46 protein-coding genes (1 of these 46 running past the window's edge) are annotated in these 57449 nt (G+C 76.2%); 20 read left to right on the top strand and 26 right to left on the bottom strand.

Annotation, left to right across the window (positions count from 1 at the left end; genetic code table 11):
- Positions 1-168: 168 nt before the first annotated feature.
- A complete protein-coding gene (locus QK440_RS11640; protein ID WP_282792972.1) occupies positions 169-825 on the bottom strand; it encodes a DUF3000 domain-containing protein in 657 nt (218 codons plus the stop codon).
- A 155-nt stretch (positions 826-980) separates the two neighbouring features.
- On the opposite strand from QK440_RS11640, the gene hemE reads away from it, so the two are divergent.
- Complete coding sequence (gene hemE, locus QK440_RS11645; RefSeq protein WP_282792973.1) at positions 981-2048, top strand: uroporphyrinogen decarboxylase; 1068 nt, start codon at positions 981-983, stop codon at positions 2046-2048.
- Positions 2049-2109: 61 nt separating this feature from the next.
- On the opposite strand, the gene QK440_RS11650 is transcribed toward hemE, so the two are convergent.
- Complete coding sequence (locus tag QK440_RS11650; RefSeq protein ID WP_282792974.1) at positions 2110-3489, bottom strand: FAD-dependent oxidoreductase; 1380 nt, start codon at positions 3487-3489, stop codon at positions 2110-2112.
- Between the two features lie 94 nt (positions 3490-3583).
- Positions 3584-4621 (bottom strand): DUF4349 domain-containing protein, encoded by a 1038-nt coding sequence (locus QK440_RS11655; RefSeq protein ID WP_282792975.1) that lies wholly within the window; start codon positions 4619-4621, stop codon positions 3584-3586.
- Positions 4622-4778: 157 nt separating this feature from the next.
- Here QK440_RS11655 and hemG point away from each other — a divergent pair, with 157 nt between their 5' ends.
- Together hemG and hemQ are read left to right on the top strand one after the other, a co-directional pair.
- Entirely contained in the window at positions 4779-6254 is a 1476-nt protein-coding gene (gene hemG / locus QK440_RS11660; protein WP_282792976.1) for a protoporphyrinogen oxidase, read from the top strand.
- A 4-nt stretch (positions 6255-6258) separates the two neighbouring features.
- Positions 6259-6978 (top strand): hydrogen peroxide-dependent heme synthase, encoded by a 720-nt coding sequence (hemQ, locus tag QK440_RS11665; RefSeq protein WP_282792977.1) that lies wholly within the window; start codon positions 6259-6261, stop codon positions 6976-6978.
- A gap of 99 nt (positions 6979-7077) precedes the next feature.
- On the opposite strand, the gene QK440_RS11670 is transcribed toward hemQ, so the two are convergent.
- From QK440_RS11670 to QK440_RS11700, 7 genes are all read right to left on the bottom strand, one after another.
- Positions 7078-8700: an alpha/beta hydrolase gene (locus tag QK440_RS11670; protein ID WP_282792978.1), complete on the bottom strand. Its 1623-nt coding sequence runs from the start codon at positions 8698-8700 to the stop codon at positions 7078-7080.
- Between the two features lie 301 nt (positions 8701-9001).
- On the bottom strand, positions 9002-9787 hold the full coding sequence (locus QK440_RS11675) for a TIGR04222 domain-containing membrane protein (protein WP_282792979.1): 786 nt from the start codon (positions 9785-9787) through the stop codon (positions 9002-9004).
- A gap of 74 nt (positions 9788-9861) precedes the next feature.
- Positions 9862-10776, bottom strand: coding sequence for a DUF4142 domain-containing protein (locus QK440_RS11680; protein ID WP_282792980.1), 915 nt, complete (start codon positions 10774-10776; stop codon positions 9862-9864).
- 329 nt (positions 10777-11105) lie between these two features.
- On the bottom strand, positions 11106-12200 hold the full coding sequence (locus QK440_RS11685; RefSeq protein WP_282792981.1) for a TIGR04222 domain-containing membrane protein: 1095 nt from the start codon (positions 12198-12200) through the stop codon (positions 11106-11108).
- 134 nt (positions 12201-12334) lie between these two features.
- Positions 12335-13918, bottom strand: a complete 1584-nt coding sequence (locus QK440_RS11690; protein WP_282792982.1) for a DUF692 domain-containing protein — start codon at positions 13916-13918, stop codon at positions 12335-12337.
- A 114-nt stretch (positions 13919-14032) separates the two neighbouring features.
- Positions 14033-14800, bottom strand: coding sequence for a DUF4142 domain-containing protein (locus QK440_RS11695; protein ID WP_282793048.1), 768 nt, complete (start codon positions 14798-14800; stop codon positions 14033-14035).
- 285 nt (positions 14801-15085) lie between these two features.
- The gene (locus tag QK440_RS11700) at positions 15086-15823 is read right to left on the bottom strand and encodes a peptidyl-tRNA hydrolase (protein WP_282792983.1); all 738 of its coding nucleotides are present in this window, start codon (positions 15821-15823) and stop codon (positions 15086-15088) included.
- Positions 15824-15881: 58 nt separating this feature from the next.
- Between QK440_RS11700 and QK440_RS11705 the strand changes: the two genes are divergently transcribed.
- A complete protein-coding gene (locus tag QK440_RS11705; protein ID WP_282792984.1) occupies positions 15882-16784 on the top strand; it encodes an ATP-binding cassette domain-containing protein in 903 nt (300 codons plus the stop codon).
- Positions 16784-17452: an ABC transporter gene (locus tag QK440_RS11710; protein WP_282792985.1), complete on the top strand. Its 669-nt coding sequence runs from the start codon at positions 16784-16786 to the stop codon at positions 17450-17452. The genes QK440_RS11705 and QK440_RS11710 overlap by 1 nt, the downstream gene beginning before the upstream one ends.
- A 116-nt stretch (positions 17453-17568) precedes the next feature.
- On the opposite strand, the gene QK440_RS11715 is transcribed toward QK440_RS11710, so the two are convergent.
- Together QK440_RS11715 and QK440_RS11720 are read right to left on the bottom strand one after the other, a co-directional pair.
- Positions 17569-17781 carry a hypothetical protein gene (locus QK440_RS11715; RefSeq protein WP_282792986.1) on the bottom strand — a complete coding sequence of 71 codons (213 nt, stop codon included), beginning with the start codon at positions 17779-17781 and terminating at the stop codon, positions 17569-17571.
- Between the two features lie 10 nt (positions 17782-17791).
- Entirely contained in the window at positions 17792-18631 is an 840-nt protein-coding gene (locus tag QK440_RS11720) for a polysaccharide deacetylase family protein (protein WP_282792987.1), read from the bottom strand.
- Positions 18632-18888: 257 nt separating this feature from the next.
- Here QK440_RS11720 and QK440_RS11725 point away from each other — a divergent pair, with 257 nt between their 5' ends.
- Complete coding sequence (locus QK440_RS11725) at positions 18889-20037, top strand: class I SAM-dependent methyltransferase (protein WP_282792988.1); 1149 nt, start codon at positions 18889-18891, stop codon at positions 20035-20037.
- 58 nt (positions 20038-20095) lie between these two features.
- Here the strand turns inward: QK440_RS11725 and QK440_RS11730 are convergent, their stop codons facing one another.
- Together QK440_RS11730 and zapE are read right to left on the bottom strand one after the other, a co-directional pair.
- Positions 20096-21535, bottom strand: a complete 1440-nt coding sequence (locus QK440_RS11730; protein WP_282792989.1) for an alkaline phosphatase PhoX — start codon at positions 21533-21535, stop codon at positions 20096-20098.
- Between the two features lie 58 nt (positions 21536-21593).
- Positions 21594-22688, bottom strand: coding sequence for a cell division protein ZapE (zapE, locus tag QK440_RS11735; RefSeq protein ID WP_282792990.1), 1095 nt, complete (start codon positions 22686-22688; stop codon positions 21594-21596).
- A 47-nt stretch (positions 22689-22735) separates the two neighbouring features.
- Between zapE and QK440_RS11740 the strand changes: the two genes are divergently transcribed.
- The 5 genes from QK440_RS11740 to QK440_RS11760 all read left to right on the top strand — a co-directional run bounded on the left by QK440_RS11740 (position 22736) and on the right by QK440_RS11760 (position 26795).
- Positions 22736-23593, top strand: coding sequence for a pyrimidine reductase family protein (locus QK440_RS11740; protein WP_282792991.1), 858 nt, complete (start codon positions 22736-22738; stop codon positions 23591-23593).
- Positions 23594-23726: 133 nt separating this feature from the next.
- Positions 23727-24197, top strand: a complete 471-nt coding sequence (locus QK440_RS11745) for an indole-3-glycerol phosphate synthase (RefSeq protein ID WP_282792992.1) — start codon at positions 23727-23729, stop codon at positions 24195-24197.
- A gap of 183 nt (positions 24198-24380) precedes the next feature.
- The gene (gene murC, locus QK440_RS11750) at positions 24381-25778 is read left to right on the top strand and encodes a UDP-N-acetylmuramate--L-alanine ligase (protein WP_282792993.1); all 1398 of its coding nucleotides are present in this window, start codon (positions 24381-24383) and stop codon (positions 25776-25778) included.
- A gap of 30 nt (positions 25779-25808) precedes the next feature.
- Positions 25809-26216 (top strand): peptide-methionine (R)-S-oxide reductase MsrB, encoded by a 408-nt coding sequence (gene msrB, locus QK440_RS11755; RefSeq protein WP_190138838.1) that lies wholly within the window; start codon positions 25809-25811, stop codon positions 26214-26216.
- A 24-nt stretch (positions 26217-26240) separates the two neighbouring features.
- Complete coding sequence (locus QK440_RS11760) at positions 26241-26795, top strand: hypothetical protein (RefSeq protein ID WP_282792994.1); 555 nt, start codon at positions 26241-26243, stop codon at positions 26793-26795.
- Positions 26796-27033: 238 nt separating this feature from the next.
- Here the strand turns inward: QK440_RS11760 and QK440_RS11765 are convergent, their stop codons facing one another.
- Positions 27034-30696: a tetratricopeptide repeat protein gene (locus QK440_RS11765; protein WP_282792995.1), complete on the bottom strand. Its 3663-nt coding sequence runs from the start codon at positions 30694-30696 to the stop codon at positions 27034-27036.
- A 289-nt stretch (positions 30697-30985) separates the two neighbouring features.
- Here QK440_RS11765 and QK440_RS11770 point away from each other — a divergent pair, with 289 nt between their 5' ends.
- Positions 30986-32239: a hypothetical protein gene (locus QK440_RS11770; RefSeq protein ID WP_282792996.1), complete on the top strand. Its 1254-nt coding sequence runs from the start codon at positions 30986-30988 to the stop codon at positions 32237-32239.
- A gap of 242 nt (positions 32240-32481) precedes the next feature.
- Positions 32482-32913: a hypothetical protein gene (locus QK440_RS11775; RefSeq protein ID WP_282792997.1), complete on the top strand. Its 432-nt coding sequence runs from the start codon at positions 32482-32484 to the stop codon at positions 32911-32913.
- Here QK440_RS11775 and QK440_RS11780 read toward each other — a convergent pair.
- The 4 genes from QK440_RS11780 to QK440_RS11795 form a co-directional block, all read right to left on the bottom strand.
- The gene (locus tag QK440_RS11780; protein WP_282792998.1) at positions 32851-35007 is read right to left on the bottom strand and encodes an NB-ARC domain-containing protein; all 2157 of its coding nucleotides are present in this window, start codon (positions 35005-35007) and stop codon (positions 32851-32853) included. The genes QK440_RS11775 and QK440_RS11780 overlap by 63 nt on opposite strands.
- A 236-nt stretch (positions 35008-35243) precedes the next feature.
- Entirely contained in the window at positions 35244-36503 is a 1260-nt protein-coding gene (locus QK440_RS11785) for a DUF1266 domain-containing protein (RefSeq protein ID WP_282792999.1), read from the bottom strand.
- A gap of 218 nt (positions 36504-36721) precedes the next feature.
- The gene (locus QK440_RS11790) at positions 36722-38020 is read right to left on the bottom strand and encodes a cytochrome P450 (RefSeq protein ID WP_282793000.1); all 1299 of its coding nucleotides are present in this window, start codon (positions 38018-38020) and stop codon (positions 36722-36724) included.
- Positions 38017-38871 (bottom strand): alpha/beta hydrolase, encoded by an 855-nt coding sequence (locus QK440_RS11795; RefSeq protein WP_282793001.1) that lies wholly within the window; start codon positions 38869-38871, stop codon positions 38017-38019. The genes QK440_RS11790 and QK440_RS11795 overlap by 4 nt, the downstream gene beginning before the upstream one ends.
- A gap of 594 nt (positions 38872-39465) precedes the next feature.
- On the opposite strand from QK440_RS11795, the gene phsA reads away from it, so the two are divergent.
- Positions 39466-41376 carry an O-aminophenol oxidase PhsA gene (phsA, locus tag QK440_RS11800; protein WP_282793049.1) on the top strand — a complete coding sequence of 637 codons (1911 nt, stop codon included), beginning with the start codon at positions 39466-39468 and terminating at the stop codon, positions 41374-41376.
- Between the two features lie 52 nt (positions 41377-41428).
- On the opposite strand, the gene QK440_RS11805 is transcribed toward phsA, so the two are convergent.
- Positions 41429-42205: a hypothetical protein gene (locus QK440_RS11805; protein ID WP_282793050.1), complete on the bottom strand. Its 777-nt coding sequence runs from the start codon at positions 42203-42205 to the stop codon at positions 41429-41431.
- A 104-nt stretch (positions 42206-42309) separates the two neighbouring features.
- Between QK440_RS11805 and QK440_RS11810 the strand changes: the two genes are divergently transcribed.
- Together QK440_RS11810 and QK440_RS11815 are read left to right on the top strand one after the other, a co-directional pair.
- Positions 42310-43179 (top strand): LysR family transcriptional regulator, encoded by an 870-nt coding sequence (locus tag QK440_RS11810; protein ID WP_282793002.1) that lies wholly within the window; start codon positions 42310-42312, stop codon positions 43177-43179.
- 48 nt (positions 43180-43227) lie between these two features.
- Positions 43228-44007 (top strand): PDZ domain-containing protein, encoded by a 780-nt coding sequence (locus tag QK440_RS11815; RefSeq protein WP_282793003.1) that lies wholly within the window; start codon positions 43228-43230, stop codon positions 44005-44007.
- 205 nt (positions 44008-44212) lie between these two features.
- Here QK440_RS11815 and QK440_RS11820 read toward each other — a convergent pair whose 3' ends face one another.
- Positions 44213-44758, bottom strand: a complete 546-nt coding sequence (locus QK440_RS11820) for a hypothetical protein (RefSeq protein ID WP_282793004.1) — start codon at positions 44756-44758, stop codon at positions 44213-44215.
- Positions 44759-45027: 269 nt separating this feature from the next.
- Between QK440_RS11820 and QK440_RS11825 the strand changes: the two genes are divergently transcribed.
- Positions 45028-46155, top strand: coding sequence for an aminopeptidase P family protein (locus QK440_RS11825; RefSeq protein WP_282793005.1), 1128 nt, complete (start codon positions 45028-45030; stop codon positions 46153-46155).
- A 96-nt stretch (positions 46156-46251) separates the two neighbouring features.
- Here QK440_RS11825 and QK440_RS11830 read toward each other — a convergent pair whose 3' ends face one another.
- Positions 46252-47229, bottom strand: a complete 978-nt coding sequence (locus QK440_RS11830) for an aldo/keto reductase (protein WP_282793006.1) — start codon at positions 47227-47229, stop codon at positions 46252-46254.
- A 79-nt stretch (positions 47230-47308) separates the two neighbouring features.
- The gene (gene treZ / locus QK440_RS11835; RefSeq protein WP_282793007.1) at positions 47309-49135 is read right to left on the bottom strand and encodes a malto-oligosyltrehalose trehalohydrolase; all 1827 of its coding nucleotides are present in this window, start codon (positions 49133-49135) and stop codon (positions 47309-47311) included.
- Positions 49136-49368: 233 nt separating this feature from the next.
- Between treZ and QK440_RS11840 the strand changes: the two genes are divergently transcribed.
- Entirely contained in the window at positions 49369-49938 is a 570-nt protein-coding gene (locus tag QK440_RS11840; protein WP_282793008.1) for a DUF1707 and FHA domain-containing protein, read from the top strand.
- Positions 49939-49987: 49 nt separating this feature from the next.
- Here QK440_RS11840 and QK440_RS11845 read toward each other — a convergent pair whose 3' ends face one another.
- From QK440_RS11845 to glgX, 3 genes are all read right to left on the bottom strand, one after another.
- Positions 49988-51229 (bottom strand): M14 family zinc carboxypeptidase, encoded by a 1242-nt coding sequence (locus QK440_RS11845; protein ID WP_282793051.1) that lies wholly within the window; start codon positions 51227-51229, stop codon positions 49988-49990.
- A 188-nt stretch (positions 51230-51417) separates the two neighbouring features.
- Positions 51418-53949: a malto-oligosyltrehalose synthase gene (gene treY, locus QK440_RS11850; protein ID WP_282793009.1), complete on the bottom strand. Its 2532-nt coding sequence runs from the start codon at positions 53947-53949 to the stop codon at positions 51418-51420.
- A 319-nt stretch (positions 53950-54268) separates the two neighbouring features.
- Complete coding sequence (gene glgX / locus QK440_RS11855) at positions 54269-56377, bottom strand: glycogen debranching protein GlgX (RefSeq protein WP_282793010.1); 2109 nt, start codon at positions 56375-56377, stop codon at positions 54269-54271.
- A 160-nt stretch (positions 56378-56537) separates the two neighbouring features.
- On the opposite strand from glgX, the gene QK440_RS11860 reads away from it, so the two are divergent.
- Positions 56538-57332 (top strand): Tat pathway signal sequence domain protein, encoded by a 795-nt coding sequence (locus tag QK440_RS11860; protein ID WP_282793011.1) that lies wholly within the window; start codon positions 56538-56540, stop codon positions 57330-57332.
- A gap of 49 nt (positions 57333-57381) precedes the next feature.
- On the top strand, positions 57382-57449 hold the 5' portion of the coding sequence (locus QK440_RS11865; protein ID WP_282793012.1) for a copper amine oxidase. The gene runs 1255 nt beyond the window's last position; the window shows 68 of its 1323 coding nt (coding positions 1-68); the start codon lies at positions 57382-57384; its stop codon lies beyond the right edge, outside the window.

Genomic DNA, 57449 nt, shown 5'->3' on the forward strand with positions numbered 1-57449 from the left:
CCGACTGGTCCCTGCAGATCCCACGTGCCCTCTCCCCTGCCGGGCCCCCCCCGCGGGGGCCGGGCTCCGCCGCGCGCCGGGTTACCCCGGCCCGCGCCGCCCCCCCAGCGCCCCGCGCCGGAGCGCGGCCGGGTCCCGCGCCGCGGCTCCGTCGGTCCGCGCCCGGGCTCAGTCCGCGCGCGGGCCCCGGCGCTGCGGCAGCGTCACCACCGAGCCGTCCGCGGGCCCGGCGGGCGGCAGCCCCGCGACCTGGCCCAGCAGGTCGCACCACGCCGCGAGGTGCGCCCCCGCGTCGGGCACGCCCCCCGCGCCCTCGCGCGGCGTCCACGAGGCGCGGATCTCGATCTGGGAGGCGGGCGGCCGCTCGGCGAGCCCGCCGAAGTAGTGCGACCCGGCCCGGGTGACCGTCCCGCTCGGCTCCCCGCACGCCAGGCCCCGCCCCTGGAGCGCCCCGGTCAGCCAGGACCAGCACACCTCGGGCAGCAGCGGATCGGCCGCCATCTCCGGCTCCAGCTCCGCCCGCACCAGCGTCACCAGCCGGAAGGTGCCCTTCCAGGCGTCGTGCCCGGCCGGGTCGTGCAGCAGGACGAGCCGCCCGTCGGCCAGGTCCTCGCCGTCGTCGACGCCGGCCGCCTCCAGGGCGTACGCGTACGGCGCGAGCCGCCGCGGCGGGCGCGTCGGGTCGACCTCGATCTGCGGCCGCAGCCGTGCCCCCCGCAGCGCCTCGACCGCGGCGCGAAAGGGCAGCGGTGCCGTGTCCGCCACCTCCTGCCCGTCGTCCATCTCGCCAGCGCCGTCCGACCGTTGTCCCTGAGCCGCAGCCATGCGGGGAAGATTAAGGGGAACAGCGGCTTCGCGCAGGCACCCGGCGGCTGCGCGGCGGGGTGTCCCGCGCCCGCACCGGCCGTCGCGGGCCGGTGCGCCCGCGCGAACGCGGGACGGCTGCCCGGTCACCGGACGCGCCATGCGAGACTTTCCGGGTGAGTGTCAATGACGAGGCCACCGGCCAGCAGCCCGCAGCTCCGTACGACTCCGCCTTCCTGAAGGCGTGCCGGCGTGAGCCGGTGCCGCACACGCCCGTGTGGTTCATGCGGCAGGCCGGGCGCTCGCTGCCGGAGTACCGCAAGGTCCGTGAGGGCACGGCCATGCTGGAGTCCTGCATGCGGCCGGACCTGGTCACGGAGATCACGCTCCAGCCGGTGCGCCGCCACGGCGTGGACGCCGCCATCTACTTCAGCGACATCGTCGTGCCACTGAAGGCCATCGGCGTCGACCTCGACATCAAGCCGGGCATCGGCCCCGTCGTCGAGCGGCCCATCCGCTCGCGCGCCGACCTGGCGCAGCTGCGCGACCTCACGCCGGACGACGTCGCGTACGTCACCGAGGCCATCGGCATGCTCACCGCCGAGCTGGGCGCGACGCCGCTCATCGGATTCGCCGGCGCCCCGTTCACCCTCGCGAGCTACCTCGTCGAGGGCGGACCGAGCCGCAACCACGAGCACACCAAGGCGCTCATGTACGGCGACCCGCAGCTCTGGGCCGACCTCCTCGACCGGCTCGCGGAGATCACCAGCGCCTTCCTGAAGGTGCAGATCGAGGCGGGCGCCTCGGCCGTCCAGCTCTTCGACTCCTGGGTGGGCGCCCTCGCGCCCGCCGACTACCGGCGCTCGGTGCTGCCCGCGTCGCGGAAGGTCTTCGACGCCGTGGCGCCGTACGGCGTGCCGCGCATCCACTTCGGCGTGGGCACCGGCGAACTGCTCGGCATCCTCGGCGAGGCCGGGGCCGACGTGGTCGGCGTCGACTGGCGGGTGCCGCTCGACGAGGCGGTCCACCGCGTCGGTCCGGGCAAGGCCCTCCAGGGCAACCTGGACCCGGCCGTGCTGTTCGCCCCGCGCGAGGCCGTCGAGGCGAAGACGGACGAGGTCCTGGCGGCGGCCGCCGGGCTGGAGGGCCACGTCTTCAACCTCGGCCACGGCGTGCTCCCGACCACGGACCCGGACGCGCTGACCCGGCTCGTGGAGTACGTGCACACGCGCACCGCCGTCTGACCCCCACCCGTCCCGGCCGCCGCGGCCGGGACGGGTACGGCGGCCGGGACGGGCCGTCCGCTCAGGACTCGCGCAGCGCGGCCGTCGCCTTGCGGGCCGCGACCAGGACCGGGTCCCACACCGGGGAGTACGGGGGCGCGTAGCCGAGGTCGAGCGCCGTCATCTGCTCGACCGTCATCCCGGCCGTCAGGGCCACCGCCGCCACGTCGACGCGCTTGCCGGCCCCCTCGCGCCCCACGATCTGCGTACCGAGCAGCCGCCCGGTACGCCGCTCCGCGAGCATCTTCACCGTCATCGGCGCCGCCCCGGGGTAGTACCCGGCGCGGCTCGTCGACTCGATCGTCACCGTCACGTACTGCAGGCCCGCCGCCCGCGCGTCCTTCTCCCGCAGCCCGGTGCGCGCGATCTCCAGGTCGCACACCTTGCTCACGGCCGTGCCGACGACGCCGGGGAACGTCGCATAGCCGCCGCCCACGTTGGCGCCGATGACCTGCCCGTGCTTGTTGGCGTGCGTGCCGAGGGCGATGTGCCGCTCCCGGCCCCAGACCAGGTCGAGCACCTCCACGCAGTCGCCGCCCGCCCAGATCGCGCCGTCCGCGACGGGACCCCGTACCCGCATCGACAGGTCCGTGAGCAGCCCTCCGTGCTCGCCGACGGGCAGGCCCGCGGCGCGGGCCAGCTCCGTCTCCGGCTCCACACCGATGCCCAGCACCACCACGTCCGCCGGGAACTCGGCGTCCTTTGTGGCCACCGCCCGGACCCTGCCGTCCGCGCCGGTGAGGACCGCGGTGACCTCGGTGTCGTTCACCATCGTGACGCCCATGCCGGACATCGCCTCGTCGACCAGGCGCCCCATGTCCGGGTCGAGGGTGGACATCGGCTGCTCGCCGCGGTTGACGACCGTGACCTCGTAGCCGCGGCGCAGCAGCGCCTCGGCCATCTCCAGGCCGATGTACCCGGCCCCGACCACCACCGCCCGGCGCCCCTCGGTGGCCTCCAGGGTGTCGAGCAGGGCCTGGCCGTCGCCGAGGTTCTGCACCCCGTGCACGCCCGGCGCGTCGATGCCGGGCAGCGGCGGCCGCAGCGGGCGCGCGCCGGTGGCGATGACGAGCTTGTCGTACGCCGTCCAGTCCTCGGCGCCCGAGTCGAGGTCGCGGGCGCGCACCCGCCGCCCGGCCGGGTCGATCTCCGTGACCTCCGTCCGCATCCGCAGGTCGATGTCCCGCGCCCGGTGCTCCTCGGGCGTCCGCGCGATCAGGTCGTCGCGTTCGGGGACCGCGCCGCTCACCCAGTACGGGATGCCGCAGGCCGAGTACGAGGAGAAGGAGCCGCGCTCGAACGCGACGATCTCCAGCTCCTCGGGCTTCCTGAGCCTGCGCGCCTGTGACGCCGCGGACATGCCCGCCGCGTCACCGCCGATGACCACCAGTCTCTCGCTCATGCGCCCACGCTACGTGGCCGGTCGCGGGGGGTGCCGTGGGGTCCCGCCGGGGCGCCCGCGGGAGCGCGTACCCCCGCTGCGACGATGCGTCGCGTCACCTGCCGTCCGGGGTCCCGGGTGCCCCGGACGCCGCGGGCTCCGCCGGCACGGGCCGCGGCGCCCGCCCCCGGCCCCACCGCAGCCACGCCGCCCCGAGCAGCGCCGCGCCGGCCAGGAAGGGCAGGGCCGCGCCCAGGGCCACCGCCACCCAGCGCAGCATCGTCACGAACGCGTCCCAGCCGCCCGCGAGGGCGGCGACGACCGTCGGGTCGTCGTCCCCGCCGCCGGCCCGCGCGGGCGGGGACTCGGTGAGCGTCAGCGTGATCGTGGCGAGCGCCGTGCGGTCCTTGAGCGAGGCCTGCCGGGCCAGCAGCGCCTCCAGGTCCGCCTGACGGGTGCTCAGCTCGCCCTCCAGGGACACGATGTCGCTGATCTTCGAGGCCCTGTCCATCAGCTCCCGCACCCGCGCCACGCTCGCCCGCTGCGTCCGGATCCGGCTCCCGACGTCCACGACCTCCGCCGTGACGTCCTCGGCCTTGGCGGTGCGCGACACGAGCCTGCCCGCGCCCTCCAGGTCGGACAGGACCTGCGCGTACCGCGCCTGGGGGACGCGCAGCACCAGGCGCGAGCGCTCCTTGCCGTGCCCGTCGCGGTCCGTGGTCTCGTCGCCGACCAGGCCGTCCGCCGCCTCGGCCGCCGCGCGGGCCCGCTCCAGCGCCCTGGGCACGTCCTTGACCCGCACGGTCAGCGACACGGTGCGGATGACGTGCGGGCCCGTCGGGCGGAACTCCCCGGGCCGCCGAGCGCCCCGCCCCTCCTGGCCCCTGCCGGGCGCCGCCTTCTTGCCGCCGGGCGCCGCCTCGTCGCCGCCGGCGTGCGCGGCGCCGTCCCCGCCGTCCCGCTCGGGCCGGGCCGCGGCGCCCGCCGCCTTCCCGTCGTCGCCGCCTCCCGAGCAGCCCGCGAGCGCGAGGGAGCCCGCGAGCAGCGCCACGGCCAGGGCGCGGACGCCCCGCGCCCGCCGCGCGCCGCCTGAACTGCCCGTGCTGCCCGTGCCGTCTGTGCCGCCTGCGCTGTCTGTGCTGTGCGCGTGCATGGTCCACCCCCGAGGTCGTCGTGCCCGTGCCCCTACGACGGCGGACGTGGCCAGGACGTTCGGTGCCGCGGGGCACCGGACGGTGTCGAAGCGGTCGCGGTCCGGTCACGGCCGGGGCCCCGCGGGGCGTACGAGGCCGTCTGAGACAGTGGGAGGCATGCGCGCAGCGGACACCGGCACGGGTCGGACACACACCGGACACAAGGCTCACGTCGTGGTCGTGGGCGGCGGCATCGCCGGCCTCGCCGCCGCGCACCGGGCCCTCGCCACCGGCGCCGAGGTGACCGTCCTGGAGGCCTCCGACCGCGTGGGCGGCAAGCTGCTCCCCGGCGAGATCGAGGGCGTCCGCGTCGACCTCGGCGCCGAGTCGATGCTGGCCCGCCGCCCCGAGGCGGTCGCGCTCGCCCGGGAGGCCGGACTCGCCGACGCGCTCCAGGCACCCGCCACCGCGAGCGCCTCCCTGTGGACCCGCGGCACGCTGCGGCCCATGCCGAAGGGCCACGTCATGGGCGTGCCCGGCGACCCCTCGGTGCTCGCCGGGGTGCTGTCCGACGACGGCCTGCGCCGCGTCGCCCAGGACGCGGAGCTGCCGCCCACGGAGGTCGGCGAGGACGTCGCCGTCGGCCGGTACGTGGCCGCGCGCGTCGGCCGCGAGGTCGTCGACCGCCTCGTCGAGCCGCTGCTCGGCGGGGTCTACGCCGGGGACGCGTACGAGCTCTCGCTGCGCATGGCCGTGCCGCAGCTCTACGAGGCCGCGCGCAGCCACGCCTCGCTGCTCGACGGCGTCCGCGACATCCAGCGCAAGGCGGCCGCGCGGCAGCAGACCGGGCCGGTCTTCATGGGCATCGAGGGCGGCGTGGGCCGGCTGCCGCTCGCCGTCGCCGACGCGGTCCGCGCGCGCGGCGGCCACATCCTCCTCGGCCACCCCGTGGACGAGGTGCGCCGGACCGCGGCCGGCTGGCAGGTCTACGCGAAGGACCGGACCCTGACGGCCGACGCGCTGGTCCTGGCCGTGCCCGCCCCGGACGCCGCCCGCCTGCTCGCCGAGGTGGCCCCGGGCGCCGCCGCCGAGCTGCGCTCCGTCGCGTACGCCTCCATGGCGCTGATGACGCTCGCCTACCGCCGCGCCGACGTGGAGCTGCCCGAGGGCAGCGGCTTCCTCGTGCCACCCGTCGACGGCCACACGATCAAGGCGTCCACGTTCGCCTCCCAGAAGTGGGGCTGGATCGCCGAGGAGAACCCCGATCTGCTGGTGCTGCGCACCTCGGTGGGGCGCCACGGCGAGGAGAAGGAGCTGGAGCGGGACGACAGCGAGCTGATCGACGTCTCCCGCGCCGACCTGCGTGCCGCGGTCGGCCTGACCGCGGAGCCCGTCGCCACCCGCGTCACCCGCTGGCACGACGGCCTGCCCCAGTACCCCGTAGGCCACCACGCGCGCGTGGCCCGGATCCGCGCCCACGTGGGCCGCCTGCCCGGCCTCGCCGTGTGCGGGGCGGCGTACGACGGCGTCGGCATCCCCGCCTGCGTCGCGAGCGCGTACGCGGCCGTCGACCGGCTCGGCGGGGACGGCGCCGGGGAGGAGGCGCTGACCGCCCACCCGGTGCAGAGCCTCCACGGGGGCGCGGGACAATAGCCGCATGAGTGACGACGCCCCCGCCAAGATCCCCCACGCCGGCAAGAAGGCCAAGGACCTCAACGAGGTCATCCGCTACACCCTGTGGTCCGTCTTCAAGCTGCGCGACGTCCTGCCCGAGGACCGCGCCGGGTACGCGGACGAGGTCCAGGAGCTGTTCGACAAGCTCGCCGCCCAGGACGTCACCGTCCGCGGCACCTACGACGTCTCCGGCCTGCGCGCCGACGCCGACGTGCTGATCTGGTGGCACGCCGAGACGAGCGACCAGCTCCAGACGGCGTACAACCTCTTCCGCCGCACCAGGCTCGGCCGCGCCCTCGAGCCGGTCTGGTCGAACATGGCCCTGCACCGGCCCGCCGAGTTCAACAAGTCGCACATCCCGGCGTTCCTCGCCGACGAGACGCCTCGCGACTACGTGAGCGTCTACCCCTTCGTGCGCTCCTACGAGTGGTACCTGCTGCCCGACGAGGACCGCCGCCGCATGCTCGCCGACCACGGCAAGATGGCCCGTGGCTACCCCGACGTGCGCGCCAACACGGTCGCCTCGTTCTCCCTCGGCGACTACGAGTGGCTGCTCGCCTTCGAGGCCGACGAGCTGTACCGCATCGTCGACCTCATGCGCCACCTGCGCGCCTCCGAGGCCCGGATGCACGTCCGCGAGGAGGTGCCGTTCTTCACCGGCCGCCGCAAGTCCGTGGCGGAGCTCGTGGAGGGCCTGGCGTAACGGCGCCCGGACACGTGCGCGGCGGGCGGGCGCGGCACCGGGGTCTCCGGTCGCCGCGCCCGCCCGCCGTGTCGCCGGGGCCCGGGGTCCGTCGGGGGGTCAGAGCACGCGGGGCTGCACCCCGGCCCGCTGCCGGGGCTCCTTCGCCCGCACCTCGCGCAGCGGCAGCGGCTCGCGGTGCGGCGCGCACTCCGCGTGCCGGTCGGGCAGGCGGCCCTCCAGGAGGTACGTGTCCACGTGCCGGTTGACGCAGGCGTTCGGGCCGCCCGCGATGCCGTGCGTGCCCGCGTCGCGCTCGGTCACCAGGACCGACCCGTGCAGCCGCCTGTGCAGCTCCCGCGCGCCCGCGTACGGCGTCGCGGCGTCCCGCTCGGCGGCCAGGATCAGCGTCGGCGGCAGCGCGGCCGGGGGCGCCCACACGTCCACCGCGCGCTGCCGCGGCGCGGGCCAGTAGGCGCACGGCAGGTTCATCCAGGCGTTGTCCCAGGTCTCGAACGGCGCCACGCGCGCGAGGTGGGTGTTGTCCCGGTCCCACACCCCGAAGTCGGTGGGCCAGGCCGCGTCGTTGCACTGCACGGCCGTGTACACGGCGTTGCCGTTCTCCTCCTCCCCGGCGGCGCTCGGCTTCGGCCCGGCCTGCTCGACCAGCGGCTTGGGGTCGCCCTTCAGGAACCGCGAGAGCGCCGTGGCCCGCATCGGCCAGTAGTCGTCGTAGTACCCGGCCTGGAGGAAGGCCCCGTGCAACTGCTGGGAGCCGACCGTGCCGCCCGCCGGCTCGCGGGTCACCGCCGCGCGCACCTTGTCGTACGACTGCTGCACGGCCTGCGGCGTCGTACCCAGGCCGTACGTCCCGTGGTGCTTGGCCACCCAGGTGCGGAAGTCCGCCCAGCGGCGCTCGAACGCGGCGGACTGGGCCAGGTTGTTGCGGTACCAGATCTTGTGCGGGTCCGGGTCGACCGCCGAGTCGAACACCATGCGGCGCACGTGCGAGGGGAACAGCGTCGCGTACACCGCGCCGAAGTACGTGCCGTACGAGGCGCCCAGGAACGTCAGCTTCTCCTCGCCGAGCGCGGCGCGCAGCACGTCCAGGTCGCGGGCGTTGTTGAGGCTCGTGTAGTGCCGCAGCGCGGGGCCGGTCCGCTCGGCGCAGCCGCGCGCGTAGGCCCGCGCCCGCTCGACGCGCTCGCGCTTCTCCGCCGCGTCGGGGTGCACCGACGTCTGCGAGGGCGCCTTGGCGAACTCCCGCGGGTCCTGGCAGGACAGCGGTGCCGAGCGGCCGACGCCGCGCGGGGCGTAGCCGATGAGGTCGTAGGCCGCCGCGACGCGCCGGAACTCCGGCATCGAGCGCACCAGCGGGAAGTACATGCCGGACGCGCCCGGGCCGCCCGGGTTGAACACGAGCGCCCCCTGCCGCGCCACCCGCTTCCCGCCCGCGCGGCCGCTCGCCTCGGCGCGGCTGACGGTCAGCTCGATCTGCTTGCCGTCGGGGCGGGTGTAGTCGAGCGGGACCGAGACCGTGCCGCAGCGCACGGACGGCGGCAGGCCCTCCGCGGCCGGGCAGGCGCCGAAGCGGATGCCGGCGGCCGCGGCGCGCTGGGCGGCGACGGCGGTGCCGCGCTCGTCGTGGCCGTAGCGCGGGGAGCTGTCGGCGGGCGCGGCGACGAGGGCGGTCAAGACCAGGGATCCTACGGTTCCGTACAGGGCGGCTGCGGCTGCTCTCATCGCTTCTGGGTGTCCCTTTCGTGCGGCAGGTCGTGCGGTTGCCATACGGCTGGTCGTGCGGCTCAGGCCAGGGCGACGCGCGACGTGCCTCAGCGAAAGCGGCTTATATGACGAAAGGGATATTCAGGGCAGGGGCTCGCGAAGTAAAGCACCGGTCGGCCGGTGTCGGCGCAATGACTCCGTTGGCCTGAGGCGGGGTCTCCGCCGGTCGGACGGCGCCTCTCCGGTGCGCGGCGGGATGGGACAGCCGCCGGTCGGACGGCGCCGTCCGGTGCGCGGCGCGCGACGGGACAGCCGCCCGTCAACGGTCCCGGTCGTGCGCGGTGCGGTAGCCGTCGAGGTTCGGGTCCCGGTGGGAGAGCGCGGCGCGCAGGGCCGGGTCGCTCAGGGCGCGGACGCCGCGCACGGCCACCGCCGTCAGGTCGTCGCGCGAGGGCAGGGCGCCGAGCAGCCGCTGGCCCGCGGGCGACGCCCAGCGCGAGACCGGCACCTCGAACCGGGCGATGGCCAGGCAGCTCAGCGTCAGGAACAGCGGCAGCGCGAACCACACCGCGACCGGCACGTCCCCGTCCTGCCCCTGCCCCTGGCCCGGGAGCAGCGTCGCGACCACCCCGAGCGCGGCCACCGCCACTGCGGCGGCCCGCACCTGCCGGGCCGCGCCCGCGATGCCCGACCAGGAGCCGTCCGGCACCGCGAGCCCCGCCGCGACGAGCCGGTCGGCGAGCGCCCGTACCGCGTCGGCGGTGGCCGTCGCCCGGCGCACCGGCGGTATCCGCGACTGGCCGCCGGGCCCGATCGCGCCCAGCACCGACCGCTCCACCTCGTCCCCGCCGACGGGGTCGACGACCGTGGCCCAGCCGGTGTGCGCGAGCAGCAGCCGGCGCCGCCGCGCCATCGACACCAGCGCCACGTCGGCCACGCGGGTGGGGCCGCCGGACAGGAACGCCGCCTCGTAGAGCGTGAGCCGGCGGGCCGGGCGCGGACCCTTGGCCTCGGCGGCCGCGGCGTGGACGGCGGCCAGGCAGAGCCGCCCGCAGGACAGGGCGGCGACGGCGCAGGCGAGGAGCAGCAGCGGGACCCAGAACATGCCGGTGTTCTAGGCAAAGGCCCGGCGACGGCGCCACCGGGTTTCCAGGATGTGGACTCCCGGCCCCGGCGGGCCTACGGGCCGGGCCTCGGCCGGGACGCGGCGGGCGGCAGGGTGAAGGCCGGGGTCGGGGTCACCGGGGCGGCGGTGGGAGGCGGGCCGGTCACGGGGCCGGGAGGCGCGGGGGAGCGGGTCACGGGGCGCGGGCCGGAGGTGGCGGCGTCGCGGGCGAGCCGGTCGAAGTCGACGAGCCCGGTGGCCTCAAGGACCTTGATGTGGTCGAGGACGGTGGTGTTCGCGTCGTCGGCGAGCGCCCGCACCAGGGTGTTGCGGGTGGTGGCGCGCACCTCGGCGACGACGGCGAAGACCTTGCCGTGCGCGAGCCGCAGCACGTTCGCGAACCGCTCGTCGTACGCCGCGCCGCGCGCCGCGCTCAGCTCGTCCAGCCAGCGCCGCTGCTGGGCCGTGGGCTGGCTGGGCAGTTCGAGCCGCAGCGCGGCGGCGACCTCGCGGACGCGGGCGTCGAGGAAGGTGTGTCCCTCCACGAGGTGCTCGCCCGCGGTGTGCACGGCCCGGCTGGTGCCGCGCTGCCCGGCCTGCTGCCCGGCGGGCAGCTCCCACAGGCCCGCGAGCCGCACCTTGGTGACGAAGTCCCGGTCGAGCGCCGACAGCGGCCCGTACGCGGTGGGGACGGTCTGCGCGGCGAGCGTGTCGAGGCCGGTGCCGGAGCGGTCCTCGTACGTCCAGACGGGATAGACCAGCGCGGCCAGCGTCGCGACGAGCGCGACGAGGACGAGCCCGCTGCCGCTGATGAGCCCGCTGCCGCGGAACTGTCCCCCGCGGTCGGCGAGTCCGCCGCGATCGGCGAGTCCGCCACGGTTGACGGGTCCGCCGCCGTTGAAGGGACTGGGGCCCTTGAAGGGGCCGCCGCCGTTGAAGGGACCGGGGCCGCGGTCGGGGCCGCCGCCACGGGGGAATCGGGATCGCATGAGGCCTCCTGTAGCGCCACCGCACGTTAGTGCGCGGCGGTGGGGCGGCGGTGCGATACCGCGGGGAGTACGTCAACGTCCGTACCGGGCGGCGGACTCGGGGCGGTCGTGCGCGCCCGTGGGATGGGGGAGGGGCGGGCCGGGGCCGCCCCTGGGGGTGCGGGCGGTCAGGCGCCGCCGCCTGCCGGGGTGGGCGGTCAGTCGCCGTCACCACTTGCCGGGGTGTGGACGGTCAGTCGCCGTCACCGCCTGCCGGGGTGCAGGCGGTCAGTCGCCACCGCCTCCCGGGGCGTGGGGTCAGTCGCCGCCGCCTGCCGGGCTGTGGGCGGTCAGTCGCCGCCGCCTCCGCCTCCGCCGCCACACCCGCCGCCCCCGCAGCCCGAGCCGCAGCCGCCTCCGCCGTTGCACCCCGAGCCGCCGCTGCAGCTGCCGCTCGTCCGCGCCTCGCCGTCCCGGTTTGCGACGCCGCAGCCGCCGCAGCCGGACTCGCCCGCGCACCAGGTGACGGGGGCGCCGTCCCAGGCGGCCCCGTCGTCCGGCTCCGCCCGGGACCCGTGCGACACGGCCGGGCGGTGGCTGGGGCGCAGCCGCCGGGCGGCCGCCAACTCCTCGCGCAGCGTGGTGTCCTGGACGCCCCGCAGGCCGCGTACGGCCACCGCGTGCGCGCCGCCCCGGTCCTCCCGGAGGGTACGGCCGCGGTACATGCGCAGGGCGAAGCGGCCGCGCGCGGTCGCCCGGTCCCTGGCGACCCGGGAGCAGAGCACGCCGATCCCACCGCCGAGCAGCACCACGAGGACCAGGTCGAGGTCCGAGAAGGCGGAACCCGACCGCCCGAACGAGGACGTCGAGGCGAGGACCAGGCCGAGCGGCACGCCCGCGACGCACAGCGTCAGGTACGCGGTGATCCGGCGCCGCCAGGCGCGCAGCGGGCCGGGCGGCACCATCATGCCGCGGGCGGCGAGCGCGTCCCCGAGTGCCTGCACGGCCGGGGCGCGCGCCGCCGTGGCGCGCAGCCGGTGCAGGGCGCCGTGCGGCGCGGCGGCGTACGCGGTGAGTACCGCCTCCTCGACCGGGTGCCGGGCCGCGGCGCCGGGCGCGACGCCGACGAGGCCGGGGTGCGCCACCGACAGGCGGCCGTCCTCGTGCAGGGCGGTGAGCGCGGCGTCGACCGCCCGGCCGGGTCCGCCCGCCAGGAAGGCCACTTCGTAGACGCTGCTCAGGGTGGTGCGCAGCCCGTCCCGGCGGGTGGGCCGGAAGCGCCGCCTGGTCGCGGTGACACCGGCCACGACGGCGAGGCACGAGACGGCGACGGCCGCGAGGTAGCAGAGCAACAGGGCCTCGGCGGCGGCGTCGGGCATGGCGGTCTCCAGGAGGCGACCGCTGTGGGCATGGGCGTGGGCGTGGGCATGGAAAACGTGGTGCATGGCTGATCCCCCGTGTGCTGTGTGTCCCCCGTGTGCCGCGCGGCACCCCCGGCGCGGAACCCCGGCCGGGGCGCCGGGCGGCGGTCCCGCTCAGCGGTGCGCGTGGCGTCGCTCGGCGGTGCGCGTGGTGCCGCTCAGCGGCGCGCGTGGTGCCGGCGCAGGGCGAACCGCGCCGCCCGCAGCCAGCGTGCGACCGGCCGCCCCTCCAGGGGCCGGGGCCCCGAGCGGTCGAGCCACCAGTGGGTGAGGCGGCCGCGCGCGTCGGCGTCCTCCGGGCGGCCCGCGAGCAGCAGGTGCTCGGCGAAGGCCAGCGCCTCGCGGCGGTAGCCGTCCGTCATCGGGCGGCGCGCGGCATAGGCGAGGAAGTCCTTGCGGTACGCCGCCCCGAGGATCTCCGGCAGCTCCGGGGCGACCTTCGCCACGACGTCCGCCCGCTTGGCGGCCAGGGCCCGGCCCTGCACGGCGAGCCGTACCCGGTCGAACCCCTCGGGCGCGGGCGTCCCGGCGACGAGCGCCGACAGCAGGGACGTCTGGGCGAGGGCGACACGCTCCCGGGCGGCGGCCGGAGCGGGCGCGACGGGCGGGAGCACCCCGGCCTCGGCCGGGAGCACGCGGTCCTCGGCGGGGGCGGGCGCCTGGGCCGGGACCCCGGCGAGCGTAGTGCGAGCGGGCTCGGCGGCGGCGGTCCCGTCGGGCACGCGCACCCCGGCCCCGGCGGGCACGCGCAACCCCGCCCCGGCCCCGGCGGCAGCCCCGCCCCCGGCAGGCGCAGCGAGCTCGCGCACCCCGGCGGCGGCCCCGGCGGACACGGACGCACTGGCGGCGACCCCGGCGGACACGGACACACCGGCGGCGACCCCGGCGGCCGCGCGCCCCCCGGCCGCAGCCCCGGCGGTGGCCGTCCGGACCGTGGTGCGGATCTGCTCCAGCTCCCGCTCCAGCTCCGCGGGTTCGGGGAAGTTCTCGTCCCGCTCCAGGAGCACCCCCGGCGGGGCCGTGCGGGCCGCGAGCTCGGCGAGGACGTCGAGGACGGCCGGCGGCACCGGGTGCGCGTGGCTGTCGTGCCAGACGCCGTCCCGCTCGAAGCCGCCCGCCACGTGCACGTACGCGAGGGCCTCCACGGGCAGCTCGGCCAGGGCCTTGACGGGGTCCTCGCCGCGGTTGACGTGGTTGGTGTGCAGGTTCGCCACGTCGATGAGCAGCCGTACGCCGGTCCGCTCCACCAGCTCGTACAGGAACTGGCCCTCCGTCATCTCCTCGCCGGGCCAGGAGAACAGGGCGGCGATGTTCTCGACGGCGAGCGGCACCGGCAGGGCGTCCTGCGCGGCGCGGACGTTCTCGCACAGCACGGCGAGGGCGTCCCGGGTGCGCGGCACCGGCAGCAGGTGCCCGGCCTCCAGCCGCTGCGAGGCCGTCAGCGGGCCGCCCGCCCGGACGAAGGCGATGTGCTCGCTGACGAGCGGCGCGCCCAGGGCCACGGCGCGCTCCGCGAGGGCGGCGAGCCGGGCCTCGTCGGGCCGGTCGGCGCCGCCGAGGCCCAGGGAGACGCCGTGCGGCACGACGGTGACGCCGCGCTCGCGCAGCCGCGCCAGCGAGTCGGGCAGGTGCCCCGGACAGACGTTCTCGGCCACGACCTCGACCCAGTCGATGCCGGTCATGCGCTCCACGGCGTCCGCGATCTCCGGCCGCCAGCCGATCCCCGTACCCAACCGCACCATGGCTCTTCCCCCCGTGTCCGTCGTTCCCTCGTGACGCGCCTTCGCATCCTCCTTCGACGTCCGGGTCATCGCCACCGCGGAGCCGCTCGAACCTTCTGATCAGCGGGTTCAGAGCTACATTTGAGGTTCGGGGCGGTCGGTGTTGACCGTGCCGGGCGGCCCGGGGGAGGGCCGCGAGGTGCCGGAGACGTCGCCGCCGGGACCGGCGGGCGCGGGCTCCGGCGGCCGGTCGCCGCCGGGTGGCGGCGGGCCCGTGGGGCTGGCCGTGGAGGTCGCGGCGTTGCCGTTGGCGATCGCGTCGAAGTCGACGTACCCGGTGCCCTCGAGCATGGTGATGTGGTCGAGGACGGTCTGGTTGGCGTCCGACGCGAGCTGCCGCACCAGGCTGTTGCGGGTGCTGTCGCGGACCTGCGCGACCAGGCCGAACACCTTGCCGTGCGCGACGCGCAGCAGGTTCGCGAACTTGCGCTGGTACGTCTCGCCGCGCGCCTCCGTCAGCTCCCGCAGCCAGCCGCTCTGCTGCTCGGTGGGCTGGTTGGGCAGCTCCACGCCGAGCTGCGCGGCGACGCCCCGTACGCGCTGGTCGAGGTCGGTGTGGCCGACGACGAGGTGGTCACCGGCGTCCTTGACGGCCTTGGTGGGCGCGCGCTCCACGGCCTGCTGCCCCGCCGGTATCTCCCACAGCCCCGCGAGCCGCACCTTCACGAGGAAGTCCCGGTCGGTGGCCGACAGGGGCCCCCAGCGCGTCGCGACGGTCCCGGCGGCGAGGTTGGCCTCGCCGGTCCCGGAGCGGTCGGCGTACGACCACACGGGGAAGGCGAGGGCGCCGGCGGTGACGACGAGCGCCGCGATGATCAGAGCCGTGCCGTTGATGTGCCTGATGGGCATGGTGCGCCGCAAAGTCCCTCCCGGGCCGCAACAGAACCGCTGACCAAGCCACTTGGTGGTACGGGAAGGTACGACAGGGACGGGGGAGCCGTTCAGGACCGCGCGCGTCTGTGACGGGAGTCACGTCGGGAGGGGGGAGTGCCGGGGCGGGCCCGAGGTGGGCCCGGGGCGCGGGAACGGTACCCGGACCGCGCCGGGCACGGGGGCCTGCCGTCGTCCGTGGGCCTGGCGTGGCCTGGGGCGTGGGGCGGCCCGGGCGTGGGGGGCCCGGGCCTGGGGTCACGGCCTCCGGCTGCCCGGCAGCGGGCAGAAGCGGCTGCCGCCCTCGGCCACCACCGTCTCCCCCGGGGCGATCTCCGTGAAGCCCGCGTCCCGCACCACCGGCAGGCCGCTGGCGACCAGTTCGCGCCACCGCGCGGGGGAAGCGGTCCGTACCGACAGGGGGAACCCGGCCTCCCGCCACGCCGCACGGTCCGGCTCCGCCAGCTCCCACCACGCGAGCTGGGCGCCGTGCCCCGCCTGGGCCATGGACTTGCCCGCCGACATCGTCACCCCGGGGTTCAGCCACAGGACCGGCGCGCCGGGGTCCGGGTCGAGCGGCGGCTCGGGGTCCTCCAGCTCCGTGCCCGACACCTGGAGGCGGGCCAGGTCCTTGGGCCAGCCGTCCAGAGGCACCGGCGGGTAGACCCGCACCTCGGCCGACTTGCCCGTGACGGTGATGCCGTCGAGGGCCTCCGCCCTGCGCCACTCGGCGCCGCGCGCCCTGCGCACCACCTTGCGGATACGGGCGTCCTGCCAGTCCCGCACCGCCTCCGCCCAGGCCCCCTCACCCTGGGAGCGCTCGTCGCCGAGGAGCGTCAGGACCGCCCGGGCCGCCGTCTCCAGGGCGTCCGTACGGGCCGGAGGAGCGGCACGCTCCATCCGGACCACCAGCGGCAGCACGAACTGCGGGGCCTCGTCACGGGAGACCCGCTCGGTCCGGAAGGGGCTGTCGGCCTGGGGTTCGTAAGCGCTCACCCGCCCATTCTGCCAGGGCGATGATCGTCTCCCCGGGGCGTGCGCGAGGATACGGCGCATGGCACGGACAGGGCTGACAGGGCGGGCTGGGCAGGCGGACGGCGACCTGGCGATACGACTCGACGGCGCCGGACGCCGGTACGGCATCCGCGGCCCCTGGGTGCTGCGCGAGGTCAGCCTGAGCGTGCGCGCCGGAACGCTGACCCGCGTCGAGGGCGCCAACGGCACCGGCAAGTCGACGCTCCTGCGCCTCCTCGCCCGCATCGACGCCCCCTCCGAGGGCCGTGTCACCGGCCGCCCGCGCACCGCGTACGTCCCCGAGCGCTTCCCGCCGTCCCTGCCGTTCACCGCCGTCGGCTACCTCACGCACATGGGCCGCGTCCACGGCCTCACCGGCGCGGCCGCGGCCCGGCGCGCGCACGCGTGGCTGGAGCGCCTCGGCGCCGCGGGACACGCGGGTACGCCGCTGCCGGAGCTGTCCAAGGGCACCAGCCAGAAGGTGGCCGTGGCCCAGGCGCTGCTCGCCGACCCCGAGCTGCTCGTCCTCGACGAGGCCTGGACGGGCCTGGACGCCGCCGCCCGCGACCTCCTCGACCGCGCCGTCGCCGAGCGCGTGGCCGCGGGGTCGGCCGTCGCCTTCGTCGACCACGACCCGCACCGGCTCGCCGGGTACGCCGACGTGACGTACGCGATCTCCGGGACGCGCGTGACCCGCCGCACGGCGGACGCGGACCCAGCCCCGGAGGCCACGGGCCGGACCGTGGTCGTCGAGGCGCGCGGCCCGCACGGCGCGGAGCTGCCCCCGGGCCTGCCGGGGACGGCCGGACCGGGCCCCGAGGCGGACACCTACCGCCTGGTCGTCGCGGACCTGCACTCCGACCTGGTCCTGCGGGAACTCCTGACGGCGAGCCCGCCCTGGCACGTGCTGGCCGTACGCCCCGGCGAGAAGGGGGACCGGTGATGGCCGCGCTGCTGCGCTACCGGACGGCCCTGCTGCTGCGCTCCCAGCGCTGGCTCGCGCCCGTCATCCTGTACGCGGTGTTCCTGGCCGTCGGCGTGCAGGGCGGGCAGCCCGTGCTCGACTCGCTCGCGTACGCGGCGGCGGCCCTGCTGCCCGTCACCGCGTGGCTGGTACGGATCTGCGTCACCGTCGAGCCCGCCGCGGCCCGCGGGTGCACGGCGGCCGCGGCCGGTCCGCGCCGTGCGCACCTCGCCGGTCCGCTCGCCGCCTTCCTCGCGGCGGGCGTCCTCGGCGCGGCGGCCACGGGGGCCGTCGCCGTCATCAGCGACGCCGCGAGCACCGACCACCAGACGGCGGTGGCGCGCGGGCCCGCCGCCGTGGCGGGGCTACTCGCGATGCTGGTCAGCGCCCTGGTGGGCACGGCCGTCGGCGCCCTCACCAGCCGGCCCGTGCTGCGGTCCACGGGGGTCGCCGTGCCCGCGCTGCTGCTCGCCGCGCTCCTCGCGCTCGTGACCACGGGGTCCCCGGCCAAGGCCGCCCTCACCGACCTGACGCGCGGCTCGCGCGACGGGGTGGTGCCGCTGCCGGTCGGAGCGGTGGCCGCGGCCCTCGCCCTGGCCGTGGCGGCGGTCGCCACCGCCTGCGGGGTGTGCGCGCGCCGGTCGTGAGCCGGGGAGGCACGTGCGCCGGGCGTGAGCCGGGGGGCACGTGCGCCGGACGAGAGCGGGGGGCACGTGCGCCGGTCGGGAGTCGCGGGGCGCGCGCGGCGGTCGGTCGCCGGGCCTCAGCCCGAGCAGGCCGTCCGCTGGGCTTCCTGCCACGCGCAGACCGGGCACAGCGTGATGCCCTTGTGCGACTCGGGGTACTCCGTGGGCTCCTGGCACAGCACGCACGCCGCGAAGGGGCCCTCGTCCGTCGTCCCGGGGCCGCCGCCGGTCACCGCGTCGCGCTCGGGCGCGGGGCCGGGGGCGCAGTACGTACCGTCGTCGTCCGCCATGCGCTCCAGCCTAGCTCCGGGCTCGCGCGGCCCGGATCTGGTCCGAGACCTTGACGAAGTGGAAGCCGCGCTTGCGCAGCTCCGGCACGATCGCCCGGACCGCGCGCTCCGTCGTCGGGGCCGCGCTGCGCGTGCAGTGCATGACCACCACCGACCCGGGGCCCACGCCCTCCAGGACCTGCCGCGCCACCGCGTCCGGGTCCGTGGCGAAGGCGTCGCCGCTCACCACGTCCCACTGCACCGCCGTGACGCCGCTGGGCGCGAGGGCGCGCAGGGCGGCCTGGTCGTAGCAGCCGCCGGGGAAGCGGAAGTACGGGACCGGGCGCGGGACGCCCGCCCGGCGGAAGGCGGCGAACGCGCGGTCCACGTCGGCGCGCACCCGGTCCGCGGGGAGGTGGGGCAGGCCGTAGCAGTCCGTGGTGAAGGCGTAGTGGCTGTACGAGTGGTTGGCCACCTCGAAGAGCTTGTCGCGGCCGATCGCCCGGGCCTGGTCCGGGTACTCCTCGGCCCAGCGGCCCGTCATGAAGAACGTCGCCGGGACCTTCAGCTCGCGCAGGGTGTCCACGAGGGCCGGGTTGTCGAAGTGCTCCCCCGCGGCGGCCCGGGAGCCCTGGTCGGCGGTCATGTCGGCGTCGAAGGTGAGCGCGACGGCGGGGCGCCCCGGGATGCCGGGTCCGCTCGCGAAGACCGGGGTCAGACCCTGCGGACCCGGGGCGAGCGTGGGCACGGCGGGCTGCCGCTGGGCGGGCTTGGCGGTCCCCTTGGGGGCGGGGGCGGTGCCGCCGGAACAGGCGGTGAGCGCGAGGGTCGCGAGGCCGAGAGCCGTCCACCTCTGGATACGAGTGATCACGGGGGGAGATATAGACGGATATGCGGTAAATCATGTAAGTGGGGCGAGCGGTTACTCCCATGCGGGGACCCGCGCGGGGGCCGTGCGGGGACCCGGCGGGGACCCGAGCCGGACCCGTGCCTGATCCGCGCCGGATCCGTGCCGGATGCGTGCCGGACGTGCGGTGACCTCGGGCGTCGGGCCGGCCGCCGCGGCGGCGAGTATCGTTCAGGCGCGCGCCCGGCGCCCCGTACCGAAGGAAGCTGACCCACCGCCCCATGCCCGACATCAGCTGGACCGAGCCCGCAGGGCAGGAGCCCGGCGCCCCTCGCGTCGCCCACTGGCACTCCGAGAGCGGCGCCCCCGCCCCCCGCCGCGTCACCGTCGCCGACGACCGTATGAAGGCCGACGTCGCCTACCGCCTGGCCTGCGAGGGCACCGCGCTGCTCTGGCGCGGCGACTACCAGGGCGCGCGCCAGCTCCTGAAGGCGCTGGGGCGGCGCCTGGACCGGCTGACCCCGAAGCCCGGCGCCACCCCGGCCGAGACCTTCCACCGGCACCGGCAGGCCCGCGGCCACCGGGCCCGCGTGCTCGGCATGCTCCTCGTCGTCCTGGAGGAGGACCACAGCCTCGCCCTGCGCCGCGCCCCGGACGTCCGGCAGGCCTGCACCGAGGCGTACGGCCCGCCCGAGCGGCGCACGGCCGTCTCGCTGCGCGAGCTGCTCGGCGTGATCGGCGCCCACGAGTGGCGCAAGAAGGGCGTGGAGATACCGGCCCTCGGCGCCCGCGTCCACCCGCACTACGGCGTGTTCTCACCGGTCAGGGGCGAGTACGTGGACCTGGTGGCCACCGCCCCGCTGCCCGCCCCCGCGGCGCGCCCCCAGGGCACCGCCTTCGACCTCGGCACCGGTACCGGCGTGCTCGCCGCGGTCCTCGCCCGGCGCGGCGTCGGGCGCGTCCTCGCCACCGACAGCAGCCCCCGCGCCCTGGCCTGCGCCCGGGACAACGTGGAGCGCCTCGGCCTCACCGGCCGGGTCCGGGTCGAGGAGGGCGGCGCGCTGTACCCCGAGGGGCGCGCCGCGCTCGTCGTGTGCAACCCGCCCTGGCTCCCGGCCCGGCCCACCTCCGCGGTGGAGCAGGGCGTGTACGACCCGGACAGCGCCATGCTGAAGGCGTTCCTCGCGGGGCTCGCCGACCACCTGGAGCCCGCGGGCGAGGGCTGGCTGATCATCTCCGACCTGGCCGAGCACCTGGGGCTGCGGACCCGGGACGACCTGCTCGGCGCCTTCGCCGCGGCGGGCCTGGGCGTGGTCGACCGGCACGACGCGAAACCCCGCCACCCGCGCGCGTCCGACCCCGGCGACCCGCTGCACGCGGCCCGCGCCGCGGAGGTCACCTCGCTGTGGCGGCTCGCGCCCCTGGCGTAGCCGCCCCGGTCCCGCCCCGCCCGGTACACGGCCCGGCGGGGCGGCGGCGGCACCGTCGCTACCGGCGCCAGGGGCCCGTGACCGCGAACGTCGTCCCGGGGGTGTAGCAGTTGACGTACATCGTCTCGTGGTCGGGGGAGAAGGTGACGCCCGCGAACTCGCCGTACTCGGCCTCCTGGGGGGTGCCGCCCGCCGCGGCGGCTGGTGTGATCGCCTGTGCGTTGCGCGCCATCGCGTACACCTCGCCGCGGCGCGTGACGCCGTACACGTGCTGCGTCCCGCCGCCGTCCTCGCACACCATCAGGCCGCCCGGCCCCAGGCAGATGTTGTCGGGGGACTCGCCGGGGAGCCGGACGTCGGTGTCCGGGCCGAAGACGATCACGAGGGTGAGGCGGCGCCGCGCGGGGTCGTAGCGCCACACCTGGCCGTAGTGGTCGCCCGCCGAGCCCTCCGTGCTGCGCGCGTAGCTGGACACGAAGTACACGCAGTGCCCGCCCCAGTAACAGCCTTCGAGCTTCTGCGCGTGGGTGATGCCCCGGGGGCCGAAGTCCTGGTGGCGGATGGGCGTGTGGACGGCGAGCGGGTCGGGCACGTCGGCCCACTCGACGCCGTGGAAGGTCGCGCCGGTCTCCTGGACCGCGGACAGGTCGGGCACGCCGGGCACCCGCATGGCCTGGAGCCGCCCGCCGGCGCGCAGCGAGCCCCGGCCGCCCTCGGGCCGGTCGGGCAGGAAGCGGTAGAACAGGCCGAAGGGCTTCTGGAAGGCGTCCTCGGTCTCGTACACCACGCCGCGCCAGGGGTCGACCGCGACCGCCTCGTGCTGGAAGCGGCCCAGGGCGGTGAGCGGCACGGCCCCGGTGCGGCGCGGGTCGACGGGGTCGACCTCGAAGACGAAGCCGTGGTCCTTGGTGTAGCCGTTCGTCCCGGCCTTGTCCTCGGTCTCCTCGCAGGTCAGCCAGGTGCCCCAGGGGGTGGGCCCGCCCGCGCAGTTGACGGCGGTGCCCGCGACGGCCACGCGCTCGCCGAGCACGCCGCCGTCGCGGCCGAGCGCGAGGGCCGTGCAGCCGCCCTTCGCGGCCGGGTCGTACGTCAGGCCCTCGACGGTCGGCACGCCGAGCTTCGCGGTGGCGCGGTTCTCGTGGTTGCGCACGAGGTGGACGCCGCCGCGTCGGCCCCGGAAGGCGGCCATGCCGTCGTGGTTGCCCGGCACCTTCCCCTCGCCGGAGCGCAGCGGCTCGCCCTCGCGGGAGAGGACCCGGTAGCGGAATCCTTTGGGCAGGTCGAGCAACCCGGCGGGGTCGGGCACCAGCGGGCCGTAGCCCGCCCTGCCCTGCGGGGCCGCGGCGGCCGTGCCCGCGAACAGCTCCGACAGCGCGCCGGTGAAGGCGATCGACGCCCCCACCGCCCCCGTACGGGCGAGGACCTGACGTCTCGACGGGGACGAGGGGGGCGCGGCCGGGGGCGCGGACGGCGACGTGGACGGGGGCGCGTCGGACATGGGGGGCGACCTCCTGCTGGCGGACAGGAACGTGACCCGCACGTGTGTACCACGCGAACTACGGGTTAACGAGACCCTTGGCGTCCCTGGCCAGCGCCGTGAGCCGGGAAATCGCCCGGAAGTACTTCTTCCGGTAGCCGCCGTTCAGCATCTCCTCGCCGAACAGCTCGTCGAAGGGGGCGCCGGAGGCGAGCACCGGCACCTCGCGGTCGTAGAGGCGGTCGGCCAGCACCACCAGGCGCAGCGCCGTCGACTGGTCGGGCACCGGCGTGACACCGGTGAGGCAGACCGCCGAGACGCCGTCGGTGAGCGCCCCGTACCGGCTCGGGTGGACCCGCGCCAGGTGGCCGAGGAGCTGCGGGAAGTCGTCCAGGCTCGCGCCGGCGGTCGCGTACGCGGCCCGGGTGACCTGCTCGTCGCTGTACGGCGCCGGGGCCTCGGGCAGGCCGCGGTGGCGGTAGTCCTCGCCGTCGATGCGCAACGTCTTGAAGTGCGCGGACAGGCCCTGGATCTCGCGCAGGAAGTCGGCGGCGGCGAACCGGCCCTCGCCGAGCTTGCCGGGCAGCGTGTTGGAGGTCGCGGCGAGCGCGACGCCCGCGTCCACGAGCTTGCCGAGCAGCGTGGACACCAGGACCGTGTCGCCCGGGTCGTCCAGCTCGAACTCGTCGATGCACAGCAGCCGGTGCCCGCTGAGGGTCCGCACCGTCTCCTGGAAGCCGAGGGCGCCGACCAGGTTCGTCAGCTCCACGAACGTGCCGAACGCCTTCAGCGCGGGCTCGGCCGGGGTGGCGTGCCACAGGGAGGCGAGCAGGTGGGTCTTGCCGACGCCGTAGCCGCCGTCGAGGTAGACACCGCGGGGGCCGGAGGGGACGGCCGCCCTCGCGCGCCCGAACCAGCGGCGCTTCCCCGCCCCGGAGGCGTGCGCCCCGCCCAGTCCGCTCGCGAAGGAGCTGAGCACCCGCACCGCCTCGGTCTGGCTCGGCTGCCCGGGGTCCGGGATGTACGTGTCGAAGCGGACGGAGTCGAAGCGCGGCGGCGGCACCATCTCGGCGACGAGGCGGTCCGCGGGCACGTGCGGCTCGCGGGCGGCGAGGCTGACGGGGGCCGCTTCGGCTATGGGGCTCTGCCCGGAGGCAGCGGTGGTGGCTGACACGGTTCTCCACTGTAGGCCCGTCCGGGCGCCGTGGAAGACTGCCGGGCATGCGACGCCTGTTCCCTGTGATCGACCACACAGCCGATTCCGCCGCCGCTGCCGAGCCGCTCACGGACCGCGAGTGGTCCCTGGACGAGCTGGCGGAGGCGTACGCCTATCCGGAACTCGCGAAGGGGTCCGGAGCCGCCGGGGAGCCCGGTGCCGAGGGCGCCTCCGGGGCGCCGGACGGCGGCGGGGTGCCCGGGGTGTGGCTGCGCGCCAACATGGTCTCCACCCTGGACGGCGCCGCCCAGCACGACGGCCGCTCCCAGCCCATCTCCTGCGCCACCGACATGCGGATCTTCGGTACGTTGCGGGGCCTCGCCGACGCGGTCGTGGTCGGGGCCGAGACGGTGCGCCTGGAGGGCTACCGCCCGGCCCGCGCGCGGGAGGCCTTCGCCGCGCGCCGGGCTGCCGCGGGCCAGCCGCCGGCGCCCGCGGTCGTCGTGCTCAGCGCGGGTCTCGACCTGGACTTCTCGCTGCCGCTGTTCACCGAACCGCTGACGCCCACGCTCCTGGTGACCGGCGCCGGCGCGCCCGCGGACCGGATGGCGGCCGCGCGCGCGGCGGGCGCCGAGGTGGTGATCGCCGGGGAGGGCACCGGGGCGGAGCCCGCACGGGTCCTGCGGGAGCTGCGCGAGCGGGGGCTCACGCGCCTGCTCACCGAGGGCGGGCCGCGGCTGCTCGGGCAGTTCGTGGCGGCCGGCGTGCTGGACGAGCTGTGCCTCACGGTGTCCCCGATGCTCACCGCGGGCGGGGCGCAGCGTATCTCCGACGGGCCCGGGGTACATGTGCCGGAACGATTCGCACTGACGTCCGTGCTGGAGGAGGGCGGGTTCCTGTTCACCCGATACCGTCGGTCATAGGAATCACCGGAATCTGCCGTTCCGTTTCTCTCCGGCGGGGCACACTAAAGTGCGCAGTCCCCGCGCCGGCGCGGGGCAGGATGGTTTCCGCAGGGGCCTGGTCCACGGCCCACGGAGGAGAAGGGCGCCTGTCGTGTTCAACAGCGTATTGATGATCGAGAAGGCCCTGACGTCCGCCGACGTGGAGTTCGTCACCACCTTGCACGGCGACGAGCCGGTCACCTTCCACGTGCTCCTGCAGCCGCGCGGGGACCAGGCCGACCGGCTGCTGCGGGCGATCGACGACGTGGCCCTCGGCGACTTCGACGAGGCCGCGCGCGAGGGCGAGGTGCCCGAGGGCGACGAGGCCGTCGGCTTCGGCGAGCGGGCGCTCCAGGTGTCGCTCGCCGCCCTGCGGGCCGCGGGCAGCGCGGCGGAGGGCAAGCTCGTCTCCGACCACCCGCTGGACGCGCTGCGGGAGCTGGTGGATAAGGCGGGCGCGGACGAGGTCATCGTGCTCACCGACCCCCACTACGTGGAGGAGTTCTTCCACCGGGACTGGGCTTCCCGGGCGCGGCACAAGGTGGGGGTGCCGGTGCTGAAGCTCTTCTCCCACAGCGAGTAGCCGCTCCGGACCCGGGCCCCGGGCTCGCGAGCGGTCCCCGGACCCCCCGGGCCCCGCGCCGTCAGGCTCCCGCGCCCCGGCGGACTCCGGCGCTCGGGGGCGGCCCGTGCGGCGGCGGCCCGGCCCTGGTGGGGCGGATAGGGTGGGGGCGCTCACGTACTGTCACACCTCTCGGGAGAGAACATGGCACCCGGCCTGCCCCCCGCCATGGACCGACCGCACTTCATCGGCATCGGCGGCGCCGGAATGTCGGGCATCGCGAAGATCCTCGCCCAGCGCGGCGCGCGGGTCGCGGGCAGTGACGCGCGGGACTCCGCGACCGCCGCGGCCCTGCGCGAGCTGGGCGCGACGGTGCACGTCGGGCACGCCGCGGCGCACCTGGCCGATGACGCCACCTGCGTCGTCGTCTCCTCGGCGATCCGCGCCGACAACCCGGAGCTGGCCCGCGCCACGGAGCTGGGCATCCCCGTCGTGCACCGCTCGGACGCGCTCGCCGCGCTGATGGAGGGCCTGCGTCCGCTCGCCGTCGCGGGCACCCACGGCAAGACGACCACCACCTCCATGCTCGCCGTGAGCCTCGCCGCCCTCGGCCTCGGCCCGTCGTACGCCATCGGCGGCGACCTGGACGCCCCCGGCTCCAACGCCGACCACGGCACCGGCGAGATCTTCGTGGCGGAGGCGGACGAAAGCGACCGCAGCTTCCACAAGTACGCGCCCGAGGTCGCCATCGTCCTCAACGTGGAGCTCGACCACCACGCCAACTACGCCTCCATGGACGAGATCTACGAGTCCTTCGAGACGTTCGCGGACCGGATCACGCCCGGGGGCACCCTGGTCGTGGCCGCCGACCACGAGGGCGCGCGGGAGCTGACGCGCCGCGTCGCCAAGCGCGGCGGCGATCTGAGGATCGTCACCTACGGCGAGTCCGCCGACGCCGACGTGCGGATCACCGACGTGACCCCGAAGGGCCTCAGGAGCGAGGTCACCGCCGTGATCGACGGCACCGAGCTGCGCTTCGCCGTCTCCGTGCCGGGCCGCCACTACGCGCACAACGCGGTCGCCGCGCTCGCCGCGGGCGTCGCCCTCGGCATCCCCGCCGCCGAGCTGGCCCCCGCCCTCGCCTCGTACACCGGCGTCAAGCGCCGCCTCCAGCTCAAGGGCGAGGCCGGCGGCGTCCAGGTCGTCGACAGCTACGCGCACCACCCCACGGAGATGACCGCCGACCTGGAGGCCATGCGCGGGGCCGCGGCGGACGCCCGGCTGCTCGTCCTCTTCCAGCCGCACCTGTTCTCCCGCACCCAGGAGCTGGGCCGCGAGATGGGCGAGGCCCTCGCGCTCGCCGACGCCTCCGTCGTCCTCGGCATCTACCCCGCGCGCGAGGACCCGATCCCCGGCGTGACCAGCGACCTCATCATCGACGCCGCCCGCGCGGCCGGCGCCGACGTGACCGCCGCGCCGGACAAGGCGAGCGCGCCGGAGCTGATCGCGGGAATGGCGCGCCCCGGCGATCTCGTTCTCACCATGGGAGCGGGCGACGTCACCGACCTCGGCCCGCTGGTCCTGGACCACCTGGCCAAGTAGGCCACGCACGGCACGAAGGGGATGCTTTCCATGTCGTACGACGTCGAGAAGCCCGACGAGCAGTGGCGCGCGGAGCTGACCCCCGCCGAGTACGCGGTGCTGCGCCAGGCGGGCACCGAGCCCGCCTTCACGGGCGAGTACACGGACACCGCGACCAAGGGCGTCTACTCCTGCCGCGCCTGCGGCGCCGAGCTGTTCACCTCGCGGGAGAAGTTCGCCTCCCACTGCGGCTGGCCGAGCTTCTACGACCCCAAGGACAGCGACGCCGTCGAACTCCTCACGGACACCTCGCACGGCATGGTGCGCACCGAGGTGCGGTGCGCCCGGTGCGGCTCGCACCTGGGGCACGTCTTCGAGGGGGAGGGCTACCCGACCCCGACCGACCAGCGGTACTGCATCAACTCCATCTCGCTGCGGCTGACCCCCGACGAGGGCTGAGCGCGGCCCCCGTAGCGTGGGGGCATGGCGCACACGGGGTCCTCGGAGCCGACCGGTACGAGCTGCCCGGGCTGCGGCGGCCGGGACGTGATCACCGTCCAGGAGGCCGCGGGCGGGCCGGGGCTCCGCCGCGGTGAGCTCGCCGCCCGCCTGGCCAAGGGGCCGCGCAAGGGCCGGGACGCCGTCCTGCACGCCGTCGAGGGCCTGGTGCTCGTGGCCCTGACCCTGGCCTGGGCCCGCATGGGCGCGGACCAGGGCAAGCCCCTGTACGTCGGGGGCGGCCTCGCGCTCGCCGTGCTGCTCCTGGTCGGCACGGCCGTCGTCGTGCGCGGCGACATCCGCCAGCAGGCCGTCGAACGCGCGGGCGCGCCGCGCGCCGCCGCCCTCTGGCGACCCGCCCGCTACTGCCGCGCCTGCGCCGAAGTCTTCTGCCCGGGCGGCACGCCGTGGCGGGGCCTGCTGACGCCGGAACAGTTCAAGAAGCTGGTGTGGACCGAGGCGGGATACGCCGATCAGCTTCCGCCGGATGACGCGGCGCGGGGGGTGGAGGTGCCGCCGGGGACGGTGGGTGAGCGCTGAGCGCGGCGGGTGGGGGGTGGAGGGGCGCATTCGTACGTGCGCGCGCCGGTCGCACGCTTCTTCGAGCTGTTTAGTACTCCTGAGTATCACTCACCTGGGTGAGCATGGAGGGCTACGGTTTACATCCACACGGGGGATGTAAACGGAACCGCTAGACGAAGAAGGAGCAGGGAGCAAGTGAGCGATATGACGTGCGTGGGCGGACTCGCCACCTCTCAGCCCGGCGAAGGCCGGATCTTTATGTGGTGGTGGCCTTTCTAGGCAACTCCGCTTGGGCGAGGGCAAGACGGAGATCCCGCGCGCGCCCGGTACATCCCAGCTTCTCGTAAGCAGTCAACGCGTCCTCCGCGAAACCCCGTGCGGAGGGCGCGTCCTGTGTGTGCAGGGTGGTGCGGGCCAGGCCGTCGAGGGCGCGGGCCGCGCCGAGCGGGCTGTCCACCTCGCGGGCCAGCCGGAGCGCCTCGTGGTGGGCGTCGAGCGCCGCGTCGAAGCGGCCGAGCAGCCGCAGGGCCGCGCCCGTGCCCAGCAGGGCGGACTGCCGGTCGAGGGGGCTGCCGACGCCGCGCGCGACCCGCTCGGCCGCGCTGAAGTGGCCGAGCGCCTCCGCCGGGCGCAGGCCCGCGACACAGGCCCAGCCCAGGCTGATGAGCGTGTCCGACTCGCCCCGCGCGTCCCCCGCGGCGCGGTAACTGGCCAGCGCGCGGCGGAAGTAGCCGAGCGCCTCCTCGACCTGGCCGGTGGCCTGGCAGACGTTGCCGAGGTTCGCGAGCAGGTTCGCGAGCTCCTGGCGGCCGCCGACGTGCCGGGCGAGGCGCAGGGAGCGCTCGTAGTGGGCGCGGGCCTCCTCGTGGCGGCCGTCGATGCGGTGCACCTCCCCGATGTTGTTGAGCGCGCGCAGCCGGCCGTACAGGAACCCGGTGGACTCGTGGATGCGCAGCACCCTGCGGAACTGGTCCAGGGCCTGGCCGTGGTGACCGGCCACGTGCAGGGCGACGCCGCGCATGTTGGCCACCTCGGCCTCGCCGTACGGGTCCTGGACCCGCTGGTACAGCGGCAGCGCCGTGTCGAGCACGCGGGTGCACGCGCCGCTGCGGCCCGCGGCGAAGTGGGCGCGGGCGGACTGCAGGAGGGCGTCGGCGCGGCCGTGGACGTCGTCCAGCTCCTGGAAGAGGAAGAGCGCCTCGGTCGCGCGCCGCAGGGCCTTGGCGTGGTCCTTCTGGGTCAGTACGCCGGCGTGCTCGACCAGGCTGCGGGCCAGCGCGGACCGGTCCCGGCCCGCGCGCGCCGCCGACACCGCCGCCTCGAACAGCTCGGCCGCCGTGTCCCACGCGCCCCAGTGGCGCAAGGAGGTGGCGAGGGCGTGCGGGAACGGCACCGCGTGCTCCGGTGACTCGGCCGCGGCGGTGCGCGCGAGGGCGAGCAGGTTGCCCCGCTCCACGCTGAGCCAGGCCGAGGCCTCGTCCCCGTCGCCGAACTCGGGGGCGCAGGGGGAGGCCAGGTGCGGCCCGGGTGCCAGCACGCGGCGGTGCGGCTCGGCGCGGACGGCGGCCCGGTGGGCGGCGGTCAGATAGCAGTCGAGCAGCCGGCCGAGGGCCGCCCGGCGCTCGGCGCGGGAGTCGTCGCGCGCGCACATCCGCAGCCCGAAGGCGCGGGTGAGGTCGTGCAGGCGGTAGCGGTCCGTGACGGGCTCGTCGAGCAGGTTGCGGTCGAGCAGGTGGTCGAGGAGCTTGCGGGCACGGTCCGTCAGCGCCCGCCGCTGCCCGGGCGCGGCCGTCCCGGGGCCCTCGTCCGGCGGGCGTCCGGGCGCCGTGAGCGCCGCCGTCGCGTGCGGGGTGATGTCAGGGCCGGGGTGCAGCGCCACGCGGCGCAGCACCCGCGCCGCCTCCGGTCCCAGGTCCGCGTACGACAGGGAGAAGGCGGAGGCCACCCGGTCGCCGGCGAACTCGTCCAACGGGTCGGCGGCCCGTACGAGACGGTCGGTGAGATGGTCCAGGCTCCACGAGTCCCGGTGCCGGAACTGGCTCGCCAGCAGCTGGAGCGCGAGCGGGTGGCAGCCGCACGCGCCCACCGTCCGGGCCAGGGCCGGGACACCGGCGGGCAGCCCGGCCGCCCCGGCGACGCGCCGGAACAGCGCGGCGGCCTCGGCCGCGGACAGCACCTCCAGGAACAGCGGGGTCGCGCCGTCCAGGCCGGTGAGCCGGTTGCGGCTGGTGACGAAGGCGCGGCAGGAGGCGGTGCCGGGCAGCAGCGGCGTGACCTGCTGCGCGTCGCGGGCGTTGTCGAGCACCACCAGGACACGCCGCCGCGCCGTCCACGCGCGCCAGCGCGCCACCCGCTCGTCGAGTGACGTGCCGCGCTCGTCCCGCGCGTTGTCCCGCTCGTCCCGCTCGTCCGTGGCGCCCGCCGCGCGCAGCAGGAGGTCGAGCGCCTGGGCGGGGTCGTAGGGCGGCAGCGTGCCGTATCCGCGCAGGTCGACGTAGAGCTGACCGTCGGGGTAGGCCTCCGTGAGACGGTGGGCGGCGTGGACCACCAAGGCGGTCTTGCCGACGCCCGGCATGCCGTGCACCACGGTGACGGGCAGCGACGCGGGGGCCTCGGGCGGCGCCGCGTCCGGGCCGGACCCGTCGAGCAGGATGCGCAGTTCCGCCGCCCGGCCGGTGAAGTCCCGTACGTCGCGGGGGAGGTTGGTGGGTGGGGCGTCGGCCGGGTTCGGGCGGGGCCGGGGTGACGGGCGGGGCCCGTCGGGCTCCCTGGGGCTGCCGGTCTTCCCGGGGCTGTCGGGCTGCCCGGGGCTGCCGGTCTCCCTGGGTCTGTCGGGCTCCCCAGGGCTGCCGGGCTCTCCGGTGCCGCTGGTACGTCCCGCTCCGCCGGACTGGCCGGGCCTGTCCGCCCCCTCGCCGCCGGGGGTGTCCGACGGCACCAGGGGTGCGGCCGGGGCGGATGGGGCTGCGTGGGCCGATGGGGTCGCAGGGGGCGACGAGGCTGTGTGGGCCGAGAGGGCTGCGTGGGCAGGTGGGGCTGTGTGGGGCGAGGGGCCTCCGTGGGCCGCGGGGGTGTCCCGGCCGCTGTCGGCGACGGCGCCCCCGGCCTCCGGTCGTGCCCCCGCGGCGCGGGGCGCCCCGGGCGGTGTCCCGGCCGTCTCCATCAGCGTCCGGTCCTGTTCGAGGATGCGCCGGTGCAACTCCCGCAGCTCCGCGCCCGGTTCGATGCCCTGTCCCTCGTGCAGGCGGGCGCGCGTGGTGCGGTACAGGGCGAGCGCCTCGTCGTGCCGCCCCGAGCGGTACAGCGCCAGCATCAGCGCCGCGACCACCTGCTGGGCGAGGGGGTTCTGCGCGGCCAGCTCGTGCAGTTCGCCGATGAGGTCGGCGTGGCGCCCCAGTTCGAGCTCCAGGCGGATGCGCTCCTCCCGCACACGGCGGTGGTCCTCCAGGAGCCGGGCCCGCGCCGAGCCCGCCCACGCGCCGGTGAACTCCGTCAGCGGCTCGCCGCGCCACAGCGACTCGGCGGTCCGCAGCAGCCCGATCGCCAGCTCCCTGCGGCCCCGCGCCGCGGCCGAGGCGGCGTTGCCGCGCAGCCGCCGGTGGCGCAGCAGGTCGACGGCGTCCGGGGCGATCCGCAGGCGGTAGTGGCGGGGCGCGTACCGCTCCAGGCGCGCCTCGTCGCTCCCGGCGGCCTTGGCCAGCCGGGAGCGCAGCCGCGACAGATAGCTCTGCAGCGTGTCCTGCGCCGTACGCGGCGGCTCGCCGTCCCAGACGCGGTCCATGAGCGCGTCGACGGAGACCGGATCGCCGTGGGCGTGCACCAGGACGGCGAGCACACAGCGCTCCTTGGGCGATCCGAGCTCGTACTGCCGCCCCTCCCGCCAGAGTTCGAGAGGTCCCAGAGCCAGTAGGTCCACCATCACCCCCGTGGGTGCGCGGCCGGTGCCTGCCCTGCCACCGGACGGTCCCGCACATGTGTGCGGCACTTCGCTCACTGTGGTCCCGGTCACAGGGGGAGCGGGCAGGGGCGCACGGTTGCGCGGCGGGCGCATGGGGCGCTCTGTTGGCCGGAACTCACCACAGCCCCCGGAGTGCAGGATTCCTGCAACCCGTCCGCCCAGTCCCGGGGGGCACGCTGTCGGCGTCCGAGACCATCCGCGCCGCGGCGGCGACCGCCGCGGGGAAGCGAGAGACCGGGGGATGCCCATCATGACCGTGACCATGCTGGAAGGACAAGGACTCCCCGTGCCCGTGCGCCTGGACGCCGACCGCTGGGCCACCCGGCGGGTCCGCAGGCGCGTGCTGGCCGTGGTCCACACGGTGACGTCCGGGAGGCGGCTGCTCGACACGGTCCGGCTGCTGGCGGACGACTGGCGCGTGCAGGTGTTCTTCACCGCGGCGCCGGACGTGTTCCACTGCGGCGTGGCCGACTTCCTTGCGGAGCTCAAGGGCGTCGTCCTGCCGTGGAGCCAGGCGGTGCAGACCGTCTTCGACCTGGCCGTGGCGGCGGGCCACGGGGGCCTGCACGAACTGCACGCGCCGGTGGTCGTCCTGCCGCACGGCGCCGGCCACAACAAGGTCGTGCCCGGCGGGCCGCGCGGCCGGGCCGTCGCCGCGCCCGGCGTGTACGGCCTGAGCAGGCAGCGGCTCGTCCGCGACGGCGTCCTGGTCCCCGAGACGATCGTCCTCGCGCACCACGACGAGCTGGAGCGGCTGCGCCGCGCCTGCCCGGAGGCGCTGCCCGCCGCCGAGGTCGTCGGCGACCCGTGCCACGACCGCGTCGTCGCGAGCGGGCCCGCCCGCGCCCTGTACCGGCAGGCCCTGCGGACCGGGGCCGGGGAGCGGCTCGTCCTGGTGTGCTCCACCTGGGGGCCCGGCTCGCTCCTCGCGGGCGGCGGCAGGGAGCTGATCGAGTCGCTGGTCACCGAACTGCCGCCCGGCCACCGGGTGGCCGCGCTGCTGCACCCGCACGTCTGGCACACCCACAGCGAGTGGCAGGTCCGCAACTGGTTCGCGGGGCTCGGCCGCCGCGGGCTGTGCGTGGTCGACCACCGCGCCGACTGGGTGGGCGCCCTCGTCGCCGCCGACTTCGTCGTGGGCGACCACGGCTCGGTCTCGCTGTACGCCGCCATGACGGGGGCGCCCGTGCTGCTGGCCCGGCTGCCGGACGCCGACGTGGACCCCGGGTCGCCGCTGGCCGAACTCGGCACGTTCGCGCCGCGGTTGCGCGTCGGCCGTCCCGTGCTGCCGCAGCTCACCCACGCCGCGGCGGCGTACCGCCCGGAGCCGTACGCGCGCGTGGCCGCGCGCATCACCTCCGAGCCGGGCCGCTTCGCCCGCAACATGCGGGCGCTGCTCTACCGCAAGCTGCGGCTGCGGGCGCCCGGACCGGTCCCCGCCGAGCGGCCGGCGGGCCTGCCCCGCGTCCTGACGTACGACGAGCCGGGCAGCGTGGTGTCATGACCGGGCCCTCCGCCGGGGGCGGGCCCTTCGCCGCCAGGGGTGAGCCCTCCGCTGCCGGGGGAGGGCCGTCCGCCGCCGGAAGCGGCCCCCGCGCCGCCGGAAGCGGCCCCCGCGCCGCCGGGAGCGGCCCCCGCGCCACCGGATCCGTCCCCCACGCCGTCGAACGGGTCCGTGTCACGCTCCCGCATCCGCATCCGCATCCGCATCCGCATCCGCATCCGCCCGGGCATCGCCCCGGGTTCGTGGACGAGCACCTGCGGGTGGCGTTGCCCGCGCCCGCTGCCTGGGTGCGACTCGGTGACGTCCTGTGCGCGCGGTCGGCTCCCGCGTGCTGCACCGACGGGCCGTGCGCGCGGTCGGCCTCCGCCCGGCGCGCCGACGACCTCGCGGCCCGCTACCCGGGCGCCCTCGTCGTGGCCGTGCACCACGGCCGCCACTGCTGGGTGCGGCTCGGCCCGGCGGGCGGCGCCCTGTACCTGCGGGCCCGGCCGGGGCGCGCCGTGCCGCGGGCGCTCTGGCCGGCGTGGGCGTCGCTCGCGCACGCGTGGCTCGCCGCCGGGCTGCCGGTACGGGACCTGGCCGGGCCGACGCCGGGCCCGGGCCCGGTGGTGTCACTCCTCGGCCGGGGCCGGCAGGCGGTCCAGGTCCGCGCGCGCCCGGCCCGCGTCGGCTGAGTCCGTGCGGCCCGCCGCGCCGTACAGCTCCAGGGCCTCGCCGTAGCGCGCGCGGGCCAGGGCGGCGTCGCCGCGCACCTCCGCGAGCTCGGCGAGGGCGTGCAGGGCCCGCGCCGTCTCGTAGGCGGCGGACATGGCCCGCAGGTCGTCCAGGGCCGCCGTCAGCCGCTCCTCGGCGGGGTCGGCCTCTCCCCGGGCGAGGTGGGCGCGGCCGAGCACGATGGCCGCGCGCGCCGCGTTGTAGGTGTCACCGGACGCGCCCAGGACCGCGTGCGCGGCGGCCGCGTGGTCCGCCGCCTCGAGGGCGCGTCCCTGGCCGAGCGCCACGTCGGCGAGGTTGAGCCGGGCCAGGCCGCCCGCGCGGACGTCGCCGCACCGGGGCAGCTCCCGCGCCGCGCGGGTGAAGTACCGCGTGGCCTCGTCGGGGCGGCCGAGCCGCTGGTGGGCGAGGCCGCGGTAGTTGAGCGTGCGCGCGTGGCCGAGCGCGTTGCCGTCGGCCCGGAACTGGCGCGCCGCGCGCTCGAACATGGCGAGGGCCCGCTCCGGGTGGCCCGTGCCCAGCTCCCCGACGCCGCCGGAGGTCAGCATCCGGCACTGCGCCGCGGTGTCCCCGAGCTCCTCGGCGGCGGCGAGCCCCTCCTCGTGCGCGGCCCGCCACTGCTCGTAGAACTTGCGGCGCAGGAACAGCGGCCACAGCGCGTCGGCGAGCTGCCAGCTCACCGTCGGGAAGGCGGAGCGGGCCCGGCGGATCACCGCCATCGCGTTGGCCAGCTCGCGCTCCTGCCAGTCGAGCGCCGCCTCGGTGCCCGCCCCGAAGTCCTCGGTGACGACCGGCCCTTCGCCGTAGTCGCGGGCCATCGTGCGGTGCTGCGGGTCGACCACCTCCTCGGCGCGGGTCGCGGTGGCCAGGTAGTGGTCGGCGACGCGCCGCAGCGCGGCCGCGCGCTCCGGCTCCGGCTCGTCCCGCTCGGCCTTGTGGGCCGCGTGCAGGCGGACCAGGTCGTGGAAGCGGTGGCGGTCCTCGTCGGCGTCGGTCAGCAGGCTCGCCCGGTGCAGCAGGTCGAGCAGCGCGCGCGCCCGCGCGCGGGTCCCGCTCTCGGGGGACGACGGCTCGGCGAGCAGCGCGACCGCCACCCCGTCGCCGAACTCGGAGCCCGGGTGCAGTCCGAGCAGCCGGTAGAGCCGCGCGGCGTCCGGCGGCAGCTCCTGGTACGTCAGGTCCAGCGCGGCCCGTACGTTGTGGTCGCCGTCGATGGCCAGCTCCTCCAGACGGTCGTGCTCCTCGGCCAGGGCCCGCACCATCGTGGTGATGCCGCGCCGGGGCCGGGCCGCGAGCCGCGCCCCGGCCACGCGCACCGCGAGGGGCAGGCCCGCGCACAGCTCGACCAGCGCGCGGGCCTGTTCCGGCTGGGCCCGCACCCGGTCGTCGGCGAGGGTCTCGGCGAGGAGCTCGACGGCGTCGTCGACCCCGAGCGGCTCCAGGTGCAGCCAGTGGCAGCCGTCCACGCTCAGCCCCGGCAGCCGCCAGCGGCTGGTCACCGCGGTCACGCCGGGCCCGCCGGGCAGCAGTGGCCGCACCTGCGCCGCCGACGCGGCGTCGTCGAGCAGCACCACCAGGCGCCGCCCCGCGGTCAGCGAGCGGTACAGGGCGCTGCGCTCGGCGAACGTACGGGGCACCTGGGCGCCGGGGACCCCCAGGGCCCGCAGGAAGCGGCCCGTGACCTCGGCGGGGTCCGCGGGCCCGGCCGCCGACTGCGCGCCCAGGTCCGCGTACAACTGCCCGTCAGGACAGGGTTCGCGCAGCGTGTGCAGCCAGGCCAGCGCGAGGGCCGTCTTGCCGACGCCGCCGAGGCCGCTGACGGCGACGAGCGTACGGTCGCCCGCGCGGCCCGCCCGCACGCGCCGGCTCTCCAGGAGGCGCAGCTCGGCCGCGCGGTCCGTGATCCGGCCCGTCGGCGGCAACTGCCACGGCGGGTGCGGCCGGGGCGGCGGTGACTGGACGTGGATGCCGCCGTACACGGTCTGCGCCTGCACGGCCGGCCCGTGCACCGTGCCGCTCAGCTCGTTGTGGCCGCCGCGCTCCTGCCCCCACACCCGGACCCCCTCCGCCCGCGGGCGGCCCCTGCCTGGGACCGGCCCTGGAGACATGCTTTCCGTACAGGTGACCGATATCCGCGCGCGCGGCGCGCACCGCACGGAGGAGGCCGAAACACGGCCCCGCGGAAGGAGCGGGTCCGCACGGAGGGAGCGGGTCCGCACACACGCGGAACGGAAACCACCGGGGGAGCGGAAGCCGCCGACGGAACGGAGCCCTCAGCGGAACGGAGCCCTCAGCGGAACGGCACCGTCAGCCAGGGGCTGTCCGGGTCGGTCGTCAGGGCGCGGTGCGCCTGGAGGACCGTCGTGTACCAGCTCCCGAACTCCTCCTCGTCGAAGTGCAGGCAGCGGCCGAGGACGTAGCCCGCGGAGAACTCCTCCCAGGAGGCGTACGCCGCCCGCGCCTCGTGGGACGCCCGCTCCAGGGCCGACTCCAGCTCCGCGTGCGTGGCGTAGCGGGCGCCGCGGCCCCAGCGGGCCATCTTGGAGGCGCGCCCGATGTCCCAGGCCGCGACGGTGCGCACGTACCCGTCGGCGGGCAGCAACCCGTCGGCCCGGAAGCGGGCCTCGTACCGCAGGACCTTGCCGACCAGGGCGCGCAGCGCGGCCACGAACTGGTCGAGTTCCGGGTCGTCACCGGGGCGGTGCGGCGCGCCGGGCCCGCTCGTGGCCACGACGCGCTCCCGCAGGGCCGCCTCCACGCGCCGCCGCCACAGCTCCGGGTCGACGGGCCCGTGCTCGGCCCGGAGCGCGGCGCGGACGCCCAGGACGAAGTCCCAGTACCACGGGGACACTTCACGGTCCAGCAGCCGCTCCTGGACGTCGAGCCACTCCGCGCGGTCGCGGACGCCCCACCACTCCTCCAGGCGCGCCACCTCGTTGCTGTAGCCCGCGCCGTGCCAGTCGAGCGTGTTCCACGGGTCGCCGTTGGCGTAGCAGAGGTGGGCGCCGCAGGCCAGGCCGTGCAGGAGCGGGCCGGGCGCGGGGGCGCCGGTGCGGCGGGTCTCGATGCGGTCGCCGAGCCGCTCCTCGCGGTGGTGGTCGTCGTGCAGGTCGGCCCAGACCCGCCGCTCCTCCTCCGTGGTGAGGTAGTACTGCTCGCACGGCGTCTGGGTGTTGACGACCAGGACGTCCACGTCGTCCGGCCAGGAGCGGGCGAGGGTGCCCAGGGTCACGTACTCGTAGACGAGGTCGGGGTGCGGGCGCGGCAGGAAACCGGCGGTGTAGACCTGTGCGACCCGGCGGCCGTCGGGCACCTCGACGCTGAACAGCGGCGGCGCGTCGGGCTGCGCGGCCAGGTCGGTGAGCAGGACCGGCCGGTAGACGCCCGCGACGGCGAGCGCCCGCAGGTACGTGTAGCCGTCGTCGGCCCGGACGAGCTCGTACAGGTGCTCCTCCAGGTCGGCGGGGGCCTGCCAGGGGACACCGTCCTCCGGCTCCGGCACGATCGGGAACACGTCGTCGTGGTACTCGTCTTCGGCTGCCGCGTACATGCCCGGCTCGCTCTCGCTTCCGTGGTCGGGGTGCTCGTCGTATGCGCTGATCTGCCGTACGCGACGTTCTGCCGTACGTGCTGATCTGCCGTACGTGAGGACCTGTCGTACGTGATGATCTTTCCCGGGCACCGTATCCCGGCGGGTCCGGCCTGCCGACGGGGCCGGCCTGCCGACGGGCCCGGCGCCCCGCGCGGTCCGGCCGGCTCGCGCCGCGGTCAGTCCGTGAGCGTCAGGCGCAGCGACGTGAGGCCGTTGATGAAGTGCGAGACCAGGCGGCGGGGCGGCGCGGCGGGCCCGAGCACGGGCGTGGCGGCGAGCGTCTCCTCGTACAGGACGGTGAGTTGCAGGCGCGCGAAGTGCGCGCCCAGGCAGACGTGCGGGCCGTCGCCGAACGCCACGTGCGGGTTGGGCGCGCGGGTCAGGTCGAGGCGGTCCGGGTCGGCGAAGGCGTGCTCGTCGCGGTGGGCCGCCGCGTGGAAGACGACCACCTTGTCGCCGCGCCGGATGCGCCGCCCGGCGAGCTCGGTGTCGCGGGCCGCCGTGCGCCGGAAGCTCAGCACCGGCGGGTGCCAGCGCAGCAGCTCCTCCACCGCCCCGGCCATCGGGGCGGCGCCCGTGCGCAGGCGGTGCTGCTCGCCCGGGTGCGCGGCGAGCGCGAGCAGGCCGCCGGGGGCCGCGGCGCGCACGGTGTCGTTGCCCGCGACCGTCAGCAGGAAGAAGCACATCTCCAGCTCGGGCACGGCCACTCCGGGCGTCGTGGCGAGCGTGGTGAGGACGTCGTCGCCGGGGTGGCGCCGCTTGTGCGCGGCCAGGTCGGCGGCGTACGCGAACATGTCGCGGAGCAGGGCGGGGGAGCGCGGGTTCACCGGCCGCCCGTCCGGGCCGCGGACCGGTTCGCCCGCCTCGTCCGGGTCCTGGTAGCCGATGACGCGCCGCGTCCAGTCCAGGAGCAGGCCACGGTCGGACGGGGGGACGCCGAGCAGGTCCGCGAGGTTGAGGACCGCGTAGTCGTCGGTGACCGCGCGCACGACGTCACAGGTGCCGTCCCCGGCGCGGGCCTCCGCGACGGCGCGCGCGAGCAGGGTGCGCGCCCGCCGCCGCGTCGGCGCCGCGAACCGGGCCACGCGGCGCGGCGTGAACGCCCGGCTGACCAGGCGCCGCAGCCTGCCGTGCGCGGGCGGGTCCTGGTTGAGCATCATGCGGCGGATGAACGGCAGGTCGTCCGGGTCCGGGTCGCGGATCTGCGTGGCCCCCAGGCACGAGGAGTACGCCGTCGCGTCCTTGAGGACCGCCGTGACGTCCGCGTGCCGCGTCACCGCCCAGAAGCCGGGCCCCGCGGGCCAGCCGAGCACCGGCGGCTCCTCCTGCCAGGCCACCGGGTGGTGGTCGCGCAGCACGCGGTAGCGGTCGTAGGGCACGGCACGGGCGTACAGGCGCGGGTCGAAGACGTCCGGGACCCCGTCCGGGGCACCGGGGTGCTCGGGCGTGGCGGCGACCGGTGGACCCTGGGTCACGCGGCGCCGCCCGTTCCGGGTGCTGCGGTGCCCGGACGTCCAGTCCCCGTCTCCGGGCCGCCGGTCCCCGTCTCCGGGGTGCCGTCGTCCGCCCGGAGGAAGTCCTCGACGGCGCGGATCAGCTCCAGGGGCCGCTCGTCCATGGCGTAGTGCCCGGCGCCCGGCAGCTCCACCAGCTCGCCGTGCGGGAAGGCGCGCAGCCACGTCCGCCGCATCACCTCCGCCGGGAGCGCCGGATCGAGGGCGCCGGTCACGGCGAGCGCCGGCACCGGCGACCCCGCCACGCGGGCCTGGAAGTCGTGGTCCGCCCAGCCGTCCAGCCAGGCGCGGAACGCCCTGGCGTCGCTGCACGCGAAGGACCGGTCCACCATGCGGCGCAGCCACGCCGCCGGGCGCCCGCCGCCCGTCGTCAGGTCGATGATCGTGCGGCGGCTGTCCGCCGACTGCCCGGCCGACGCGAACAGCTCCCGCTGCCCGGGCGGCATCGGCACGCCCGAGGCGGGCACCGGCGAGATCCCGGCGATCCTGCGCACCCGGTCCGGCGCGTCGGCCGCCACGTGCTGCGCCACCCCGCCGCCCAGCGAGTGCCCGACGACCGAGAACCGCCGCCAGCCGAGGCGGTCCGCGAGCGCCAGCACGTCGGCGGCCGCCTCCGCCGTCGTGTACGTCCCGGGGACGTGCCGCGCCTCGCCGTACCCGCGCAGGTCCACCACGGCGTACTGGAAGGCGCCGGTGTCCAGGTCGGCGCGGACCGGCGCGTACGCCGACCGGTCCGCGAACCAGCCGTGCACGGCGACGACTTTGTGCGGGCCCTCGCCCACCAGGTCGTGCGGCAGCGTGAAGGAGGTCACGACGGCCACCATGACCGCGCACCGGGGACCGCGCAAGGGTGCGGGCGTGCGCCCCCGGGGCACCGGGTGCCCGAACTCTCCCTCCACCCGGCCAAGTTGCCCGTCCGGCTGCGGACGGTGGGTCACGGTGGCCAGAATGTGACGCATGGCCGTCCGCCGCCCGAGCTGCCCGTCGGGCGAGGAACCGGTCGCCGGGGCCACTGGCTGAATTCCGCCCATGGGCCCGGGGCCTCCGGCGCCGGACCGGCCTGAACCGCAGCAGGCTGCCGGACGGCGGCAGCCTGCTGTGCGTCGCCGCCTCGCCCCGGCGCCCGGGGAACGCACCGGGGGGGCACTCCAGTTCCGCGGCCCGGCTGCCAGTTCGGGCGCCGCGTGCCGAACGGCCGTCCGCGCACACGGCCGTCCGCGCACACGGCCGTCCGCGCAAGGGGTGCGACCTCGGGAAACGGCGGGGGGGACTGCGGAGGGTCCGCACCCATTTTTCCGGAATGGGGGATTCATGGAACTTTCGTGGTGTGCCGGGAGTCCCATGAAGTGAACGCCGAACCACGGCTGGACACGGGGGTGTTCCACTTGACCGACATCGACCTCGGCTTGGACGTACCGTTCGACACCGATGAGGACGGCCTGACCACGGGGGGCGCGGACGGCCGCGAGCTCGTTCCGTACGTGGCGCCGCTGACCGTTCCGCCCGTCCTGCGCCCGGCGGGCGGTGACGTCCGCGAGGAGACGGAGATCGCGGTCCGCCCGGCCTGGGTGCGCCTGCACCCGCAGCTGCCACCCACGCTCATGTGGGGGTACGACGGCTGCGTGCCGGGCCCCACCATCGAGGTGCGGCGCGGCGAGCGCTTCCGCATCGCCTGGACCAACCGCGTCCCCAAGGAGAGCGAGTTCCCCGTCACGGCCGTGGAGGTGCAGCGCACGGGCCCGCCGCCCTCCACCGTCCCGGGCCGCGAGGGCGTCGAGCCCAACAAGGACGTGGCCGCGCTCCCCGCCTGGACCGTCACGCACGTCCACGGCGCCCAGACCGGCGGCGGCAACGACGGCTGGGCGGACAACGCCGTGGGCTTCGGCGACGCCCAGCTCTCCGAGTACCCGAACGACCACCAGGCGGTGCAGTGGTGGTACCACGACCACGCCATGAACATCACCAGGTGGAACGTGTACGCGGGCCTGTACGGCACCTACCTGGTCCGCGACGACGAGGAGGACGCGCTCCAACTGCCTTCCGGCAAGCGGGAGATCCCCCTCCTCATCGCCGACCGCAACCTGGACACGGACGAGGACGGCCGCCTGACCGGCCGCCTCCTGCACAAGACCACGATCGTCGACCCGAAGAACGCGGAGACCGGCAAGCCGGTCTCCCTGCCCTTCACCGGCCCGTACACCACGGTCAACGGCCGCATCTGGCCGTACGCGGAGGTGGCCCCGGGGTGGTACCGCTTCCGCCTGGTCAACGCGTCGAACGCCCGGACGTACGAGCTCGTCCTCATCGACGAGGACGGCGCCCCGGTGCCCGGCGTCGTCCACCAGATCGGCAGCGACGGCGGCCTGCTGCCGCGCCCGGTGCCGATCGACTTCGGCGCCACCGAAGGGTCCCTGCCCACGCTCACCGTCGCCTCCGCCGAGCGCTTCGACCTCCTCGTCGACTTCCGCAGGCTCGCCGGCAAGCGGCTCCGCCTGGTCAACAAGGGGCCGAACGCGGCGCCGGGCGTCCCGGACCAGGCCGGTGACGTGCCCTACCCGCACGTCATGGAGTTCCGGGTGGGCCGCGGCGGCGGCGCCCCGGAGACCTTCCGGCTGCCCGAGGTCCTCTCCGGCTCCTTCCGCCCGATCGGGCACGGCGTCCCGCACGGCCACCGCCTGGTCGTGCTGACGCCGCCCGCCACGAAGGGCGGCGGCGGCCACCCGGAGATGTGGGAGATGGTCGAGGACAAGAACCCCGGGAACATCCCGTTCCCCACCGACGGCGTCATCCAGCTCCGCGGCCCCGACGGCGTGGTGAAGACCTACCGCAGGATCGCCCGCACGTTCAACGACGGCCTCGGCTTCACCATCGCGGAAGGCGCCTACGAGCAGTGGAGCTTCCTGAACCTCGCGGTGCGCCCGAACGTCACCCACCCCATGCACATCCACCTGGCCGACTTCCAGCTCCTCGGCCGCGACACCTACGACGCCTCGGGCTTCGACACGGACGCCGGCGGCACGCGGACGCCGATCACGTACGACCCCGGCAAGCCCGTTCCGCTCGCTCCCAACGAGCGGGGCTGGAAGGACGTGTTCCGGGTGCCCGGGGGCCAGATGCTCCGCGTCATCGGCAAGTTCGACGGGGCGTACGGCCGCTTCATGTACCACTGCCACCTCCTCGAACACGAGGACATGGGCATGATGCGGCCCTTCGTGGTGATGCCCAAGGAGGCCCTGAAGTTCGACCACGGGGGTCATGGGGGTCATGGGGGTCACGGAGGGCACGGCGGGCACGAGGGTGGTCACGGGGGCCACTGAGGTCCCTGCCGCTTCCCGGAATCCCCGCCCGCTCCCACCGGGGCGGGGCCCGTCAGGCGGTGGCCACCCGGGCCGCCGCCCGCTCCACCGCGGCCCGCGCCAGCGCCCGTACGAAGGGGTGCGGCCGCCCCTCGTCCCCGCTCAACTCGGGCTGGAACAGCGTCGCCAGGAAGAAGGGGTGCCCCGGCAGCTCGACCACCCGCGCCTGCCCCGCCTCGTCCGTCCCCGAGAAGCGCAACCCGTGCCTCCGCAGCGTCTCGAGGTGCGCCGGGTCGCCCGGACCGTACGAGCAGTGGTACCGCTCCACCGTCCGGCCGGACCCGAGGACCGCTTCCGCGAGCGACCCGGGGGCGAGCGTCACCACCCCTTCGTGCCCGACGAGCGAGCAGGCGAGCGGCGCGATGAGCAGGTCCTCGGCGCCGGGGTCGTTCTCGGCGTGCGCGACGTCCGGCAGGCCGCACACGTGCCGCGCGTACTCCAGGAGGGTGTGCTGGAACCCGCCGCAGGTGCCGAGGAACGGGACGCCCTCCTCGCGCGCGGTGCGGATCGCGGCGAGCGCGCCCGCCTCGCTCCGGTACGGGCTGCCCGGCAGCGCCCACACCGCGTCGAAGCCGCGTACGGCCCCGGGCTCGGCGGCGGCGTCCTCGGTGGGGATCCAGTACGCGTCCAGGACCAGCCCGTCCCGGGCGGCCAGCGCCTCCAGGAGGACGGGGACGCGGCGGTGCGCGGTGACGTTCGGGGAGCGGTCCCCCACGAGGGCGACCCGGGCGGCCTGAGCGGCCCGGGCGGCCCGCGCCGGCGTGGAGGGGACGGAAGTCGTCGCGTTCATGTCGGTCATGCCGATCATCCTCGGGGCGCTCCCGCTTCACGTCCAACGATGATCGCTGCACCCCCGATAAGCACCGCTGATGACGCCCGCGCGATGCTGACCCCATGGACCCGCACCTCCTGCGCACGTACGTCACCGTGGCCCGCCTGGCCTCCTTCTCCGCCGCCGCGCGTGCCCTCGGCTACACCCAGTCCGCGGTCTCCCAGCAGGTCGCCGCCCTCGAACAGGACCTCGGGGCGCCGCTTTTGACCCGCCGTCCGGTCGCGCCCACGCGGGCGGGCGAGCGACTCCTGGAACACGCGGGTCCGCTGCTGCTGCGGCTCCAGGCGGCCCGCGCCGACATCGCCGCCCTCGTGGGCGCACCGGACGGAGGCCTCACCCTGGCCGCCGCCCCGACCGCCCTGACGCCCCGGGTGCTGCGCGCGCTGCCGCCGACGGGCGTCACCCTGCGGGTGCTGCCGCGCGCCGACGTGCCCGAGGCCGTCGCCACGGGAGCCGCGGACCTGGGGCTCGTCGACGGCCTCGCCGCGCCGAACGACCCGCTGCGCCTCGCCGACGTCGCCCCGCTCACCGCCCGGGGCGCGGGCCAGGAACCGGTGTGCGTCCTGCTGCCCGCCGCCCACCCGCTGGCCCACCGCGCCGGACTGCGCCTCGCCGACCTCGCCGACGCCCGCTGGCTCGACGCGCCCGGCGCCGGCCTGCCCCTCGACCACCTGCGCACCGCGACCGGCTCCACGGGCTTCCGCCCGGCCCTGCGCTACGAGGGCACGGACCTCCAGGCCCTCACCGCCCTCGCGGCGGCCGGGCACGGGCTCGCCCTGGTGCCCCGCTCGGCGGTGCGCGACACCGGCGGCCTCGCCGCCGTGCCGCTCACCGCGCCCCGCGTCGTGCACCGCACCGAGCTGCTGTACGCCGGTGCCCCGCGCGGGGCCGCCGCCGACTTCGCCGCACGCGTGGACGTCACCCGTTCGTGAATCGTGGCGCGGTGTCACGCCGGGTAGGGCTGTGGCCGGAGGCGAGCCATGGAACAGACCGCGTTGCGTCCGAAGCCCATGCCGGGACACGAGTCCGGCTCCGGCAGGACATCCACCCAGGAGCCCCGTCCGCCTGCCGCGCGCCGCCGCGGCAAGCGGTTCACCACGCTCCTCCTCGGCCTGCTGTGCGCCCTGGTGCTGCTGCTCACGGGCGTCGGCCTCGGCACCGTGGGCGCCACGGTCATCAGCATGAGCAAGCTCGCGGAGATGCAGAAGCAGGCCGCGGGGTCCGGCACGGCTCCGGGACCGCAGGGGCTGGGGCCGGGCGGAGCGGCGCCCGACGGCCGGACCCCGCCGGGCAGGGCGCCGACCCCGGGCGCCCGCACCGGCGCGGGCACCACCAACGGCCCCTCCACCGAGGGAACGGCCACCACCGACGGACGTACCACCACCGGCGGACGTACCACCACCGGCGGCAGGACCACGGCCAAGACCCCGCCCAAGGCCCCGTCCCGCCCGCAGCCGTACCCGCGGCACCGCACCGCCCCCGCCCCGGGCACCCGGGTCACCCTCGGCGTGGACGCCGTCGACGCCCCCGCAGGCAGCGGCGCGCTGCTCGTCGGCGTGCGCGAGCCGGGGCCCGGCCACGCGGCCGGACTGGCCCGCCGCGACGTCGTCGTCGCGTTCGGCGGCGCCCGGGTGCGCACGGCCGCCGAGCTCGCCCGGGAGGTGGCAGCGGCACACCCGGGCAGGAACGTCACTCTGGAGGTCCGTCAGGCGGCGGGCGGCCGCCGCACGGTGACGGTGTCGCCCGGCGTCACCACCTGACGCGCGGCGCGCCGGACGACCCACCGGGCCCTCGGACCACCCGGGCCGGGCCACCCGCTCAGGCCGCCCGGCTCGGACCACCCGGCTCAAACCACCCGGAAGTGCGTCGTCAGCCGCCGCTCGTCGTCCAGGACGTGACAGCCCGCCCGCGCGCGCCGGGGGAGCCCGCGCGGCGGCACGCGACCGCGGCGGCAGGCCCCGGTCCTCAGCCGGAGAGCTCGGCCCGCCAGTCCCGCGGCCACTGCCCCGACGGCGGCGGAGGCCCCCCGATGCCCAGGTCGCGCCGTGCGGACTCGTAGAAGGCGTCACGCGCGGCGCTGGCGAGGCGATGGGCCCCGGCCCAGCTCTCCGCGTCCACCGGGCCCTCCCGGACGAGCAGCTCTATGGACCAGATCGTCTCGTGCCAGCGCCGCGCCGCCGCGATCGTCGCCGCGTCCCCGACGAGCAGGACCGACTCCCACTCCGTCGCCCGGCGGGACTCCGCCTCGGCGAGCAGCGGCAGCCCCTCCGCCGGCGGCAACGGGTCGACCACGTGCGCGCACCCCAGGGCGGCGCCAATCCGCTGGGCGATCCGTAGCTGGGCCTTGAGGGCGTTGGCGTAACTCCCGTACGTCTCGAAGCGCTTCTCGTCCCACCGCTCGGTCCGCTGCCGCTCCCACCGCCGGCGCTCGGTCAGGCTCTGCGCGGCGTACGAGCCGACCGACCCGATCACGACGCCTATCAGGGCAGGCAGTTGGTCCCAGAGCGCCACGGTCCCCCCGTCCGCGGGCCCGTCCGGACCCGCCCGTCCCGGCCGGGTCCGCCGTCCGGTCCCGTCCCGTCCGGCCCGCCCGTCCCGCCGGTGCCCCGGCGCCGCGTGCCCTCGCTCCGCGGTCGGGAACCCCTACCCACCGCGCGCCGCGGCGTACCCCCGCGCGCGTCGCGGCGCGTTACACGCTCGCGCACGCCGGGCCGTCCGGGCAGGATGCTGGGGGAAGATCCCACGGCGGCCGACCGGCCGCACACCGCCAAGGAGGCCCGATGACCACGGCCACGCCCGTGCCCTTCACCGCCGACGACTACCGCGCCCGGATGGACCGCGCCGCACGCGCCGCGGCCGACGCGGGCCTCGCGGGCGTCCTCGTCGCGCCGGGCCCCGACCTGGTGTGGCTGACCGGCTACCGCGTGCCCGCCGAGACCGAGCGGCTCACCCTGCTCGTGCTCGTCCCCGGGCAGGACCCCGTGCTCGTGGTGCCCACCCTGGAGGCACCCGACGCCGAGCGCGCCACTGGCGCCCCCGCGCTCACCCTGCGCGACTGGACCGACGGCGTCGACCCGTACGCCGTGACCGCCCCGCTGCTCTCCGGCAGCGGCCGCTTCGGCGTGAGCGACAACGCCTGGGCGATGCACCTGCTGGGCATCCAGCGGCAGCTCCCCGACAGCTCGTACGTCGCGCTCACCGAGGCGCTGCCGATGCTGCGGGCCGTCAAGGACCAGGCGGAGCTGGAGCGCCTGGCCGCCGCCGGGGCCGCGGCCGACGCGGTGTACGAGGAGATCCGGAAGGTGGCGTTCGCGGGCCGCAGGGAGACCGACGTGGCCGGCGACCTCGCCGACCTGCTGCGCCAATTCGGGCACGAGCAGGTCGACTTCACCGTCGTCGGCTCCGGGCCGAACGGCGCAAGCCCGCACCACGAGGCCGGCGACCGCGTCATCGAGGACGGCGACATGGTGGTCCTGGACTTCGGCGGCCTCAAGGACGGCTACGGCTCCGACACCTCGCGCACCGTGCACGTCGGCGAGCCGACGGACGAGGAGCGGCGCGTCCACGACATCGTGCGCGAGGCCCAGGACGCCGCGTGCCGCGCGGTGCGCCCCGGCATCGCCTGCCAGGAGGTGGACCGCGTGGCCCGCGCCGTCATCACCGAAGCCGGGTACGGCGAGTACTTCATCCACCGCACCGGGCACGGCATCGGCGTCACCACCCACGAGCCGCCGTACATGATCGAGGGCGAGGAGCAGCCGCTCGTGCCCGGCATGTGCTTCTCCGTGGAGCCCGGCATCTACCTGCCCGGCCGCTTCGGCGTGCGCATCGAGGACATCGTCACGGTCACCGAGGACGGCGGCCGCCGTCTGAACACCACCCCGCGGGAGATGGCGATCGTGCACTGACGCACCACGCCGCGCAGGAGCGGGCGAGCGGGGCGAGCGCGCCGCCCCGCCGCCCGGCCAGGACCCGCCGCAACGCCCGGCTCGGCGCCCCGCGGCTCAGTCCCCCGCGAAGTGCGACAGCACGTCGTAGGGCGGCGGCAGCGGGCGGTCGCTCGCCTCGTCCAGGCGGCGCACCTGGTCCGCGGTCAGCTCCCAGCCGACCGCGCCGAGGTTGTCGGTGAGCTGCTCCACGGAGCGCGCGCCGACGATCGGCGCGGTCACGCCCGGCCGCTGGAGCAGCCACCGCAGCGAGACCTGCGCGGGCGTGCGCCCGGTCTCCCCGGCGACGGCCAGGACGGCGTCGACCACCCGCCACGTCTCCTCGGTGGCCCGGTCGTCCCAGAACCCGCTGCCGCGCGCGCCCTCCGGCGCGGCGGTGCCCCGGCGGTACTTCCCGGACAGCCACCCGGCGTGCAGCGGGCTGTACGGGATGACGCCGACGCCCTCCGACCGGCACAGCGGCAGCAGTTCCCACTCGGCCTCGCGGGCCAGCAGGTTGTAGATCGGCTGGAGGCACACGTACGGCTCCCAGCCGCGCGCGGCCGCCACGTCCAGGGCCTTCTGGAGCTGCCCGGGGCTGTGGTTGCTCGTGCCCACGTAGCGCACCTTGCCCGACGTCACCAGGGTGTCGAGCGTGGACAGCGTCTCCTCGAGCGGCGTGTGCGCGTCCCACACGTGCGTCTGGTAGAGGTCCACGTAGTCCGTGCCCAGGCGGCGCAGGCTCGCCTCCACCGCCGACAGGACGTGCTTGCGGCTCAGGCCGCGCGCGTTCGGCCCCTCGCCCATCGGCAGGAACACCTTGGTCGCGATCACCAGGTCGTCCCGTACGCGGCCCTTGAGCCAGCGGCCGAGCACCTCCTCCGAGACCCCCTGCCCGTACACGTCGGCGGTGTCGACGAACGTGCCGCCCGCCTCCGTGAACGCGTCCAGCATCGCGTGCGCCACCCGCTCGTCCGCGCCGCCGCCGAACATCATGGCGCCGAAGCACAGTTCACTGACCCGGAGCCCCGTGCTCCCCAGTCGCCGCTGTTCCATGACGTGCCCTCCTCGATGTCGCCCCCAGGCTATGCGGCACCACCGACACCGCCCACGGGGCGCCGGGCGCGGGCCCGAATCACTCCGCGGCGAGCACTGCGCACGACTCCGCGGGCAGCCGCAGCAGCCCGTCCCCGCCGGGCGCCTCGACGGGCTCCCACGCGGCCAGCACGCGGGCGCGGCGCGCGCCCAGGGGGACCTCCGCGGCCCGCCCGGAGAGGTTCACCACGACGCGCAGGTCCCCGCGGCGCACGGCGAACCACCGCGCCCGCGCGTCGTACGCCACCCGCACCGCCGCCAGGTCCGGGTCGGTGAGGTCCGCCCGCGCCCGGCGCAGCGCGATCAGCTCGCGGTACCAGGCGAGCACGCGCGCGTGGTGGCCCTTCTCCCGCTCGGCCCAGTCCAGGCAGGAGCGCTCCCGGGTCGCCGGGTCCTGCGGGTCCGGGATCTCCTCCTCCGCCCAGCCGTGGGCCGCGAACTCCCGCCGCCGCCCCTGCCGCACGGCCTCCGCGAGACCGGCGTCGGTGTGGTCGGTGAAGAACTGCCAGGGCGTGCTCGCCGCCCACTCCTCGCCCATGAACAGCATCGGCGTGAACGGCCCGGTGAGCGTGAGCGCGGCCGCGCACGCCAGCAGACCGGGGGAGAGGGACGCGGACAGGCGGTCCCCCAGCGCGCGGTTGCCGACCTGGTCGTGCGTCTGCGCGTAGCCGAGCAGCCGGTACGCGGGCGTACGGGCCCGGTCCAGGGGGCGGCCGTGGGCGCGGCCCCGGAAGCTGGAGTACGTGCCGTCGTGGAAGTAGCCGCGCGTCAGCGTCTTCTCCAGGGCGGCGAACGGGTCCCGGGCGAAGTCCGCGTAGTAGCCCTGCGACTCGCCGGTGAGCGCGGTGTGCAGCGCGTGGTGGAAGTCGTCGTTCCACTGCGCGTGCAGGCCGAAGCCGCCGCCCGCGCGCGGGGTGACGAGGCGCGGGTCGTTCAGGTCCGACTCGGCGATGAGCCCGAGCGGTCTGCCGAGCTCGCCGGCGAGAGCGTCGACGGCCGTGGCGAGCTCCTCCAGGAAGTGCAGCGCCCGCGTGTCGCACAGGGCGTGCACGGCGTCCAGGCGCAGCCCGTCGAGGCCGTAGTCGCGCAGCCAGGCGAGCGCGCCGCCGATCAGGTAGGCGCGCACCTCGTCCGAGCCGGGCGCGTCCAGGTTCACGGCGGATCCCCACGGGGTGTGGTGCGTGTCCGTGAAGTACGGCCCGAAGGCGGGCAGATGGTTCCCCGACGGGCCCAGGTGGTTGTGCACCACGTCCAGGACGACGCCGAGCCCCAGGGCGTGCGCGGCGTCGACGAACCGCTTCAGCGCCTCGGGCCCGCCGTACGGCTCGTGCACCGCCCACAGCGACACGCCCTCGTAGCCCCAGCCGTGCCGCCCCGGGAAGGGGCACAGCGGCATCAGCTCGACGTGCGTGACGCCCAGGTCCGCGAGGTGGTCCAGGCGCCCGGCCGCGGCGTCCAGGGTGCCCTCCGGCGTGTACGTGCCCACGTGCAGCTCGTACAGGACCGCGTCCCGCAGGCTCCGGCCGGCCCACGGCGCCTGCCACGCGAACCGCTCGTGCTCGACCACCGCGCTCAGGCCGTCGGGCCCGTCCGGCTGCCGCGCCGAGCGCGGGTCGGGCAGCACGGGGCCGCCGTCGAGCGCGAAGCCGTACCGGGTGCCGTCCCGCCCCGCCGCTTCCCCGGTCCACCAGCCGGGCCGCTCCGGGTCGGCGGCCAGCACGTGCGTGCGGCCCTGCCCGCCCGCGGCGCCACCCGCTCCCAGGGGGGCCGAAGCCCCCGACGCGCATACTGTGTCCGCCGCGTCCGCTGTGTCCTGCACGAACAGCTCGACCCGCTCCGCACGCGGTGCCCACACCTCGAACTTCACTGGACGCCCTCTCGTCGGCCGCCGTCCGGCCCCTGTGTCGTCTGTGTCGCCGTCCTCCCATGGTGCGTCAGAAGTGATCGCCGGGCGGGTGTTCGCCGCTTTCGGCGGGCGATTCGGCCGATTCGGCCGGGTCACCGCCGCGGGGCGCGCGCCGGGCGCTGCTCCGTCCGGCTGACGGCGCCGGATCCGGGTCTTCTGGACACCCGGGGGCGGCCTGGCGGACAATCGGCTGCGTGACCACCTCTTCCACGGCCTCCTCGGCCCACCTGCCGATCGACGCGCAAGCGGCGCGGGTGAGCGACGCCGAGCGGGAGCGGGCCCTGGAGGTGCTCCGGGAGGGCGCGGCCCTCGGCCGCCTCTCGCACGACACGTTCCTGCGCCGCATGGAACTGGCGCTCACCGCCCGCCGACAGCACGAACTGGCCGCGCTCACCGCCGACCTGGAGCCGGAGAACCGCTGGTCCCGGCTGGTGTTCTCGACCGTCGGCGCGGTCTCCGGCTTCGGCGTGAAGCTGCGCCGGGCCTGGCAGGCCGAGAAGCTGCCGAAGCTGCTGCTCCCGGCGCCGGGCACGTACGCGCTGCGCATCGGCCGGGACCCGGCGAACGGCCTGCGGCTGAGCCACGACACCGTCTCGCGCGTGCACGCCGAGCTGACCCACCAGGGCGGCCTGTGGGTGCTGCGGGACCTCGGCTCGACGAACGGCACGGCCGTCAACGGCCGCCGGGTGGTCGGCGCCGCCGTCGTACAGGCCGGGGACCAGGTCTCCTTCGGCCACATGTCCTTCTGCCTGGCGACGCGCTGACGCGACCTCACCGGCCCGGAGTCCCCGCCGAGGCCGCCGGGCCCCTTCCTCACCCGCCCCGCACGCGCGCGTGCCGGGCCGCCTCCACCGTCGTGCGCGCCTGGTGCTCGACCTGGTGCGCGAGCGGCACCCAGCGGGCCCGGAACCGCTCCGCGAACGCCTCGCTCCACCACGTCACCAGCCGGTCCAGGCGCGGCGCCGCGGGGTCGTCGCACTCCCTCAGGACCCGCAGCAGCATCGCGGCGGCCCGCAGCGGCAGCCGCCGCCCGAACGCGTCCACGCTGCCGATGTACGCCCGCGACGTCCCCGCGGGCGGCAGCCGCCCCCAGTCGTCGGCGAGCCCCGGCACCAGGTCGAGCGCCCACCGGGCCGCCCGCAGCAGCGGCCCGTCCGCGTGCGCGAGCCGCGGCAGCGCGTCGCCGAGGACCTCCTCCACCAGGCCCGCGTCGTGCCGCAGGCGCCGCGCGAAGCCGCGCAGCGCCGCCCCGGGCGCCGGGTGCGCCGACACGTCGTCCACCAAGTCGCTCGCCCACATCGGCACCTCCACGATGGCCGTCACACCGCCGTAGCGGTGCGCGTGGTGCCAGGTGGTGTGGCGGGCGTCCTCCGGCAGGCTCGGGTAGGCGGCCGCGGAGCCGGGCCCCGGCAGCACGTGCACGCCGGGCCCCGACTCCGGCCAGCCCGCCGCGTCCGAGGCGCCCGTCTCCACCGGGATGCCCAGGCGCGCGGCCGACCTCGCGAACGGCTCGGCGAGCCCCGGGATGTCCCGGGTGAGCTGCACCCAGCTCCCCCCGAGGTCGGTGCAGTGCAGCGACACCTGCACGTAGGGCCGCAGTTCGTCGATGACGCCCTTGAGGGCGAGGGTCTCCGGCGGCAGCCGGTCCGGCGGCAGCACGGACGGCGACCACTCGGGCTGCTCGGGGCCCGCGGGCCGGAAGAAGTGCCGGTGGTACTCCAGGAGCGTGCGCGGTGCGGGCGTGCGGTGCAGGCTCGCGCCGTCCGGGTCGGCGCACAGCAGGAAGTGCCAGGAGGTGCCGTCGCGCAGCGCGGGGTCGCGCACCGTCCAGTCGGCCAGGGTCAGGAGCGTCGACCCGCCGGTGGGTTCGTTGGCGTGCGCGCCCGCGACGACGAGCACGGCGGACGCGCAGCGCCCCACGGACAGCAGGTGCAGGGGCCGGCCCGCGCGCGAGGTGCCCACTTGGCGCAGGGTGCACAGGTCGGGACGGAGAGCCGCCAGCTCCCGGGCGCGCGCGTGGAGTTCGGGAACACTGAGATAGCGGTTCGCCGCCAGTTGACTCACCCCCGCCTGGTCCGCTGACGCAATCCGCAGTACGCCACGTGCCGGTGCGTGTGTCAAGAACCCTGATCCACGGCCTGTGAGCCCTGCCCACGCCGCACTCGGCCCCCTCCGTCCCCCGTCCCTCACCACCGGCTCGTACGGCGCGGGGCGCCGGGGCGTGAGCGCCCCGGCGCCCGCCGTCAGACGCGCTCCAGAAGTGCCACCGGCAGCGGCGCGAACACCTCGCTCACGCGCGTGTCGCCGCTGAACTCGCGCCCCGGGGTGAGCAGGTCGGTCCACGTGCCCGGCGGCAGCGCCAGTTCCGTGTCCCGCCAGCCGCCCGCGTCCGCCAGGCGCAGCGAGAGCCGCGTCACGGCCACCACCACGTTCCCGGAGCGGCAGAAGGCCAGGCAGTGCGCCGCGCCGGTCCCGGCCGCCACCAGCGGCTCGTACGCGCCCGTGCCCCCGAAGACGCGGGGCCGCCTGGCGCGCAGCCGCAGTGCCGCCGCCGTCACCGCCAGCTTCTCGTCCGACAGGTCCCAGGAGCCCCGGCGCGCCTCGAGCCCCTCCAGGAGGGCGGTGTCGAAGGCGACGGGACGGCGGTTGTCCGGGTCCACCAGGGCGTGGAAGGCGCGCTCCGTGCCCTGGTACACATCGGGCACCCCGGGCATCGTCAGGTGCAGCAGGGCCGCGCCGAGGACGTTCACGCGCACGTGCGGGGCGAGCTCGGCCGCGAGCGCCGCGACCGTGTGCAGCGGCGGCCCGCACGGCCCCGCCTCCAGGAACGCCCGCACGGCCCGCTCGTACCCCTCGTCGCACTCCGTCCAGCTCGTGTGCAGCCCCGCCTCGCGCACGTGCTTCAGCAGGGCCTCCTGAAGCCGCGGCCCGTACGCGGCGGCGTCCCCGGTGGCCCCGGCGGTCCTGGTGTCCCCTGCGACTCCGGTGTCCCCTGCGTCCTCTGCCGCCCCTGCACCCCCGCCCCCATCCCCGCCCCCGGCGTCCGCCCGGGCGGTCACCGGGACGAAGCCGAACGCCGTCTGCCAGGCCGCCCAGGCCAGTTGGGTGTCGGGCGCCTGCGCGCCGCCCGCCTGGGCGGTCTGCCGGGTCACCTCCGCGAGCAGCGCCTCCCACCGCCCGGGCGCCTGCGTGAGCACGCTGACGCCGGCCCGCACCTCGGCGCTGCGCTTGGTGTCGTGGGTCGTCAGGACCGTGCCCGAGTCCGGCCAGTCGCGCAGCACGCGCGCGCAGTACGCGTGGAAGTCCGCCACGTCCACGGCGGGCCGCCCCGGCTCCCCGCCCACCTCGGCGGCCGAGAGCAGCGGCACGTACCGGTAGAACGCCGTGTCCTCCATCGACTTGGCCCGCAGCGCGGCCGCCGTCTGCGCGAACCGCGCCCGGAAGCCCTCCTGTCGCGCGCCGCCCCCCAGCCGGCCGAGCACCAGGTCCCGCACCACGCCGACCGCCTCGGCCTCCTCGGGGACCACGAAGGCCCGCTCGGCCTCGGCCGCCGCCTCCGCCGTCAGGACCGTCGCGGGGTCGGCGCCCCCGCGCGCGTACGGCCGGTAGACCTCCAGGCGCACGAGCAGCTCCCGCAGCGCCGTGCGCAGGGCCCACGGCGCGTGGTCGCGCAGGGCGGGGTCCGCAGCGCACAGTGCGCCCGCCTCGCGCGTGAGCCGCTCCACCTCGGCGGCCAGCTCCCGCGTGACGACCTTGTACGCGGCGCGCCGCGCCGTCGCGGCCCAGTCGCCGCCCCGGTCGGCGGGCGGCGACGCGAACCGGCGGTAGCGGGACACCAGGTCGGCCGCGCCCGCCGGGTCCGTGAGCACCCCGTCGACGTGCCGCAGCGCGTCGTAGCCGGTGGTGCCCGCCACCGGCCAGGCGGCGGGCAGCGCCTCGCCGTCGGCCAGGATCTTCTCCACGACCGTCCAGCGCCCGCCGGTCGCCTCGTGCAGCCGCCGGAGGTAGGCCCCCGGGTCGGCGAGGCCGTCCGGGTGGTCGACGCGCAGGCCGTCCACGACGCCGTCGTCGAGCAGCCGCAGCACCGTCGCGTGCGTCGCGTCGAACACCTCCGGGTCCTCGACCCGGACGGCGATCAGGTCCGAGATGGTGAAGAAGCGCCGGTAGTTCAGCTCGGTGCGGGCGAGCCGCCACCAGCAGAGCCGGTACCACTGCGCGTCGAGCACCTGGGGCAGCGGCAGCTTCCCGGTGTCCGTGCGCAGCGGAAAGGCCCGGTCGTGGTAGCGCAGCACGTCACCGTCCACGCGCAGCCGCTCCAGCTCCGCGCCGATCCGGCCGCCGAGCACGGGCAGCAGCACCTTGCCGCCGCCCGCCTCCCAGTCGATGTCGAACCAGCGCGCGTACGGCGAGGCGGGCCCGTCGCGCAGCACCTCCCACAGGGCGCGGTTGTGCCGCGGGTCGGCCGCCATGTGGTTCGGCACGATGTCCACGACCAGGCCGAGCCCGGCGGCCCGCGCGGTGCGGGCGAGGGCCCGCAGCCCCGCCTCGCCGCCCAGCTCGTCCCGCACGCGCGCGTGGTCCGTGACGTCGTACCCGTGTGCGGAACCGGGCACGGCCTCCAGGACCGGCGACAGGTGCAGGTGTGACACGCCGAGCCTGGCCAGGTACGGCACGGCCGCCTCGGCCGCCGCGAAGGGGAACTCCGGGCGGAGCTGGAGGCGGTAGGTGGCGGTGGGAGGCGCCGGGACCACCGGCGCGGGGCGCGGGGACGTCATGCGAACCTACGTACCCGCCCGGGCGCGTTTCGTCCCTCCGACGCGCGCGCCGGGCCCCGTACGGGTGGGACACCCGACCGACGGCCTCAGCGGCCCCGCGGGCCCCCAGACGCCCCACCAGCACTGTCAGCCCCAGCAGCCGCGACAGACCGGACAGCCCCGACAGACCGGTCAGCCCCGGCAGCGGGGACAGCCCCGGCGGCCCCAGCGCCCCTACCGGCCACCGGCCGCCCCATCCGCACCTTCGCCCCGGCGTGCACACCGTGGAGCCGGGCGCACGCGGCCGTCGCCCGCGCCCCGGCGCCGTGCGTACGCCCGCCTACGCCGGACGCTGGAGCACCGTGAGGCTCCGGTGCGTGAGCGTGAGCCGCTCGCCCGCCCGCACCTTGGCGCCCGTCCCCGGCGGCACCCCGTCCTCGCGCGCCGTGTCGACCACCACCTGCCACTGCTGGCCCTGGTTGACCGGCACCACGAACTCCAGCGGGGCCGGGGAGGGGTTGAACATCAGCAGGAACGAGTCGTCGGTGATCCGCTCGCCGCGCGGCCCCGGCTCGGAGATCGCGTTGCCGTTGAGGAACACCGTCAGCGCGCGCGCCTGCGCCGCGTTCCAGTCGGCCCGCGTCATCGCCTCGCCCTCGGGCGTGAACCAGGAGATGTCGGACAGCTCGTCGTGGGTGCCCTCCACCGGGCGGCCGTGGAAGAAGCGGCGCCTGCGGAACACCGGGTGGTCCCGCCGCAGCCAGGTCATCGCCCGCGTGAACTCCAGGAGGGTGGTCTCGCCGTCGGGCCAGCGCACCCAGGAGACCTCGTTGTCCTGGCAGTACGCGTTGTTGTTGCCGCCCTGGGTGCGGCCGAACTCGTCGCCGTGGCTGAGCATCGGCACCCCCTGGGACAGCATCAGGGTGGCGATGAAGTTCCGCAGCTGCCGGTTCCGCAGCGCGAGCACGCCCGGGTCGTCCGTGGGGCCCTCGGCGCCGCAGTTCCAGGAGCGGTTGTGGCTCTCGCCGTCGTTGTTGTCCTCGCCGTTGGCCTCGTTGTGCTTCTCGTTGTACGCCACCAGGTCGTGCAGCGTGAAACCGTCGTGGCAGGTGACGAAGTTGATCGAGGCGAGCGGCCGCCGCCCGTCGCCCTGGTACAGGTCCGACGAGCCGGTGAGGCGGGAGGCGAACTCCGCGAGGGTGCGCGGCTCGCCGCGCCACAGGTCCCGCACGGTGTCGCGGTACTTGCCGTTCCACTCCGTCCACAGCGGCGGGAAGTTGCCCACCTGGTAGCCGCCCTCGCCGACGTCCCAGGGCTCGGCGATCAGCTTGACCTGGCTCACCACCGGGTCCTGCTGCACCAGGTCGAAGAACGACGAGAGCCGGTCCACCTCGTGGAACTGGCGCGCGAGCGTCGCCGCGAGGTCGAAGCGGAAGCCGTCCACGTGCATCTCGGTCACCCAGTACCGCAGCGAGTCCATGATGAGCTGCAGGACGTGCGGGTTCCGCATGAGCAGCGAGTTGCCCGTCCCCGTGGTGTCCATGTAGTAGCGCGGGTCGTCGGTGAGGCGGTAGTACGAGGTGTTGTCCAGGCCCCGGAAGGACAGCGTCGGACCCAGGTGGTTGCCCTCGGCCGTGTGGTTGTACACCACGTCCAGGATGACCTCGATGCCCGCCTCGTGCAGCGCCCGGACCGCCGACTTGAACTCCAGGACCTGCTCGCCCCGGTCCCCCCAGGAGGCGTACGTGTTGTGCGGGGCGAAGAAGCCGATCGTGTTGTAGCCCCAGTAGTTGTTCAGGCCCATGTCGACCAGCCGGTGGTCGTTCACGAACTGGTGCACCGGCATCAGCTCCAGGGCGGTGACCCCGAGCCGCGTCAGGTGCTCGATGACCGCCGGGTGCGCGAGCGCCGCGTACGTGCCGCGCATCTCGTCCGGCAGCTCCGGGTGGAGCATCGTCAGGCCCTTCACATGGGCCTCGTAGATCACGGTCTCGTTGTACGGGGTGCGCGGCGGGCGGTCGTCGCCCCAGTCGAAGTACGGGTTGACCACCACCGAGGTCATCATGTGGGGCGCGGAGTCCATGTCGTTGCGCTCTTCCGGGGCGCCGAAGCGGTAGCCGTACACCGCCTCGCCCCAGTCCACCGCGCCGCTCACCGCGAGCGCGTACGGGTCGAGGAGGAACTTGGCCGAGTTGCAGCGCTGCCCGCGCGCGGGGTCGTACGGGCCGTGCACGCGGTAGCCGTACCGCTGCCCCGGCATGACGCCGGGGAGGTAGGCGTGCCGCACGAAGCCGTCGGACTCGCGCAGCTCCACCGCCGTCTCCGAGCCGTCGTCGTGCAGCAAGCACAGCTCGACGCGGTCGGCGGCCTCGGAGAAGACCGCGAAGTTGGTGCCGGCGCCGTCGTACGCGGCGCCCAAGGGGTATGCCTGCCCGGGCCAGTCCTGCATGGTGTCGACTCTTCCCGTCCGCCGCCGCCGGTGTGTGTGCCTCTGGCAGGAGTCTGCTCGAAAGTGGAGCAACCACACAGGAGTTGAGTCCGTCTAACCGGCTGACCACATTTTCGACATGCCCAAGAAATGGGCTGATACGGGGAGATTGGGGGAGGAGATGGGCACGCTAGTCAGACGCCATCTCGGCAAGGTCGTGGCGGGGGGTGCACTCGCCGTGGCGGCCACCGCGGCGATGCTGGCCGTCACCCTGCCGGACCAGGCGGGGGCGGAGGGGAGCGGGCGCAGCACGGCCGCGGGCACCTCGCGCCAGGACGCCGTCGCGCCGGAGGGGAGGGTCGAGGCCGCTCCCGCCGAGGGCTCCGAGGGGGTCGGCAGCGACCCGCTGACCGACGCCGAGGCCGAGCGCGCCGAGAAGATCGCGCTGAACAGCAACGGCCTGCGCGCCAGCGCCCGGGACGTGGACGGCGACCGGGGGCCGCAGCGCCTGTCCACGAACCTCGCGGAGAACGAGCCGGGGGCGACCGGGGACGCCGCGGCGCGCCGCGCCGAGATCGTCTACTACGACTACCGGAAGGACGCCGTCATAGCGAAGACGGTGAACCTGGCCACCGGCAAGGTCGAGTCGAGCAACACCGCCCACAACGTCCAGCCGCCGCCCAGCCTGGCGGAGCTGTCCGAGGCCGCGGGGCTGCTGATCGCCGACGAGCACGGCAAGGGCCTCAAGGAGGACTACAGGAAGGCCACCGGCAAGAAGCTGGACGGCCCCGGGGACCTGGACCTGAGCGGCTTCGTGTTCCGCAAGGAGACGCTCGCCGCCGTCCCGTCCGACCTGAAGGAGTGCGGCAAGCACCGCTGCCTCCAGGTCGTCGCCAAGGTCAAGAGCGGCCCCTGGATCGACACCCGGGCGTTCGTCGTCGACCTCAGCGCCCGCCACGTGGGCCGCGTCGGCTGACCGCCGGCACCCTCATCCGCCACCCTCCTGCCGAAGGAGCCACCCACCCATGCACGTCTCGCACGGCAACAGACTTCCGCGCGCCCGCAAGGCGGCCGGTACGGCCCTTGCGGTCTC

The sequence above is a fragment of the Streptomyces sp. CC224B genome (assembly GCF_030010595.1).
Lineage (GTDB): Bacteria > Actinomycetota > Actinomycetes > Streptomycetales > Streptomycetaceae > Streptomyces > Streptomyces longispororuber.

Coding starts and splice junctions, on each gene's coding strand:
- QK440_RS11640 (WP_282792972.1), bottom strand. CDS start 825: ATGGCTGCGGCTCAGGGACAACGGTCGGACGGCGCTGGCGAGATGGAC.
- QK440_RS11650 (WP_282792974.1), bottom strand. CDS start 3,489: ATGAGCGAGAGACTGGTGGTCATCGGCGGTGACGCGGCGGGCATGTCC.
- QK440_RS11655 (WP_282792975.1), bottom strand. CDS start 4,621: ATGCACGCGCACAGCACAGACAGCGCAGGCGGCACAGACGGCACGGGC.
- hemG (WP_282792976.1), top strand. CDS start 4,779: ATGCGCGCAGCGGACACCGGCACGGGTCGGACACACACCGGACACAAG.
- hemQ (WP_282792977.1), top strand. CDS start 6,259: ATGAGTGACGACGCCCCCGCCAAGATCCCCCACGCCGGCAAGAAGGCC.
- QK440_RS11670 (WP_282792978.1), bottom strand. CDS start 8,700: ATGAGAGCAGCCGCAGCCGCCCTGTACGGAACCGTAGGATCCCTGGTC.
- QK440_RS11675 (WP_282792979.1), bottom strand. CDS start 9,787: ATGTTCTGGGTCCCGCTGCTGCTCCTCGCCTGCGCCGTCGCCGCCCTG.
- QK440_RS11680 (WP_282792980.1), bottom strand. CDS start 10,776: ATGCGATCCCGATTCCCCCGTGGCGGCGGCCCCGACCGCGGCCCCGGT.
- QK440_RS11685 (WP_282792981.1), bottom strand. CDS start 12,200: ATGCACCACGTTTTCCATGCCCACGCCCACGCCCATGCCCACAGCGGT.
- QK440_RS11690 (WP_282792982.1), bottom strand. CDS start 13,918: ATGGTGCGGTTGGGTACGGGGATCGGCTGGCGGCCGGAGATCGCGGAC.
- QK440_RS11705 (WP_282792984.1), top strand. CDS start 15,882: ATGGCACGGACAGGGCTGACAGGGCGGGCTGGGCAGGCGGACGGCGAC.
- QK440_RS11710 (WP_282792985.1), top strand. CDS start 16,784: ATGGCCGCGCTGCTGCGCTACCGGACGGCCCTGCTGCTGCGCTCCCAG.
- QK440_RS11715 (WP_282792986.1), bottom strand. CDS start 17,781: ATGGCGGACGACGACGGTACGTACTGCGCCCCCGGCCCCGCGCCCGAG.
- QK440_RS11725 (WP_282792988.1), top strand. CDS start 18,889: ATGCCCGACATCAGCTGGACCGAGCCCGCAGGGCAGGAGCCCGGCGCC.
- QK440_RS11730 (WP_282792989.1), bottom strand. CDS start 21,535: ATGTCCGACGCGCCCCCGTCCACGTCGCCGTCCGCGCCCCCGGCCGCG.
- QK440_RS11740 (WP_282792991.1), top strand. CDS start 22,736: ATGCGACGCCTGTTCCCTGTGATCGACCACACAGCCGATTCCGCCGCC.
- murC (WP_282792993.1), top strand. CDS start 24,381: ATGGCACCCGGCCTGCCCCCCGCCATGGACCGACCGCACTTCATCGGC.
- msrB (WP_190138838.1), top strand. CDS start 25,809: ATGTCGTACGACGTCGAGAAGCCCGACGAGCAGTGGCGCGCGGAGCTG.
- QK440_RS11760 (WP_282792994.1), top strand. CDS start 26,241: ATGGCGCACACGGGGTCCTCGGAGCCGACCGGTACGAGCTGCCCGGGC.
- QK440_RS11765 (WP_282792995.1), bottom strand. CDS start 30,696: ATGGTGGACCTACTGGCTCTGGGACCTCTCGAACTCTGGCGGGAGGGG.
- QK440_RS11770 (WP_282792996.1), top strand. CDS start 30,986: ATGACCGTGACCATGCTGGAAGGACAAGGACTCCCCGTGCCCGTGCGC.
- QK440_RS11785 (WP_282792999.1), bottom strand. CDS start 36,503: ATGTACGCGGCAGCCGAAGACGAGTACCACGACGACGTGTTCCCGATC.
- QK440_RS11805 (WP_282793050.1), bottom strand. CDS start 42,205: ATGAACGCGACGACTTCCGTCCCCTCCACGCCGGCGCGGGCCGCCCGG.
- QK440_RS11810 (WP_282793002.1), top strand. CDS start 42,310: ATGGACCCGCACCTCCTGCGCACGTACGTCACCGTGGCCCGCCTGGCC.
- QK440_RS11815 (WP_282793003.1), top strand. CDS start 43,228: ATGGAACAGACCGCGTTGCGTCCGAAGCCCATGCCGGGACACGAGTCC.
- QK440_RS11825 (WP_282793005.1), top strand. CDS start 45,028: ATGACCACGGCCACGCCCGTGCCCTTCACCGCCGACGACTACCGCGCC.
- QK440_RS11830 (WP_282793006.1), bottom strand. CDS start 47,229: ATGGAACAGCGGCGACTGGGGAGCACGGGGCTCCGGGTCAGTGAACTG.
- treY (WP_282793009.1), bottom strand. CDS start 53,949: ATGACGTCCCCGCGCCCCGCGCCGGTGGTCCCGGCGCCTCCCACCGCC.
- glgX (WP_282793010.1), bottom strand. CDS start 56,377: ATGCAGGACTGGCCCGGGCAGGCATACCCCTTGGGCGCCGCGTACGAC.
- QK440_RS11860 (WP_282793011.1), top strand. CDS start 56,538: ATGGGCACGCTAGTCAGACGCCATCTCGGCAAGGTCGTGGCGGGGGGT.